Source organism: Streptomyces sp. NPDC041068 (assembly GCF_040647455.1).
In the GTDB taxonomy this organism is placed as follows: Bacteria; Actinomycetota; Actinomycetes; order Streptomycetales; family Streptomycetaceae; genus Streptomyces.
The window spans coordinates 158,798-214,261 of the sequence record NZ_JBEZCG010000007.1 but is presented as its reverse complement, the minus strand read 5'-3'; the positions used below and the strand labels follow the sequence as shown (position 1 = coordinate 214,261).

General features: G+C 71.0%; 56 protein-coding genes (2 of these 56 only partly in view). 36 read left to right on the top strand and 20 right to left on the bottom strand.

Going from position 1 to position 55,464, the window contains the following annotated elements; genetic code table 11:
• From trpS to AB0B50_RS18085, 4 genes are all read left to right on the top strand, one after another.
• Positions 1-987 carry the 3' portion of a tryptophan--tRNA ligase gene (gene trpS, locus AB0B50_RS18100; RefSeq protein ID WP_362332259.1) on the top strand. The gene continues 27 nt to the left of window position 1, outside the view, so only the last 987 of its 1,014 coding nucleotides appear in the window; the start codon falls outside the window, past its left edge; its stop codon occupies positions 985-987.
• Between the two features lie 86 nt (positions 988-1,073).
• On the top strand, positions 1,074-1,655 hold the full coding sequence (locus AB0B50_RS18095; protein WP_362332256.1) for a 2'-5' RNA ligase family protein: 582 nt from the start codon (positions 1,074-1,076) through the stop codon (positions 1,653-1,655).
• A 48-nt stretch (positions 1,656-1,703) separates the two neighbouring features.
• Positions 1,704-2,894: a hypothetical protein gene (locus AB0B50_RS18090; protein WP_362332253.1), complete on the top strand. Its 1,191-nt coding sequence runs from the start codon at positions 1,704-1,706 to the stop codon at positions 2,892-2,894.
• 468 nt (positions 2,895-3,362) lie between these two features.
• A complete protein-coding gene (locus tag AB0B50_RS18085) occupies positions 3,363-3,767 on the top strand; it encodes a hypothetical protein (RefSeq protein ID WP_362332250.1) in 405 nt (134 codons plus the stop codon).
• 68 nt (positions 3,768-3,835) lie between these two features.
• On the opposite strand, the gene AB0B50_RS18080 is transcribed toward AB0B50_RS18085, so the two are convergent.
• Together AB0B50_RS18080 and AB0B50_RS18075 are read right to left on the bottom strand one after the other, a co-directional pair.
• A complete protein-coding gene (locus AB0B50_RS18080; protein WP_362332247.1) occupies positions 3,836-4,591 on the bottom strand; it encodes a decaprenylphospho-beta-D-erythro-pentofuranosid-2-ulose 2-reductase in 756 nt (251 codons plus the stop codon).
• A gap of 13 nt (positions 4,592-4,604) precedes the next feature.
• Entirely contained in the window at positions 4,605-6,017 is a 1,413-nt protein-coding gene (locus AB0B50_RS18075) for an FAD-binding oxidoreductase (RefSeq protein ID WP_362332244.1), read from the bottom strand.
• A gap of 167 nt (positions 6,018-6,184) precedes the next feature.
• Here AB0B50_RS18075 and AB0B50_RS18070 point away from each other — a divergent pair, with 167 nt between their 5' ends.
• Genes AB0B50_RS18070 through AB0B50_RS18055 form a run of 4 tightly spaced genes read left to right on the top strand, consistent with a single transcriptional unit; the run spans position 6,185 to position 9,123 of the window.
• Positions 6,185-6,706: a phosphatase PAP2 family protein gene (locus AB0B50_RS18070; RefSeq protein ID WP_362332241.1), complete on the top strand. Its 522-nt coding sequence runs from the start codon at positions 6,185-6,187 to the stop codon at positions 6,704-6,706.
• Positions 6,707-6,722: 16 nt separating this feature from the next.
• On the top strand, positions 6,723-7,655 hold the full coding sequence (locus AB0B50_RS18065) for a decaprenyl-phosphate phosphoribosyltransferase (protein ID WP_362332802.1): 933 nt from the start codon (positions 6,723-6,725) through the stop codon (positions 7,653-7,655).
• Positions 7,656-7,711: 56 nt separating this feature from the next.
• On the top strand, positions 7,712-8,188 hold the full coding sequence (locus tag AB0B50_RS18060) for a GtrA family protein (protein WP_362332239.1): 477 nt from the start codon (positions 7,712-7,714) through the stop codon (positions 8,186-8,188).
• Positions 8,176-9,123, top strand: coding sequence for a YihY/virulence factor BrkB family protein (locus AB0B50_RS18055; protein ID WP_362332236.1), 948 nt, complete (start codon positions 8,176-8,178; stop codon positions 9,121-9,123). The genes AB0B50_RS18060 and AB0B50_RS18055 overlap by 13 nt, the downstream gene beginning before the upstream one ends.
• Here AB0B50_RS18055 and AB0B50_RS18050 read toward each other — a convergent pair.
• On the bottom strand, positions 9,068-10,327 hold the full coding sequence (locus tag AB0B50_RS18050; RefSeq protein WP_362332234.1) for a D-alanyl-D-alanine carboxypeptidase: 1,260 nt from the start codon (positions 10,325-10,327) through the stop codon (positions 9,068-9,070). The genes AB0B50_RS18055 and AB0B50_RS18050 overlap by 56 nt on opposite strands.
• Positions 10,328-10,436: 109 nt before the next feature.
• On the opposite strand from AB0B50_RS18050, the gene AB0B50_RS18045 reads away from it, so the two are divergent.
• The 5 genes from AB0B50_RS18045 (at position 10,437) to AB0B50_RS18025 (ending at position 13,636) form a co-directional block, all read left to right on the top strand.
• Positions 10,437-10,679 carry a hypothetical protein gene (locus AB0B50_RS18045; RefSeq protein ID WP_362332231.1) on the top strand — a complete coding sequence of 81 codons (243 nt, stop codon included), beginning with the start codon at positions 10,437-10,439 and terminating at the stop codon, positions 10,677-10,679.
• 2 nt (positions 10,680-10,681) lie between these two features.
• Entirely contained in the window at positions 10,682-11,959 is a 1,278-nt protein-coding gene (locus AB0B50_RS18040) for a metallophosphoesterase (RefSeq protein ID WP_362332228.1), read from the top strand.
• Positions 11,960-12,132: 173 nt separating this feature from the next.
• A complete protein-coding gene (locus AB0B50_RS18035; RefSeq protein ID WP_362332225.1) occupies positions 12,133-12,531 on the top strand; it encodes an ATP-binding protein in 399 nt (132 codons plus the stop codon).
• An 85-nt stretch (positions 12,532-12,616) separates the two neighbouring features.
• Positions 12,617-13,009 (top strand): hypothetical protein, encoded by a 393-nt coding sequence (locus tag AB0B50_RS18030; protein ID WP_362332223.1) that lies wholly within the window; start codon positions 12,617-12,619, stop codon positions 13,007-13,009.
• A 147-nt stretch (positions 13,010-13,156) separates the two neighbouring features.
• On the top strand, positions 13,157-13,636 hold the full coding sequence (locus AB0B50_RS18025) for a MarR family transcriptional regulator (RefSeq protein WP_362332220.1): 480 nt from the start codon (positions 13,157-13,159) through the stop codon (positions 13,634-13,636).
• Positions 13,637-13,751: 115 nt separating this feature from the next.
• Here the strand turns inward: AB0B50_RS18025 and AB0B50_RS18020 are convergent, their stop codons facing one another.
• The 8 genes from AB0B50_RS18020 to AB0B50_RS17985 form a co-directional block, all read right to left on the bottom strand.
• A complete protein-coding gene (locus AB0B50_RS18020) occupies positions 13,752-14,198 on the bottom strand; it encodes a VOC family protein (protein WP_362332217.1) in 447 nt (148 codons plus the stop codon).
• A 145-nt stretch (positions 14,199-14,343) separates the two neighbouring features.
• Positions 14,344-15,411, bottom strand: a complete 1,068-nt coding sequence (locus AB0B50_RS18015; RefSeq protein ID WP_362332214.1) for a hypothetical protein — start codon at positions 15,409-15,411, stop codon at positions 14,344-14,346.
• On the bottom strand, positions 15,411-16,058 hold the full coding sequence (locus AB0B50_RS18010) for a hypothetical protein (protein ID WP_362332211.1): 648 nt from the start codon (positions 16,056-16,058) through the stop codon (positions 15,411-15,413). The genes AB0B50_RS18015 and AB0B50_RS18010 overlap by 1 nt, the downstream gene beginning before the upstream one ends.
• A 355-nt stretch (positions 16,059-16,413) precedes the next feature.
• A complete protein-coding gene (locus tag AB0B50_RS18005; protein WP_362332208.1) occupies positions 16,414-17,181 on the bottom strand; it encodes a succinate dehydrogenase iron-sulfur subunit in 768 nt (255 codons plus the stop codon).
• Complete coding sequence (sdhA, locus tag AB0B50_RS18000; RefSeq protein ID WP_362332205.1) at positions 17,181-18,935, bottom strand: succinate dehydrogenase flavoprotein subunit; 1,755 nt, start codon at positions 18,933-18,935, stop codon at positions 17,181-17,183. Before sdhA ends, AB0B50_RS18005 begins: the two co-directional genes overlap by 1 nt.
• A gap of 16 nt (positions 18,936-18,951) precedes the next feature.
• The gene (locus AB0B50_RS17995) at positions 18,952-19,443 is read right to left on the bottom strand and encodes a succinate dehydrogenase hydrophobic membrane anchor subunit (RefSeq protein ID WP_055699964.1); all 492 of its coding nucleotides are present in this window, start codon (positions 19,441-19,443) and stop codon (positions 18,952-18,954) included.
• An 8-nt stretch (positions 19,444-19,451) separates the two neighbouring features.
• The gene (gene sdhC / locus AB0B50_RS17990) at positions 19,452-19,832 is read right to left on the bottom strand and encodes a succinate dehydrogenase, cytochrome b556 subunit (protein ID WP_078965447.1); all 381 of its coding nucleotides are present in this window, start codon (positions 19,830-19,832) and stop codon (positions 19,452-19,454) included.
• 168 nt (positions 19,833-20,000) lie between these two features.
• Complete coding sequence (locus AB0B50_RS17985; RefSeq protein WP_362332202.1) at positions 20,001-20,552, bottom strand: 2-oxo-4-hydroxy-4-carboxy-5-ureidoimidazoline decarboxylase; 552 nt, start codon at positions 20,550-20,552, stop codon at positions 20,001-20,003.
• Between the two features lie 402 nt (positions 20,553-20,954).
• On the opposite strand from AB0B50_RS17985, the gene AB0B50_RS17980 reads away from it, so the two are divergent.
• The 6 genes from AB0B50_RS17980 to AB0B50_RS17955 all read left to right on the top strand — a co-directional run bounded on the left by AB0B50_RS17980 (position 20,955) and on the right by AB0B50_RS17955 (position 26,362).
• A complete protein-coding gene (locus AB0B50_RS17980) occupies positions 20,955-22,481 on the top strand; it encodes a glycoside hydrolase family 20 protein (protein ID WP_362332799.1) in 1,527 nt (508 codons plus the stop codon).
• A gap of 99 nt (positions 22,482-22,580) precedes the next feature.
• Positions 22,581-23,327, top strand: a complete 747-nt coding sequence (locus AB0B50_RS17975) for a DUF4328 domain-containing protein (RefSeq protein WP_362332199.1) — start codon at positions 22,581-22,583, stop codon at positions 23,325-23,327.
• Between the two features lie 85 nt (positions 23,328-23,412).
• Positions 23,413-23,919, top strand: coding sequence for a hypothetical protein (locus tag AB0B50_RS17970; protein WP_362332196.1), 507 nt, complete (start codon positions 23,413-23,415; stop codon positions 23,917-23,919).
• Positions 23,920-24,003: 84 nt separating this feature from the next.
• A complete protein-coding gene (locus AB0B50_RS17965) occupies positions 24,004-24,588 on the top strand; it encodes a hypothetical protein (RefSeq protein WP_362332193.1) in 585 nt (194 codons plus the stop codon).
• Positions 24,589-24,912: 324 nt separating this feature from the next.
• A complete protein-coding gene (locus tag AB0B50_RS17960; protein WP_362332190.1) occupies positions 24,913-25,866 on the top strand; it encodes a hypothetical protein in 954 nt (317 codons plus the stop codon).
• Between the two features lie 232 nt (positions 25,867-26,098).
• Positions 26,099-26,362, top strand: coding sequence for a hypothetical protein (locus AB0B50_RS17955; protein WP_362332187.1), 264 nt, complete (start codon positions 26,099-26,101; stop codon positions 26,360-26,362).
• A gap of 48 nt (positions 26,363-26,410) precedes the next feature.
• Here AB0B50_RS17955 and AB0B50_RS17950 read toward each other — a convergent pair whose 3' ends face one another.
• Positions 26,411-29,119: an FG-GAP-like repeat-containing protein gene (locus AB0B50_RS17950; RefSeq protein WP_362332184.1), complete on the bottom strand. Its 2,709-nt coding sequence runs from the start codon at positions 29,117-29,119 to the stop codon at positions 26,411-26,413.
• A 308-nt stretch (positions 29,120-29,427) separates the two neighbouring features.
• Here AB0B50_RS17950 and AB0B50_RS17945 point away from each other — a divergent pair, with 308 nt between their 5' ends.
• From AB0B50_RS17945 to AB0B50_RS17925, 5 genes are all read left to right on the top strand, one after another.
• Positions 29,428-30,270 carry a hypothetical protein gene (locus tag AB0B50_RS17945; RefSeq protein WP_362332181.1) on the top strand — a complete coding sequence of 281 codons (843 nt, stop codon included), beginning with the start codon at positions 29,428-29,430 and terminating at the stop codon, positions 30,268-30,270.
• A 172-nt stretch (positions 30,271-30,442) separates the two neighbouring features.
• Positions 30,443-31,078: an RNA polymerase sigma factor gene (locus tag AB0B50_RS17940; protein WP_362332797.1), complete on the top strand. Its 636-nt coding sequence runs from the start codon at positions 30,443-30,445 to the stop codon at positions 31,076-31,078.
• A complete protein-coding gene (locus AB0B50_RS17935) occupies positions 31,075-31,692 on the top strand; it encodes a hypothetical protein (protein ID WP_362332178.1) in 618 nt (205 codons plus the stop codon). Before AB0B50_RS17940 ends, AB0B50_RS17935 begins: the two co-directional genes overlap by 4 nt.
• A 566-nt stretch (positions 31,693-32,258) precedes the next feature.
• A complete protein-coding gene (locus AB0B50_RS17930; RefSeq protein ID WP_362332175.1) occupies positions 32,259-32,924 on the top strand; it encodes an RNA polymerase sigma factor in 666 nt (221 codons plus the stop codon).
• A complete protein-coding gene (locus AB0B50_RS17925) occupies positions 32,924-34,039 on the top strand; it encodes a hypothetical protein (protein ID WP_362332172.1) in 1,116 nt (371 codons plus the stop codon). The genes AB0B50_RS17930 and AB0B50_RS17925 overlap by 1 nt, the downstream gene beginning before the upstream one ends.
• Positions 34,040-34,270: 231 nt before the next feature.
• Here the strand turns inward: AB0B50_RS17925 and AB0B50_RS17920 are convergent, their stop codons facing one another.
• Positions 34,271-35,170: a L,D-transpeptidase family protein gene (locus AB0B50_RS17920; protein WP_362332169.1), complete on the bottom strand. Its 900-nt coding sequence runs from the start codon at positions 35,168-35,170 to the stop codon at positions 34,271-34,273.
• A 106-nt stretch (positions 35,171-35,276) separates the two neighbouring features.
• Between AB0B50_RS17920 and AB0B50_RS17915 the strand changes: the two genes are divergently transcribed.
• Both AB0B50_RS17915 and leuE read left to right on the top strand, forming a co-directional pair.
• Positions 35,277-36,857: a methylmalonyl-CoA mutase family protein gene (locus AB0B50_RS17915; RefSeq protein ID WP_362332166.1), complete on the top strand. Its 1,581-nt coding sequence runs from the start codon at positions 35,277-35,279 to the stop codon at positions 36,855-36,857.
• Between the two features lie 83 nt (positions 36,858-36,940).
• Positions 36,941-37,597, top strand: a complete 657-nt coding sequence (leuE, locus tag AB0B50_RS17910) for a leucine efflux protein LeuE (protein WP_362332163.1) — start codon at positions 36,941-36,943, stop codon at positions 37,595-37,597.
• Between the two features lie 17 nt (positions 37,598-37,614).
• Here leuE and AB0B50_RS17905 read toward each other — a convergent pair whose 3' ends face one another.
• The 4 genes from AB0B50_RS17905 to AB0B50_RS17890 all read right to left on the bottom strand — a co-directional run bounded on the left by AB0B50_RS17905 (position 37,615) and on the right by AB0B50_RS17890 (position 41,665).
• Positions 37,615-38,082, bottom strand: coding sequence for a MarR family winged helix-turn-helix transcriptional regulator (locus AB0B50_RS17905; protein ID WP_362332161.1), 468 nt, complete (start codon positions 38,080-38,082; stop codon positions 37,615-37,617).
• A gap of 81 nt (positions 38,083-38,163) precedes the next feature.
• On the bottom strand, positions 38,164-39,327 hold the full coding sequence (locus tag AB0B50_RS17900) for an acyltransferase (protein WP_362332158.1): 1,164 nt from the start codon (positions 39,325-39,327) through the stop codon (positions 38,164-38,166).
• Entirely contained in the window at positions 39,324-40,688 is a 1,365-nt protein-coding gene (locus tag AB0B50_RS17895; RefSeq protein ID WP_362332155.1) for a polysialyltransferase family glycosyltransferase, read from the bottom strand. The genes AB0B50_RS17900 and AB0B50_RS17895 overlap by 4 nt, the downstream gene beginning before the upstream one ends.
• A complete protein-coding gene (locus AB0B50_RS17890) occupies positions 40,688-41,665 on the bottom strand; it encodes a glycosyltransferase family 2 protein (RefSeq protein ID WP_362332152.1) in 978 nt (325 codons plus the stop codon). The genes AB0B50_RS17895 and AB0B50_RS17890 overlap by 1 nt, the downstream gene beginning before the upstream one ends.
• Before the next feature lie 222 nt (positions 41,666-41,887).
• Here AB0B50_RS17890 and AB0B50_RS17885 point away from each other — a divergent pair, with 222 nt between their 5' ends.
• The 4 genes from AB0B50_RS17885 to AB0B50_RS17870 are packed head-to-tail and all read left to right on the top strand — an operon-like array spanning position 41,888 to position 46,716.
• The gene (locus AB0B50_RS17885) at positions 41,888-43,201 is read left to right on the top strand and encodes a DUF6716 putative glycosyltransferase (protein WP_362332794.1); all 1,314 of its coding nucleotides are present in this window, start codon (positions 41,888-41,890) and stop codon (positions 43,199-43,201) included.
• A 44-nt stretch (positions 43,202-43,245) separates the two neighbouring features.
• Positions 43,246-44,562, top strand: coding sequence for an N-acylneuraminate cytidylyltransferase (locus AB0B50_RS17880; RefSeq protein WP_362332149.1), 1,317 nt, complete (start codon positions 43,246-43,248; stop codon positions 44,560-44,562).
• Positions 44,563-44,575: 13 nt separating this feature from the next.
• Positions 44,576-45,526, top strand: a complete 951-nt coding sequence (locus tag AB0B50_RS17875; RefSeq protein ID WP_362332146.1) for an N-acetylneuraminate synthase family protein — start codon at positions 44,576-44,578, stop codon at positions 45,524-45,526.
• Between the two features lie 53 nt (positions 45,527-45,579).
• Positions 45,580-46,716 carry a hypothetical protein gene (locus AB0B50_RS17870; protein ID WP_362332143.1) on the top strand — a complete coding sequence of 379 codons (1,137 nt, stop codon included), beginning with the start codon at positions 45,580-45,582 and terminating at the stop codon, positions 46,714-46,716.
• On the opposite strand, the gene AB0B50_RS17865 is transcribed toward AB0B50_RS17870, so the two are convergent.
• Positions 46,664-47,245 carry a carboxymuconolactone decarboxylase family protein gene (locus tag AB0B50_RS17865; RefSeq protein WP_362332140.1) on the bottom strand — a complete coding sequence of 194 codons (582 nt, stop codon included), beginning with the start codon at positions 47,243-47,245 and terminating at the stop codon, positions 46,664-46,666. The genes AB0B50_RS17870 and AB0B50_RS17865 overlap by 53 nt on opposite strands.
• 144 nt (positions 47,246-47,389) lie before the next feature.
• Positions 47,390-47,848, bottom strand: a complete 459-nt coding sequence (locus tag AB0B50_RS17860) for a protein-tyrosine phosphatase family protein (protein ID WP_362332137.1) — start codon at positions 47,846-47,848, stop codon at positions 47,390-47,392.
• Between the two features lie 103 nt (positions 47,849-47,951).
• Between AB0B50_RS17860 and AB0B50_RS17855 the strand changes: the two genes are divergently transcribed.
• Positions 47,952-48,368 carry a GNAT family N-acetyltransferase gene (locus AB0B50_RS17855; RefSeq protein ID WP_362332134.1) on the top strand — a complete coding sequence of 139 codons (417 nt, stop codon included), beginning with the start codon at positions 47,952-47,954 and terminating at the stop codon, positions 48,366-48,368.
• Positions 48,369-48,438: 70 nt separating this feature from the next.
• Here AB0B50_RS17855 and AB0B50_RS17850 read toward each other — a convergent pair whose 3' ends face one another.
• Positions 48,439-49,125, bottom strand: a complete 687-nt coding sequence (locus AB0B50_RS17850) for a VOC family protein (RefSeq protein WP_362332131.1) — start codon at positions 49,123-49,125, stop codon at positions 48,439-48,441.
• 282 nt (positions 49,126-49,407) lie between these two features.
• Here AB0B50_RS17850 and AB0B50_RS17845 point away from each other — a divergent pair, with 282 nt between their 5' ends.
• From AB0B50_RS17845 to AB0B50_RS17825, 5 genes are all read left to right on the top strand, one after another.
• The gene (locus tag AB0B50_RS17845) at positions 49,408-50,691 is read left to right on the top strand and encodes an amidohydrolase (RefSeq protein ID WP_362332792.1); all 1,284 of its coding nucleotides are present in this window, start codon (positions 49,408-49,410) and stop codon (positions 50,689-50,691) included.
• A gap of 264 nt (positions 50,692-50,955) precedes the next feature.
• A complete protein-coding gene (locus AB0B50_RS17840; protein WP_362332789.1) occupies positions 50,956-52,008 on the top strand; it encodes a BMP family ABC transporter substrate-binding protein in 1,053 nt (350 codons plus the stop codon).
• Between the two features lie 349 nt (positions 52,009-52,357).
• Positions 52,358-53,410 carry a BMP family ABC transporter substrate-binding protein gene (locus tag AB0B50_RS17835; RefSeq protein WP_362332129.1) on the top strand — a complete coding sequence of 351 codons (1,053 nt, stop codon included), beginning with the start codon at positions 52,358-52,360 and terminating at the stop codon, positions 53,408-53,410.
• 282 nt (positions 53,411-53,692) lie between these two features.
• Entirely contained in the window at positions 53,693-55,303 is a 1,611-nt protein-coding gene (locus tag AB0B50_RS17830; RefSeq protein WP_362332786.1) for an ABC transporter ATP-binding protein, read from the top strand.
• Positions 55,300-55,464: the beginning of an ABC transporter permease gene (locus AB0B50_RS17825; RefSeq protein ID WP_362332126.1), read on the top strand. It continues 993 nt past the right edge of the window; the window shows 165 of its 1,158 coding nt (coding positions 1-165); it begins with the start codon at positions 55,300-55,302; the stop codon falls past the right edge of the window. The genes AB0B50_RS17830 and AB0B50_RS17825 overlap by 4 nt, the downstream gene beginning before the upstream one ends.

Here is a 55,464-nt window from a genome sequence, read left to right as displayed (position 1 = left end):
TCCGGGATCCAGCCCACCGCCGGCTCGTTCCACCTCGGCAACTACCTCGGCGCGGTGCGCCAGTGGGTGGCGCTGCAGGAGTCCCACGACGCCTTCTACATGGTGGTGGACCTGCACGCGATCACGGTCGCGCAGGATCCCGCGGAGCTGCGCGCCAACACCCGGCTCGCCGCGGCCCAGCTGCTCGCCGCCGGTCTCGACCCCGAGCGCTGCACGCTCTTCGTCCAGAGCCACGTGCCCGAGCACGCCCAGCTCGCCTGGGTGATGAACTGCCTCACCGGCTTCGGCGAGGCCTCCCGCATGACGCAGTTCAAGGACAAGTCCGCCAAGCAGGGCGCCGACCGCGCCTCCGTCGGCCTCTTCACGTACCCGATCCTGCAGGTCGCCGACATCCTGCTGTACCAGGCCCACGAGGTCCCGGTCGGCGAGGACCAGCGCCAGCACATCGAGCTCACCCGTGACCTCGCCGAGCGCTTCAACGGCCGCTTCGGCGAGACGTTCACGGTGCCGTCGCCGTACATCCTCAAGGAGACGGCGAAGATCTACGACCTCCAGGACCCGTCGATCAAGATGAGCAAGTCGGCGTCCACGCCGAAGGGTCTGATCAACCTCCTCGACGAGCCCAAGACCACCGCCAAGAAGGTCAAGAGCGCCGTCACCGACACCGACACGGTGATCCGCTACGACGTGGCGGAGAAGCCCGGCGTCAGCAACCTCCTCAGCATCTACTCCACGCTCACCGGCACCGGTATCGCGGAACTGGAGCAGAAGTACACCGGCAAGGGCTACGGTGCGCTGAAGACCGACCTCGCCGAGGTCATGGTCGAGTTCGTGACGCCGTTCCGGAACCGCACCCAGGAGTACCTGGACGACCCGGAGACGCTCGACTCGATCCTGGCCAAGGGCGCGGAGAAGGCCCGTGCCGTCGCCGCCGAGACCCTCGCGCAGGCGTACGACAAGGTGGGCTTCCTGCCCGCCAAGCACTGAGCCGCCGGACCGAGCGCAACAGCCGTACTCGCGCTGCCCGCCGGGCAGCGCCCCCTTGCCCATCGACACGACGACAGGAGCACGACGTGGGGACCGTAACGATCGGCGTCTCGATCGCGGTCCCGGAGCCACATGGCAGCCTGCTCCAGGAGCGGCGTGCGGGCTTCGGGGACCCCGCGGCGCACGGCATCCCCACACACGTGACACTGCTGCCGCCCACCGAGGTCGACGCCTCGGCGCTGCCCGCGGTCGAGGCGCACCTCGTCTCGGTCGCGGCGGCCGGGCGCCCCTTCCCGATGCGCCTCTCGGGGACGGGCACCTTCCGTCCGCTGTCGCCCGTCGTCTTCGTACAGGTCGTGGCGGGCGCCTCGGCATGCTCCTGGCTGCAGGAGCGGGTGCGGGACGCGTCGGGGCCGGTGGCGCGCGAGCTGCAGTTCCCGTACCACCCGCACGTCACGGTGGCGCACGGCATCTCCGAAGAGGCCATGGACCGTGCCTATGAGGAGCTCGCCGAGTACGAGGCGGAGTGGCCTTGCACCGGCTTCGCCCTGTACGAGCAGGGTGCCGACGGCATCTGGCGCAAGCTGCGCGACTTCGTTTTCGGCGGCACTGTAGTGCCCCCTCAGGCCCAGGCCCCCGCGGCGCGGGGTACGCTGCCCGCTCGCTGACCGGGGGCGGCGCCCCCGGCCGATCGTGCCGGGGGGACCATGCGCAGAATGCGGAGGTCGGCGGCTTTTGCCGTCGTGTTCGCCGTCGTGGCGGCGGGCTGCGGTACAGAGCGGCCCGAGGAAGACACCGACTCCGGGCCGAAGCCCCGCGCGACCGGGCTATCCTGGGAGTATGAGCGCATCGACGACGTCGACGGCGATCTGATCGACGGGGCCGCTCTGGCTCCGGACGACATCTGGGCCCTGGGCGCCGACCGCGTCGACGACGGGCGGTTCGCCAAGGGGCACCTGCTGCACTTCGACGGCAAGAAGTGGTCGCGCGAGCCGATGCCGATCAAGGGCAATCCGTTCATCTCGCGGATGGAGTCCCTGGGATCGGCGGGCATCTGGCTGCACACCACGGAGAACAGCGCGTCGGCCCCGGCGAACCCGAGGTACGCGCTCTGGGACGGCACCCGCTGGGGGCCCGTGGGGAACGCTCCGGCCGGGCCGATCAAGGACGTCGAGGTCATCTCCCCGGACGATGTGTGGGTGCTCCAAGGCGACGGCAAGGTGACGCACTGGGACGGCAGCCGCTGGACGGTGACGCCCCTGCCCGCTGAGAAGATCGTCGCCCTCGGTGGTTCGGCCCGGGACGACGTGTGGGCGGTCGGCGCCCGGACGACGGGACCCGGCGTCGGCGGTCCCGGCGGCGAGGTCAGGCAGCTCGCCGCGGCCCACTTCGACGGCAAGAAGTGGTCGCTCACCAAGACCCCTGCGTTCCGTTTCCCCGATCCGGTGCCGCCCGAGCCGTACGCCGAGTTCACCGGGATCGACGTCGCCTCCAAGACGTACGCCCGTGTCTACGGAGGACACTCCTACAAGGGGTACGACGGCGAGGAGGTCCGCGATCCGGAGTCGGAGGCCGTCCTGTTGAGCTGGGACGGCTCGCGCTGGACGGACTCCGAGCCGTTCCCCGGAGCATGCGAGTACCGCACCCCCGTGATGCGGGACGGCAACCGCGGTTTCTTCATGAACGGCAACTGGCACCTCACCACCGACGGCACCTGCACCAAGATCAAGAAGCACCGGCTGCCCGCGACGGCCGACGGCGTGCGCCCGGAATCGGAGCAGCAGCTCTGGCTCAAGCGGATCATTCCGGTACCGGGCACGGACAAGGTGCTCGGCGTCGGCAAGGTCGACGTCCTGCAGTCCGGATCACCCACGCACAAAGCCGTCGTCGTCACCCTGAAGCGCTAGAAGAGGGCCATGAAGAAGACCGGCGTGATCCTGGCCGCGCCGGCCCTCACCGCGGCGTCCGCCGACGACACATGGCCCGCGGGATACGAGGGGCGCAACGGCAGCATGGACGCCCCCCCCGACAGTCAGTTCCTGGTGCACTACGACGGCACCGAATGGCAGCGCCAGAAGCCGCCCGCCGAGCTCGACGGGAACATCTTCCATCCACGGCTCGACTCCTCCGGACCGGACCAACGTGTGGCTCTTCGCCTCCGGCATCACATCCGGGGCGGGCGCGGCCCGTCGGGACGGCTCCCGCCGGCAGCGCGTGCCACGCCCGCGGGTCGAACTCAACCAGCCCGCGGCGATGCACTGGGACGGAAGGACCTGGACGCTCACACAGACGCCCGACTACCGCTTCCCTGAGCCCGTTCCGCCCGAGCCGGGAGCTTCCCCGGACGGTGTGGAGGCGGTGTCTTCGAAGGAGGTGTGGGCGTACGGCTCGCACACCTTCAACCACGGAGAGGTCGAGAACGAGCCCCCGTCGAGCACATCCTGCTGCGCTGGGACGGCTCCCGTCGGCACGAACAGAAGGACGCGGACAACGACCCGTGCCTCTCCAGGGGCATCGTCACGCACGGCCGGGACGGAGGCCTCCTCTTCGGAGTGGGTCGTTACCGCTCTCCGGAGGGCCGCTGCGTCAGGCCGACCTGGCCGCGCCTGCCCGCCGAGGGCGAGGTCACGGCCAAGGGCGAGCGGCAGCTCTGGCTCGGACCGATCGTCCCGGTGCCCGTCACCAGGAAGTTCGTCGGCGCGGGCAAGGTCTACGTGATGCAGAGCGGCAACCCGCTGACCCTGCCCGCCGTCGCCACGTACGAACCGCCGAAGGGCTGAGCCGCTGAACCCCCAGCCGAAGGGCTGAGCCGCTGAACCCCCAGCCGAAGGGCTGAGCCGCTGAACCCCTAGACGGGCAGGCGCCGGAACACGGGCCTCGGCACGTGCCGCAGCGCCGACATGACCACCCGCAGCGCCCCCGGCACCCACACCGTCTCCGAGCGCCTGCGCAGCCCCGTCTCGATGGCCTGCGCCACCGCGTCCGGGGTGGTCGCCATGGGGGCCTCCTCCAGGCCCGCCGTCATCTTCGAGCGCACGAAGCCGGGGCGCACGACCATCACGTGCACCCCGGTGCCGTGCAGCGCGTCGCCCAGGCCCTGGGCGAAGGCGTCGAGGCCCGCCTTGCTGGAGCCGTAGATGAAGTTCGAGCGGCGCGCGCGCTCGCCGGCCACCGACGAGAGCACCACCAAGGAGCCGTGCCCCTGGGACTGCAGGGCCCGTGCGCAGACCAGGCCGGCCGAGACGGCGCCCGTGTAGTTGGTCTGGGCGACGCGCACCGCCGAGAGGGGCTCGTCCTCGTCGCGCGCCTGGTCGCCGAGGATGCCGAAGGCGAGCAGCACCATGTCGACGTCGCCCTCGGTGAAGAGCTTGCCGAGGACCTCTTCGTGGGACTCGGAGTCGAGCGCGTCGAAGGCGACGGTGCGCACGTCCGCGCCCATGTCGCGCAGCCCGGCCGCGGCCTTCTCCAGGTCCGGCGAGGGGCGCCCGGCAAGCCACACCGTGCGGGTGCGGCGGGCGACGAGGCGCCGCGCGGTGGCGAGGCCGATCTCGGAGGTGCCGCCGAGGACGAGCAGGGACTGAGGGGTGCCGAAGGCGTCTTTCATGAGTACCGGTCTCCTAGAGGGCGAGGCGGCGTGAGAGGTCCGAGCGGAACACGCCGCGCGGGTCGAGATCGGACCGCAGCGCGCGGAAGTCGTCGAGCCGTGGATACATGGCGGCGAGCATCTCGGGCCGCAGCCGGGAGTCCTTGGCGAGGTAGATGCGCCCGTCGGCCGCGGCCACGTCCTCGTCGAGGTCGTCGAGGAAGGCGCCGAGGCCGGGGAGGTTCGCCGGGATGTCGAGGGCGAGCGTCCAGCCGGGCATCGGGAAGGACAGCCAGCCCGGATCGCCCTCTCCGAAGCGCTTCAGTACGGCGAGGAAGGAGGGGCAGCCGCGCTCCGAGATGCGCCGCACGATGCGGCGCAGGGCCTCCTCCTTGCCGTATCCGACGACGAATTGGTACTGGACGAAGCCGCTGCGGCCATAGATGCGGTTCCAGTGCGGAACGCCGTCCAGGGGGTGGAAGAAGGTGGAGATCTTCTGCAGCTCGCCGGTGCGGGAGCGGGGCGCCTTGCGGTACCAGAGCTCGTTGAACAGGCCCACCGAGGCCTTGCCGAGCAGCCCTTCGGGGACGAAGGAGGGGGCGGCGGGAAGCTGCCCCGGGCGGAACGCGAGAGGGGCTCTACGCGCGCGTGCCCGCTCCGGGAGGGCCTCCAGGGGGGCGTGGTCGCCACGGGTCAGGACCGAGCGGCCCATGGAGGCTCCGCGCGCGAGGAGGTCGATCCAGGCGACCGAGTAGCGGTAGCGGTGGTCGGTGGCGGTGAGGCGGGCCATCAAGTCGTCGAGGTCCGTGGCACGTTCGGTGTCGACGCTCATCAAGGACGTCTCGACCGGCTGGAGTTGGATGGTCGCCGACAGGATCACGCCGGTCAGGCCCATGCCGCCCGCCGTCGCGTCGAACAGGGGAGCGCCGGGCGCGACCGTGTGGACCGTGCCGTCCGCGGTGAGCAGGTCCATCGCGAGGACGTGGCGCGAGAACGACCCCGAGACGTGGTGGTTCTTGCCGTGGATGTCGGCGCCGATCGCCCCGCCGACCGTCACATAGCGGGTCCCCGGGGTCACCGGCACGAACCAGCCGAGGGGGAGCAGGACTTCCATCAGGCGGTGCAGCGAGACACCCGCGTCGCAGACGACCGTGCCCGCGTCGGCGTCGATGGCGCGCACCCGGTCGAGGCTCGTCATGTCGAAGACGGCGCCGCCCGCGTTCTGCGCGGCGTCCCCATAGGCCCGGCCCAGGCCGCGTGCGATGCCGCCGCGCTTCCCGCAGTCGCGCACCGCGGCCGCGGCCTCCTCGTGCGTACGGGGTCTCACCAGCCGGGCGGTGGTGGGTGCGGTACGGCCCCAGCCGGAGACGGACACGGAGGAGGACGCCGGCGCGGGGGTGCGGGCAAGGGAATCGGCGTGGGAATCGGCGGGGGAGTCGGCAGGCATGAAAGTGACCGTATCGCCCGTTGAAGTGTGGTTCGCTCTAAACCATCCCTCCCCTCACCGAAATGGGTGATTGATGGAGTGTCACCCAATATTGCCGGAATTATTGGGGGGTTGCCTAGAAGAGTCGAGATGCCCAGATCTCGAAATGTCTTCGAAAATGAGGCCACATGCACGACATGGACCACCGGTTGCTGTCGGCCCTGCGCGACTGCGGCACGAACCCGCGCGTGGCGGCCGCCGCGCGCGCCCTGTCCTGGAGCGGCGAGCACGGCGCGCTCTGGATCGTCGCGGGACTCGCGGGCGCCGCCGTCGACCGCGAGCGCCGAAGCGCCTGGCTGCGCGGCACGGCGCTGACCGCCGCCGCGCACCTGGCCAGCATGGGCGTCAAGCGGGTCGTCCGCCGCCCGCGCCCCGGCGCCCACAACGGAGTCGAGCCGCTCGTGCGCACCGCGGGCCGGCACTCCTTCCCCAGCTCGCACGCCACGTCGGCGGCCGCGGCAGCCGTCGCGTACGGCGCGCTGCGCCCCGTCGGCGCCCACCTCGTCCCGCCGCTGGCCGCCGCGATGTGCGTCTCCCGGATGGTCGTCGGCGTCCACTACCCCTCGGACGTGGCCGCGGGCGCGGCGCTCGGCGCGCTCACCGCGCGTGCGGGTGCCACCTGGATGAACGGAGGCCGTGGCCGTGCCTGAACGTATCGCCGCCGTCCTGGAGCGGCCCCGCACGCCCCAGCCCCCGAAACCGGGCCCGGTCGGGCTGCCGCTCGGCCTCCTCAAGACCGCGCGCCCGCGCCAGTGGGTGAAGAACGTCCTGGTCGTCGCGGCGCCCGCGGCCGCGGGTGAGCTCTTCTCGCGGCATGCGCTCGCTCAAGTCGCGATCGTCTTCGTGCTGTTCACGGCCGCCGCGTCCGCCGTCTACCTGATCAACGACGCGCGCGACGCCGAGGCCGACCGGGCCCACCCCACCAAGTGCCGCAGGCCGGTCGCCGCCGGACAGGTCCCGGTACCCGTCGCGTACGCCACCGGAGGGCTCCTGGCCGTCCTCGCGCCCGCGGCTGCCGCCGTCCTGTGCACCCCGCTGACCGCGGCGCTCCTGGCCGCGTACGTGGGCATGCAACTCGCCTACTGCGTCAGCCTCAAGCACGTGCTCGTCGTCGACCTCACGATCGTCACGACCGGTTTCCTGATGCGCGCCATGATCGGCGGGCTCGCCCTGGAGATCCCGCTCTCGCGCTGGTTCCTGATCACCACGGGCTTCGGGGCGCTCTTCATGGTCTCCGCCAAGCGCTACTCCGAAGCCGTGCAGATGTCCGCGAGCTCCGAAAAACTGGGTGCCACGCGCGCGTTGCTCACCGAATACACCACCGGGTACCTGCGCTTCGTATGGCAACTGGCCGCGGGGGTCGCCGTCCTCGCGTACTGCCTGTGGGCCATGGAGGAGGGCGGCACCGCCAACGGCAGCCTGCTGCCCTGGCGCCAGCTGTCCATGGTGGCCTTCATCCTCGCGATCCTGCGGTACGCCGTCTTCGCCGACCGGGGCACCGCGGGAGAGCCGGAGGACGTCGTCCTGCGGGACAGGGCGCTCGCCGTGATCGGCCTCGTCTGGCTCGCGATGTACGGGCTCGCGGTCGCGGACTGGTGAATCGCGAACAGATGGGTCGGACGAGCCGCGGACAGATGAGTCGCGCACAGGTGGGTTTGAATTCCCTACGCGGGCGACTGCGGTCGCTCGGACCCGAACTGCTCGGCTTCGCCGCCGCCGGGATCTGCGCGTACGCGGCCGACCTCGGCCTGTTCGTCTGGCTGCGCGGCCCCATGGGCCTGGACCCGCTCACCGCGAAATCGCTCTCCTTCGTGGCGGGTTGCTCGGTGGCGTACGCGGGCAACGCGCTCGGCACCTACCGCGGCAGGACCGCGGAGGTCTCGCGACTGCGTCAGTACGCGGTGTTCTTCGGGGTCAACATCGCGGGGGCCCTCGTCCAGTTGCTGTGCATCGCCGTGTCCCACTACGGACTCGGCCTCACTTCGCAGCGCGCGGACACCGTCTCGGGCGCCGGAATCGGCATGGCGCTCGCCACTGTGCTGAGGTTCTGGGGTACCCGGACCTTGGTCTTTCGCGCGGCGGGCAGGAATCCGGGGAGAACAGCAGGCACGGAGGCGTCATGGACTGGCTGAAGAAACTGCCCGGCATCGGGCCCCTGGTGGAGAAGGGCATGCGCACGCACGCGTGGCACGCCTATGAGCGGCTCGACCGCGTGCACTGGTCCCGTCTCGCGGCCGCCATGACGTTCATCAGCTTCCTGGCGCTCTTCCCGCTGCTCACCGTCGCGGCCGCTCTCGCCGCGGCGACGCTCTCCAAGAAGCAGCAGGACAGCATCGAGGACAAGCTCACCGAGCAGGTCCCCGGCATCTCCGACCAGCTGGACCTGAACGCCCTGGTCGCCAACGCGGGCACCGTCGGTCTCGTCGCGGGCGCCCTGCTGCTCTTCACCGGCATCGGCTGGGTCGGCTCGATAAGGGAGTGCCTGCGGGCCGTCTGGGAGCTGGAGGACGAGGAGGAGAACCCCGTCCTGCGCAAGGCCAAGGACGCCGGGGTGCTCATCGGCCTCGGCGGCGCGGGCCTCGCGTCGTTCGCCGCGTCCGCGCTCGCATCGACCGCCGTCGGCTGGACCGCCGACCTCCTCGGCATCGACGAGAAGGGCTGGGGCGCGGTGCTGCTCCAGGTCGTCGCGTTCGCCATCGCCGTCCTCGCGGACTTCCTGCTGCTGCTCTACGCCCTGACGCTGCTGCCCGGCGTCCAGCCGCACCGGCGCGAGCTGATCACCGCCGGGCTGATCGGCGCGGCCGGGTTCGAGCTGCTCAAGCTGCTGCTCGGCGGCTATATGAAGGGGGTCGCCGCGAAGAGCATGTACGGCGCCTTCGGAGTGCCCATCGCGCTGCTCCTGTGGATCAACTTCACCGCGAAGCTGCTGCTGTTCTGCGCCGCCTGGACGGCGACGCAGAAGGCGTCACGTGCAGCGGAAGCGGAGACGGAGGGGGAAGAGGCGCCCGCCGTCAGTCCTGACGCGCCCGACGGCCGTTCGGGCCCGGCAGCGGCATCCGGCGCCTGACCACGAAGACGCCTGCGGCGAGCACCACGATCACACCGCCCGTGATCGCGAGGGCGATGGCCATGCCGCTCGACCCGCTGTCGGAGGAGTGCGCCGCCTTCTCGACCGTGCCCTTGCCGTCGCCGCCCGGGGCGCCCTTGCCCGCGCCGCCGGTGGCCGCGCCCTTCGGGGCGACGAGTTCGCCCACCGGGTCGACCTTGTCCGCGGCCTTGAAGCCCCAGTCGAAGAGGCGCGCGGTCTCCTTGTAGACCGCGTGGGTCTCGTTGGAGGAGGGGTTCATGACGGTGACGAGGAGAACCTTGCCGTCACGTTCGGCAACACCGGTGAACGTGTTTCCCGCGTTCGAGGTGTAGCCGTTCTTGACGCCCGCGATGCCCTTGTAGGGGCTGACACCGATATCGCCGGTGAGCAGCCGGTTGGTGTTCTGGATCTCGAAGGACTCGCGCTTCGTCTTGCCCTTGTCCTTGCCCTTGGTGACCTTCTTGGTCTCGCCGGGGAACTTGGCGGTGGCCGTCGAGCAGTACTCGCGGAAGTCCTTCTTCTGCATCCCGGAGCGGGCGATCAGCGACAGGTCGTACGCGGAGGAGACCTGCCCCTTGGCGTCGTAGCCGTCGGGGGAGACCACGTGCGTGTCGAGGGCCTGCAGGTCATCGGCGTGCTTCTGCATGTCCTTGACGGTCTCGTCGACGCCGTCGTTCATCGCGGACAGGACGTGCACCGCGTCGTTGCCCGACTTCAGGAAGACACCGAGCCACAGGTCGTGGACGCTGTACGTCTCGTTCTCCTTGATGCCGACCATGCTGCTGCCCGCGCCGATGCCCTGCAGGTCGGAGAGTGCCACCTTGTGCTTCTGCGTCTTGGGGAACTTCGGCAGAACCGTATCTGCGAAGAGCATCTTGAGGGTGCTCGCGGGGGGCAGCCGCCAGTGCGAGTTGTGCGAGGCGAGGACCTCGCCGGACTCGGCGTCCGAGACGATCCAGGAGCGTGCCGTCAGGTCCTTGGGCAGGACGGGGGCGCCCGGCTTGAGCTTCACCTGGGTGCCCGGCTTGCCGAGCTGGGCGCCGCCGACGGTCGACATCGAGGCCGGGGGCTTCGGTTGGTCCTTGTCGCCCGGCTTGCCGTCCGCGAAAGCGGGCGCGGTGGTCGACATGGTGAGCAATGTCGCGGTAGCGAGCAGCATGGCGGCTTTTTTGGAGGCAGGCACGGACGAGAACGTACAGGGCCGGGCTGTGGAAGTCGGCGCCGAGGTGCGCTGTGTCCCGTCGTCCCCACCCCGGCGGCGGTGCGGAAGAGAGCCTGGCGATACTGAACGTATGAAGCTCAGCCGCCCGGTCTCCTGGTTCCTTCTCGCCTTCGGGGTGTGGAGCTGGTTCATCTGGATCACTTTCGTCAAGAACCTGTGGAAGGACGGCAGTGGGCTGGCCTTCGATGACGCCGACAACCCGACCGGGTACTTCTGGGTGCACCTGACGCTCGCCGTTGTCTCCTTTGTCTTGGGGACGGTGGTTGGGGCCATCGGGTTCCGTGGAGTCCGTGCTCTGCGCAGAACCTCATAGCCGTGGTCGTCCTCGTCGTCCTCGTGGTCGTCGCCGTCCTCGCGGCTTTCGCCGGGCTCCACTGGTACGCCTGGCGCCGTCTGGTCCGTGACACCACGGCAGGGCCGGGGCTCGCCCGGCGCGCGGGGACGGTGCTCTTCGTGGCCGCGCCGCTGCTGATGTTCGCGGCGCTCCTCGCCGAGCGCGCGGGGGCGCCCTTCCTTCTCCAGCAGGTGCTCGCCTGGCCCGGGTTCATGTGGATGGCCCTCGCGCTCTACCTGCTGCTCGCGCTGCTGGTGGGGGAGCTGGTGCGGCCCTTGCTGCGGAGGTGGGTGGAGCGCATGCCGTCGGGGAGTGAGGAGGCACGCTCCGAAGAGCCTCGCTCCGAAGAGGCCACCCCTGTGAGGCCCCTCTCCGAAGAGGCCGCCCCTGTGAGGCCCCTCTCCGAAGAGGCCGCCTCCGCCCCGGCCGCCGCTCCCTCCCGCCGCCTCTTCGTCTCCCGGATCGTCGGCGGGACCGCCGCCGCCGTCGCCGCGGGGACCGTCGGGTACGGGACCTACGGCGTGCTGCGCGGTCCCGAGGTGAAGCGCGTCACCGTGCCGCTGGCGAAGTTGCCGCGCGGTGCGCACGGGTTCCGTATCGCCGTGGTGAGCGACATCCACCTCGGGCCGATCCTGGGACGCGGCTTCACGCAGCGCGTGGTCGACACCATCAACGCCACGCAGCCCGATCTGATCGCCGTGGTGGGCGACCTGGTGGACGGCAGCGTCGAGGACCTCCGGCCGGCCGCCGCGCCGCTCGCGGGGCTGAAGGCACGGCACGGCGCGTACTTCGTCACGGGCAACCACGAGTACTTCTCCGGAGCCGAGCAGTGGGTCGACCACGTACGCGAACTCGGCCTGAGCCCGTTGCGGAACGCCCGCACCGAGCTGCCCTGGTTCGACCTCGCAGGGGTCGACGACGTGGCGGGTGAGAACGAGGGCAAGGGGCCCGACTTCGCCAAGGCGCTCGGCGACCGGGACCGCTCGCGGGCCTCCGTGCTCCTCGCGCACCAGCCGGTGGTCATCCACGACGCCGTGGAGCACGGCGTGGACCTGCAGCTCTCCGGCCACACGCACGGTGGCCAGCTGTGGCCGGGCAATTTCATCGCGGACCTTGCCAACCCGACGCTGGCAGGCCTTGAGCGCTACGGCGACACGCAGCTCTACGTGACGCGCGGCGCGGGCGCGTGGGGGCCGCCGGTGCGGGTCGGGGCGCCCTCGGACATCACGGTCGTGGAGCTGGCGTCGCGGCAGGCCTGAGCAGGGCAGAAGTGTGTATTTCCGCCCTGGCGTGGGTGGTTGGCCCGAACCTGGCCGGATAAGGGCGGGCCAGAGCATGACTCAGTGACATGGGATGACTCCTCTGCGCAGCATTGTATGTCGGATGTTTGTGCGGTTCTTGACGTGTGCTGTGCCGGAGGGGGAACAGGGACTTGTTAAGACGTGACGCTTTCAGGCTGCCGCCGCACCCGGCGTCCGTACCGCTCGCGCGGATGAGGGTGCACGACCATCTGTCGGCCTGGGGGCATACGGCGGACCACGGGGCACTCGACGACACCGTGCTCCTCGTGTCGGAGCTCGCGACGAACGCGATCCTCCACGGACTCGTCCGTGAGCGGGAGTTCGAGGTCGCGGTGACGGTGCTCGCCGACGGCTCGTGCTTCATCGAGGTGTCCGACGAGAGCTCGTCGGGCCCCGAGCTGCGCACGGCCGCCGCCTGGGAGGACGAGAACGGCCGCGGCATGCGCCTGCTCGACACGCTCGCGGACGCGTGGGGCGTGTGGCGGCGCGGCAGGTACGGCAAGACGGTGTGGGCGCTGGTGCGGGGATGAACGCCGCGGCGGAGGCGCGGTGTTGGCGCCCGTCGCGAGACGGCGCCGGAGGGCGTTGTCAGTGGTCGGCTCTACTGTCGACGTCATGGGAATGGTGACGTTCGTCGACGAGACGACAGCAGGGGAGCGCCACGCCGGCGGGGGCCTGGACGTGGCCGAGGGGCGGCTCGCGCTGCGCGAGGTGATCCGGCGGCGCGTGTTCCAGGAGGTCGCGGAGTGCAACTCCCGTACGACCGGCGTCTTCCGCGGCCTTGTGCGGCCGACGGACGCCGAGCGGACGCTGAACGGGTACGAGCTGCGCACCCCGCGTCGCATAGACCCCGAGCGCCAGTTCCGGCAGGCCGTCGAGGCGTTCGGGCGCAACGGCTTCCTGGTGCTTGTCGGTGAGTGGCAGATCGAGGACCTGGACGCCGAGGTCGACCTGTCGCCAGGCACGGAGGTCACGTTCCTCAAGCTCGTCCCGCTGGCGGGTGGCTGATGACCAGGCACTACCCGGAGCGGGTGCGGACCGTGGAGCGGCTCGCCGCCGACGGCGACATGCGGGGATCAGCGGGATCAGCGGGGCCGACAGGGTCGGCGCGATCGGCCGGCAGAGGCTTCGGCGCGCGACTGGACCGACGGTCACGTGGAGCGCTGGCTCCCGGTCCTGCCCACGCTCGACCCGGTCGTCGAGGGCGCGGTCACACGCATGAGCAAGCTCACCGTCCACCTTCGCCGCGTCCGCGAGCAGTCCGTCGCCGACTTCGACCTGGAGCGCCACGAGTTCGACACCCTGCACGAACTGGCGGGCAGGGGCGGCGCCGCGAGCCCTTCCGAGCTCGCCGAGGACCTGGGCCTCGCCCCGGCTTCCGTGACCGGCCGACTGGACGGTCTGGAGCGCCGCGGCCTGGTCCGCCGCACCCCCTCCAAGAAGGACCGTCGACGGGTCGACGTGGAGCTGACGGAGTCGGGCAGGGCGGCGTGGCGGGGCGCGATGGCCGTGCTCGGCCGCGAGGAGGAACGGCTCCTCGGCGTGCTGCCGGAGGAGGAGCGGGCGCAGCTCGCCGACATGCTGCGCCGGATCATGGTCGTGGCGGAGGAGAACGGGGGCGCGGCGTGGCGCTAGCCGCCGCCCGCCGGGCTCGCGAACTGGGCACCGGCTCCGGTCGCCGGGCTTGCGAACTGGGCACCGGCTCCGGTCGCCGGGCTTGCGAACTGGGTACCGGCTCCGCCCGCCGCGTTCATGAACTGCGTGCCAGCCCCGGCCGCTTGAGGTAATCCGTGAAGCCGATGACGTTCCCCCACGCGTCGGCGATCTCCACGGTCCACCCGGTGGCCACCGAGAACGGCTCCGCGAGGAGCGGAATCCCCGCGGCCGCGAGAGCCTGCCCCTTCGCGCGGGCGTCCGGGACCTCCAGCCAGACGCGGGGCGAGGGCCAGGGTGGCGTACGCGGCACGATGCCGTCCTCCACGCGCAGCAGTACGCCCGGCGTCTCCTTGCCGACCTTCAGGATGGCCAGCCCGATATCGTCGAGCCGGAAGGCGACCGGGAAGCCGGCGCGCTCGTAGAACCCGACGGCCTCGCCGAGGTCGCCGACGGGGAACAGGACGTTGTCGAAGCCGAGCAGCTCCGTCGGCCGGGCGGCGGGCTGGTCAGCGGACAGGCCGACCGGCTGGTTGTCTGACATTCCGTCAGGCTAGGTCGGCGGGCGCCGCACGGGCGCAGGCACGCATGAACCACACCACGACGCGCGCCTTTCTTCGACCGTACGGCCCTCAGCGACAACCCTCCGAGGCGGCCGGACCTGCCCTGGCGACCACCCTCCGAAGCGACTACCGGTTGATGGACTGGATCTCCTGGACGTCGACGTCCTGGGTCCCCTCGAAGGTGCCGTTGGGCAGGTCGTGCACGCCGTCGTTGTCCGAGCCCTCCCAGGTGATCTCCCAGGTGATGGAGGCCTTCATCTGGTACGGGGCGCCGCCGGTGGCCCGCAGGTACTTGATGCCGCACGGCGGGTCTTCCTTGGAGGACCCCTTCGTGTACGGGGTGCCGATGCTGCCGTCGTCGTTGACCAGGCACTCGCCGTCGGAGGGGAAGGTATCGGCGTCAGAGGTCCCCGGGTCCAGGTGCAGGCTCTTGGGCTTGGCGGTGGTCTCGGCCCAGAGGTCGGTGCCGGGCAGCTCGGCCCTGACCTTGACGGGCTCGAACTTGCCCTTGTCCAGCCAGACCCAAGTCGGCAGATTCACGGTCGACTTGCCTTCCGGCTTCATCTCGACCTTGGTGTCGGGGACCTTGATCTGGTCGTACGCGTACGAGGCGAGCACCTTGGGCGTCGGGGCGTTGGCGATCTTCGGGACGGTCCCCGCGTCCTGCCAGAAGAGGTTCTTCTCGCAGTCGTACGCCTCCGGGTCGTCCTCCATGTCCGGATTGACGACGCCTCGCCAGAACTTGCCGTCCTTGCCGATGTTGAAGTCCTTGTACCCCTCGGCACCGTCGGACTGCGTCTTGCCCTTTTCGTAGTGGTCGATCATCAGGTCCCGGCCCCAGCTGAGCGTGGGCGTCACTGGAACCAGGTCCTTGTTGGGCTCCTTCTTGAGCCGCTCCACCGCTTCCTTGACCTGCTCGGGCGTGGCAACGGGCTCGTACCAGCAGGCCGGTGGCTTCCAGTTCGGGTCCACCGGCACGACGGGCTTGGACGACCCGCCCTTGCCGCCGCTGACCTGGGAGACCTGGATGTTGGTGGTCCCGGCACCGGCCATGAGGGTGTTGCCCTCGGCGCCGCCGGAGGGACCCGGGGGGTTCTGGTTGTCCTTGCCTCCGATGGCGTACGCCGTGGAGGAGAGGCCGACGGAGAGGGCCGTGGCGAGAAGGAACGCACAGGCCTTGGTCTCGGCTCGCATCACTTGCACCCGCCCGGAACGGTGTCGAGGGAGACGGTCTGCCACACGCCCTGCGGGGACTTGGTGAGCCTGGCCCGGTACTGCAGGACCGAGTCGGGGCTGTCCGGGGTGTGGGTGACCTTGTCGGTCTTGCGGTTCTTCGTGGACGACTTGCGCTCGTCGACGCAGTAGAAGAGGACGCCCGCGCCGTTGTCGGTGACGTGGACCTTGGGGTTGTAGGCCTTGATCTCGCCGGTCAGGCTGTCATCGGTCGCGACGAAGCTCTTGATCCACTTGCGGGCGGTGGCCAGGGAGCTGCCCGAGTCGTAGAAGGCGACCGCCTTCGAGTTCGGGTCGGCCTCGATGATCGCCGCGTACTTCGCCCGCAGTTCCTCCCGGCCGTCGTCCAGGATGCTCTGCAGCTTCGGGTCGCTGTTGGTCCAGCTCACGAAGTTCGCCTTGAAATCCGACGGAAGTTCGACCTCGGGGCGCTTGATCCCGTCGGGCTTCTTCGCGGGCTCCTTGGAGGCCGACGCCTCACCCCCGCCGTCCGCCCCGGCGATCTTGTCCGAGGAGTCGTCGTCGCCCCCTCCGGAACCACACGCAGTCAACAGCAGGGCCGCGGACGCGGTCAGCGCGGCCGTCATGAGACGGATGGGGCGGTTCACTCTGGACTCCCGGAGGGTGGGGGGAAGACAAGGGAAGCAACGGTATCCGCGGGGCACTTGGGCACGCATCCCGCCAGTGAGTCGAACAGATCACGCCACTCTTCAGGCATGACGGCACTCATGGGTCAATTCCGGACAGTGGCGCCGCCCTGTCTTCTCCCCGCGCCCCCACATACCCCAGATCCCCCGCATCCCCCGCATCTCCTTCGCATCTCGTTCGCCGAGCTGAACTCCTGTCCCGCCAAAGACGCCCCGAACGCCCCCACCAGTTCCGGCCAGTCCGTGCCTGGACGCACTCGGGCCCCGCTCCTCGAATCGAAAGGAGCGGGGCCCGGGCGCACGTACGAGAAGGGAGTCAGAAGCGGCGCGTGATCAAGGCGCGCTTGACCTCCTGGATCGCCTTCGTGACCTCGATGCCACGCGGGCACGCGTCCGTGCAGTTGAACGTCGTGCGGCAACGCCACACGCCGTCCTTGTCGTTGAGGATCTCCAGGCGCTGCTCGCCCGCCTCGTCACGCGAGTCGAAGATGAAGCGGTGGGCGTTCACGATCGCCGCGGGGCCGAAGTACTGGCCGTCGTTCCAGAACACCGGGCACGAGGACGTGCACGCCGCGCAGAGGATGCACTTCGTCGTGTCGTCGAAGCGCTCACGGTCCTCGGCGGACTGCAGGCGCTCGCGCGTGGGCTCGTTGCCCTTCGTCACGAGGAACGGCATCACGTCGCGGTACGCCTGGAAGAACGGGTCCATGTCGACGACCAGGTCCTTCAGGACCGTCAGACCCTTGATCGGCTCGACCGTGATCGGCTTGGCCGGGTTGATGTCCTTGATCAGGGTCTTGCAGGCAAGACGGTTCTTGCCGTTGATCCGCATGGCGTCCGAGCCGCAGATGCCGTGCGCGCAGGAGCGGCGGAACGTCAGCGTGCCGTCCAGCTCCCACTTGATCTTGTGGAGGCCGTCGAGGACGCGCTCCTTGGGGTCGATCTCCAGCTGGAAGTCTTCCCACGTGGCGTCCGCCGAGACCTCGGGGTTGAAGCGGCGGACGCGGAACGTGACCGTGATGAGGTGGGAGGACGTGGAGTCCTTCTCCAGGGCCTCCAGCTTGTCCATCGTCGGGGTAGCCATCAGTACTTACGCTCCATCGGCTGGTAGCGGGTCTGGACGACCGGCTTGTAGTCGAGGCGGATCGACTCGGCGCCGTCGTCGCCGACCTCGCGGTACGCCATGGTGTGGCGCATGAAGTTGACGTCGTCGCGGTTGGGGAAGTCCTCGCGGTAGTGACCGCCGCGGGACTCCTTGCGGGCGAGCGCGGACTGCGCCATGACCTCGGCCAGGTCGAGCAGGTTGCCCAGCTCGATGGCCTCCAGGAGGTCGGTGTTGAACCGCTTGCCCTTGTCCTGGATAGAGACGTTCTTGTAGCGGGCGCGGAGTTCGGCGATCTTCTCCACGGCCGTCTTGATCGTCTGCTCCGTGCGGAACACCATGACGTTGGCGTCCATGGTCTCCTGCAGCTCCTTGCGGAGCTCGGCGACCCGCTCGGTGCCCGTGGCGTCGCGCAGCCGCTCGACCTGGGAGACGACCAGCTCCTCCGGGTTCTCCGGGAGCTCGACGAAGTCGCTCTTCGCCGCGTAGTCGGCAGCGGCGATGCCCGCGCGACGGCCGAAGACGTTGATGTCCAGGAGGGAGTTGGTGCCGAGGCGGTTGGCGCCGTGCACCGACACGCAGGCCACCTCGCCCGCCGCGTACAGACCCGGGACGACGGTGGTGTTGTCCGCGAGGACCTCACCCTCGACGTTCGTCGGGATGCCGCCCATGGCGTAGTGCGCGGTCGGCTGGATCGGGATCGGGTCCGTGTAGGGCTCGATGCCGAGGTAGGTGCGCGCGAACTCGGTGATGTCCGGGAGCTTGGCGTCCAGCTGCTCCGGCGGGAGGTGCGTGAGGTCGAGGTAGACGTGGTCGCCCTCGGGGCCGCAGCCGCGCCCCTCACGGATCTCCGTGTAGATGGAGCGGGACACCACATCGCGTGACGCGAGGTCCTTCATGACGGGGGCGTACTTCTCCATGAAGCGCTCGCCGTCCTTGTTGCGGAGGATGCCGCCCTCACCGCGGGCGCCCTCCGTGAGGAGGATGCCCATGCGCCAGATGCCGGTCGGGTGGAACTGGAAGAACTCCATGTCCTCCAGCGGCAGCCCGCGCCGGTAGCAGGCCGCCTGGCCGTCACCGGTGAGCGTGTGCGCGTTCGAGGTCACCTTGAAGAACTTGCCGGTGCCGCCGGACGCGTAGACCACGGCCTTCGCCTGGAAGATGTGGATCTCGCCGGTCGCCAGCTCGTAGGCGACGACGCCCGCGCTCTTCTTGACCCCGTCGACCTCGACGATGAGCTGGTCGAGGACGTAGAACTCGTTGAAGAACTCCACACCCTCCTTGACGCAGTTCTGGTAAAGGGTCTGGAGGATCATGTGGCCGGTGCGGTCGGCCGCGTAGCAGGACCGGCGCACGGCGGCCTCGCCGTGGTTGCGGGTGTGACCGCCGAAGCGGCGCTGGTCGATGGTGCCGTCCGGGGTGCGGTTGAACGGCAGACCCATCTTCTCGAGGTCCAGGACCGCGTCGATGGCCTCCTTCGCCAGGATCTCGGCGGCGTCCTGGTCGACCAGGTAGTCACCGCCCTTGACCGTGTCGAAGGTGTGCCACTCCCAGTTGTCCTCCTCCACGTTGGCGAGCGCGGCGGCCATGCCGCCCTGCGCGGCGCCCGTGTGGGAACGCGTGGGGTAGAGCTTGGTGAGCACGGCGGTGCGGCTGCGCTTCGTCGCCTCGATGGCGGCGCGCATGCCGGCGCCGCCCGCGCCGACGATGACGGTGTCGTACTTGTGAATCTTCACGGAAGTCGCCTCGGCTTTAGCGGATGTTCGGGTCGAAGGTGAAGATCACCAGCGTGCCCAGAAGGATGGTGAACACCGTGGCGGTGTACAGCAGGCCCTTGAGCCACAGACGCGTGTTCGGGCGCTCCGCGTAGTCGTTGATGACCGTGCGCAGGCCGTTGGCGCCGTGCAGCATCGCGAGCCACAGCATCAGCAGGTCCCAGACCTGCCAGAACGGCGAGGCCCAGCGGCCGGCGACGAACGCGAAGCCGATCTTGGAGACACCGCCGTCGAGCACCAGCTGGATCAGCAGGTGGCCGAGGACGAGGACGACCAGGACGACGCCGGACAGGCGCATGAACAGCCATGCGGCCATCTCGAAGTTGCCGCGGGTCGAGCGCGGGGTCTTGGAGGTGCGCTTGCGCGGCGCCTCGATGACCGGGGCCGGGTTGTCGACGTCGTAGAGCGAGACGCCCTCGACGGGGCCGACGCCGGACGTACCGGACTTCTCAAGCGTGGTGTCGGACATGTCTGGCGTCAGCTCCCGAAGACTTCGCGGACGGCGTGGCCGAGGACGGGGTAGAGCGCCCCGACCATCAGGACGACCCAGATGCCGACGACGGTCCAGAGCATCTGCTTCTGGTAGCGGGGACCCTTCGACCAGAAGTCGACGGCGATGACACGCAGGCCGTTGAGCGCGTGGAAGAGGATGGCGGCGACCAGGCCGTACTCGAGGAGCGCGACGATCGGCGTCTTGTAGGTAGCCACGACATCGTCGTACGCCTCCGGAGAGACGCGGACGAGAGCGGTGTCGAGCACATGCACGAACAGGAAGAAGAAGATGAGGACGCCGGTGACTCGGTGAGCCACCCACGACCACATTCCTTCCCGGCCGCGGTACAGCGTTCCAGCCGGCACGGCAGAACCCTCCGGGAGCGGGGATTGGGGCCGGCCGCCACGCGTAGGCAATGTGACTCCGCGGCGTCGGACGAGCCCGGCCGGGTACGGTCCACCGGCCGCTCGTCATCGTATCGACGAGTTGTCGGTGGACCCGCCCCGGGTCCGCCGGTGTGATCAAACAGGCAATCAAACAGGCACGTACGGGCTATCGGGGCGCGTTTGTGGGCGACTTCCTCGGGCGGCGTGTCCGCCGGCCGGGCCGAGGACCAACCGGGTGAGGCGGCCGCGCGCCAGGCGGCGCAGTTCCTCGGCGGCGACGGCGCGCTCGTCCTCCGGATCGTTGCCCAGGCGGGACCGGATGCCGGAGAGCAGCTGGTCGAGGGCCTCGCCCGGGGCGGCGTCGTCCAGGCAGATCACGAAGGTGTGGCCGAAGCGGCTCTCGTACGCGGCGTGGGCGGCGCGCAGGGCGGTGTGGGCCGCGCTGTAGCCGGCGTTCGGCACGCCCTGGTGGGGGATGACGGCGTCGAGAGGTTCGCAGGCCAGGGCCTCGGAGAGGTCGGCGGGCGCGAGGTCGTACGCCGCCTCGTCGGACGCGGCGAGCAGTGCGTCGAGGTCGGGGTACGGGCGATGGGCGGCGATGCGGCGGGCCCAGTGCCGACTGCCGCAGCAGGTGAGGAGAGCGGCCTCGGCTGCGCCCGGAGAGGCGGAGTTCAGCTGGTGCGGGATGGCTCCAGGCATGGCGTGGCCGGGGTGACGAGGGGAACCGTGCGGGGGCAGCGTGCGCTCCTGGGCAGGGGGCGGCGAGGGACAGGGGCGGTGCGATGTGGGGGTTGTCGCAACGCTAGCGAGGTGTGGAGGGAGGTGTCCGATGGATGAGCGAATTTCACTCAGATGGGAGAGTTTCGCGGTGCGGTGTGGACGGGCGCGCTCCGCGGCGCGGTCGTAGCGTGGCTTCATGGCTCTGGCTCTGGCTCTGATGCGTGACGTAAGGGATGTAGGGGACGCAGGGGATGTAAGAGGCGTAAGAGGCGTAAGAGGCGTAAGGGCTGCGGGAGGCGTCGAGGCCGTACGGGGTACGTGGTGAGGCGCGCGCCCCTCGCGGCCGCGGGGCTCGCCACCGCCGGAGCCGTCACGCTGACCGTGCTCCTCTGGCCCTCCGGCGACGGCGGCACGCCGGGGAACGCGCCGCCGTCCGACGGGAAGTCCGCCGCCTCGCCCTCCCCGGACCCGACCAGGAGCTACCCCCTCTCCAAGGCTCCGGCCACCATCCCCGCCGTGCGTGAGCACACCGCGGCCCGCGGCCCCGGCTGGCGTCCGGACGAGAACGGCGGCCGCGTCGTCGTCCGCGACGACGACCTCGCCGACGAGGGACGCCTGCTCGCCGGGGAGCTGAAGCTCCGGTACGCCGGGGACGAGAGCCCCCGCGAGGGAGACGTCGAACTGGCGCTCAAGCCCGGGGCGGACGGCGGCCCGGAGTCGTACACCCTCACCGTGAAGAACCGCACCGTACGGATCGCCGCGCCCGCCGAGGCCGGTGTCTTCCACGGGACCCGCACCCTCAAGCAGGAGGTGAGCGGGGGCAGGACCGCTCCGGAGGGCGTCGTGCGGGACCGCCCCGCCAAGGCGCAGCGGGGCTTCATGCTCGACATCGCGCGCAAGCACTTCGACGCGAAGTGGATCGAGGACCGCATCCGTGAGCTGGGCGACCTGAAGTTCAACCAGCTCGGTCTGCACTTCTCCGACGACCAGGCCTTCCGCATCGAGTCGGACTCGCACCCCGAGATCGTCTCCTCCGACCACCTCACCAAGGCCGAGGTCCGCCGCATCCTGAAGCTGGCCGAGAGCCGGCACATCACCGTCGTACCGGAGATCGACTCGCCCGGACACCTCGGCGCGGTCATCCGCCAGCACCCCTCGCTGCAGCTCCGCGACGCCCGTGGCATCGCCCAGCGCGGCGCCGTCGACATCTCCAAGCCGGGGGCGGCTCGGATCGTCGACGACCTCCTGGAGGAGTACGCCGAACTGTTCCCCGGCGCGTACTGGCACCTCGGCGCCGACGAATACCGCGCCCTGACGGTCAAGAACCCCGAGGCGTCCTATCCGCAGCTGGCCGCCGCGGCCCGCGAGCGCTACGGCCCCGACGGCCGCGTGCAGGACCTGGCCACGGGCTGGCTGAACGACCGGGCCGACACCGTGCGCCCGTACGAGAAGAAGCTGAAGGCCTGGAACGACGGGTTCTTCCGCGGCGGGACCGAGCAGGCCGCCGACGACCTCGAAGTCGCGTACTGGACGGGAAAGGAGATCGGTGCGCGCGAGCCCGTCGAGTACCTGGAGGCGGGCCGCAAGCTCGTCAACTACAACGACGAGTACCTCTACTACGTCCTCGGGCAGCCCAACACCTTCCGCTATCCGACCGGGCAGCGGATCTACGAGAACTGGACACCGCTGGTGATCCGCGGGACGCGGGCGGTCGACGAGAAGTACGACGACCAGATCCTCGGGGGCACGTTCGCGGTGTGGTGCGACCTCGCGGGGTCGCAGAGCCAGGAGCAGGTGGCGCAGGGCATCCGGATGCCGCTGCGGGCGACGGCGCAGAAGCTCTGGGACCCACGCAAACCCACCCTGGCCTGGAATGACTTCGTGAAACTGGCTGATACGGTCCAATAGCCGCCGCTGGTACGGTCCAATGGCCGTCGATGGCGCCCTGGGGAGGGACGCGGGCGGTTCTCATCCGTACGTGAACCACCCGTGGGGGGTCGCTCGACCATGCAGTACCAGCCGTTTCCGCCGCAGCAGCCCTATGTGCCTGCCGGCCCTCCCGCCTGGCTGCGCTCGCCGGTCGGACTGAGCCGGGCGGTCATGGTGCTGCTCGGGGTCGCCGCCGTCGTCGATCTGTACTCGCTGTGGGCGGGCATCGTCATGCGGGACGTGACGAGCGATCTGATCTCGGGGACCTTCGGGGCGGACGTGGAACAGGAGGCCGAGCGCGCCGACTCGCTGTACGCCGCGTCCGGCTTCCTGCAGGTGGCGGCGCTGATCGCGACCGCCGTCGTCTTCATCGTGTGGTTCCACCGCGTGCGCGTGAACGCCGAGGTGTTCGCGCCGAACGAGCACCAGAAGAAGCGCGGCTGGGCGGTGTGGGGCTGGCTCGTGCCGATCGTGAACCTCTGGTTCCCGCGGCGGATCGCCCTGGACATCTGGAACGCCAGTGACACGCGCACGAATCACGACTCACCCGGGATCCTCAACGCCTGGTGGTCGCTGTGGGTGGCGGACCTCCTCGTCGGGCGGTGGGCCAGCAGGACGTACATGAGGGCGGAGGAGCCCGAGGAGATCAAGTCGGCCGTCGCGAACATGATGATCGCGGACGTCCTCGACATCGTGGCCGCGATCCTCGCCATCGTCTTCGTGCACCGCCTCACGCGCATGCAGGACCTCAAGGCCAGGTCGGGCCCGCCGCAGTTCCAGCCGCCGCAGTTCCAGGCGCCGCAGGGGCCCCACGTCGCCCCGTGATTTCCGCTTTCCGGTGGCGAACTCGCGTACGTCTGTGGTGTATTCGGCCCCGGAAAGCAGTATGGGCACAGCGGGGGGATGAGGCATGGGCTACTGGGGGTACTACCTCGTCGGCAGGAGCGAGCGGCCGCTCGCGGAGTGCGCGGCGGTGGCGGGCGTACGGGACGAGCTGACCCTGCTCGACCGGCGGCCCGACGGCTGGCAGGTGTGGGAGGTGCCGGGCGGCGACGGCGCGCGCGACGTGGGGAACATGAACACGCTCGCCCTGGAGACGGGCGCGCCCGCGCTCTTCGGGTACGTGATGGACAGCGACTGCGTGGTGATCGAGGCGGCGGCGCCCGAGAGCGGGGCATGGACCACCTGCCTGGCGCGGGGCGCGATGGCCGGGTATCTCGGCGACGACGGACTGACCGTGGAGGACTACTTCCTGGAGCCGCGTGACGCCGCGGAGCGGGCGGTCGCCTGGGCCGCGGAGTCGGGCAGGACGGTGCGGACGGCGCCGCTGCTCGATGTGCTCCGAGCGGAGGCCGAGCCCTCTGCGGAGGAGCTCTTCTTCCGCTTCCTGGACCGGCTCGGCGTGGTCCCTCAATGAGGGCGCGGTGACTGCGCAGTGACGTTCCCGGGGCCGTGCACGCAGTAAGGGGCAGTGCAGGGTCCGTGACGGGAGACGTACAGCATGAGCCTGGTGGAGCTGATCGCGCAGGCCGACGAGCGGGGCCTCGCGGCCAGCGGTCTGGCCTGCCTCGACCGGTGCGTGCCGGTGCTCGGCGGCGACGACGACCTGCTGCGTTCGCTGTGGGCGAGGCTTGCGGAGGGCGGCGACTGGGGCGGCCCGCTGGCCGAGGCGAGGGAGAGGCTGGGGTCCGACTCCGGTGCTTCTGGCCTGCCGGGGACGTCCTCCGAGGCCGCGGCGCTCGCGTGGCGGATGCTCGACGCGGTGCCCGTGGCGTACTCGGGCGCCGAGGTGCGGGAGTGGGCGGACGGTTGCTCCGTCGCCGCGCTCCAGGTCCACCGACTCCTGGACACGGCGCCCGACGACGGCGCCCGCTCGGTGACGTCGCGGCGCGAGGGCCGTACGGACGGCATGACTCCCCTGGTGGCGGCCGAACTCCGCCGCCAGATCCGCATCCTGGAACTCCTCGCGAACAAGTCCGCGGGCCACACCGGCAGCCTCCGCCAGGCGTTGGACGTGTCGCTGGAGGGGCGCAGGGTGTTGCGGGCGGTGGTTTCGCGGAGGGGGAGGGGGAAGGGGAGGGGGTGACGGGGGGCGGTCAGTTCTGTTCTGCCGGTCCTGCAGGTCCTGCAGGTCCTGCCGGTCCCTCCGGTTCCTCCGGTCCTGCTGGTTCCTTCGGTCCCGCCGGTAGTTCCGCGGTGCACGTGGCCCGGCCGTAGGAGCCGAACGCGGTGGCGCGCTGCCGGTGTTCGCCGCGGATCGAGAGGGCACAGCTCGCCTCGCCGCCCCGTTCTCCGAGCTGGACACTGACGGCAGGGCTCTTCCCCGTCCACCAGCGGCTGCGCCCCGGCGAGCCGGTCACTGGCGGCCGGGCCCTTTCTCAACGCCCTGCTCGACGGGATGTTCGCCCGGGTGTCCGCGGAAGGGCTCGCCGCCCTCGCCGACTGCTACGGCGAGTATCCGGGTGCGGGTGGTCAACCACTGGTCGGGCCGCGGTCGTTGGGGGACGACTTCCAGCAGGGCGGGGAAGCGCGGAGAATCGCCGAGGGTTTCCTCTTCCGCGCCCTGCGGCAGGACATCGACGCCGCCCATCACGGCGTGCGCGGGCGCATGTCGCGCGTGGGACGGCCCGCTCTGCTGCTCGACCACGCCGACGGCTCCCTGGGCAGACGGCTCCTCAAGCCCGCCCTGGAGGACCGCGAGCGCGGGCACCGCGACCGCCTCGTGATCTTCGCGACCGCCCGACGCGAGGACGGCGTGCTGCCCGAGTGGAGCCGGCCGCCCGGCGGCGTGCCCGATCACGCGCCGCTGTGGCGCGGCGTCCTTCGCGTACGGATGCCCGTCCTCACTCACGACCAGCAGAAGGACGAGCTCAGCAGGCTGAGGAGCGGCCAGGAGCAGTCGGACAACGCCGTACGGCTGCGGGTGCACAGCGGTGTGCATCGGTTGAGCGGCGGGCGTCCGCTGTTCGTGACGCGCCTCGGCGCAGCCACCGCCGCGGCGTCGTTCCCCACGCCCGAGGAGTGCACCGACTGGGCGATCCTGGACGCCCGTGTGCCCGCAGGCGAGGACGACCAGGGGCGCCGGATCGCCGACCGGTCCGTGGCCGACGTACTCGTCGACGAACTCATCGGCGGCGAAAGGCCCGGGGAGCTTCCCGCCGAACACCGCAGCCACTGGCTCGACCTGCTCACCCACCTCTCCGTGGCGCACGACGTGGAGTGCGCCCAGATCCTCGTGCGCGCCGTCCATGAGGGCCGTACCGAGCGGCTGAGCGCCTACCGCATCGCCGAACTCCTGGACGACACCGGCTGGCCCCGCTGCCCCGGCACTTCATCGGCGACCTCGGCCTGCGCTGCCTGCTGACCCGGCGGCTGTACCGGCTGCGCCCCGACGGAGCGACCTGGCACGCGGACCACGCCCTGCTCCAGGGCCACTACCGCGACTCCGGGGACGCCCACCCCGACGCCCTCTTCGTCACCGCCGCCGCGCACCGCATGCACCACCTCCTCGCCTCGGACGGCGCTGACCTCGTCACCCGCTACCTGGCGGGGACCTTCCGCACCCGCCCCGTCGACGAGTGGTGCCGGGAAAGGCCGTGGTGCTCGCCAGCGCGCAGACCGAGGGCACGGCGCCGCCCCTCAAGCGGGTCTCCGACATGTGGCAGCGTCTCGAAGCGGTCAACCGGGTCCGCGGGACGAGCGGCTGGATCTGTCTGACCAACGCGGGCAACGCCTACGACAAGCCGGTGGCCGTGGTCGAACTCGACCCGCGTACGAGGAAGTTGGAGTTCGTCGGCATCGGCCGGCCCGAGGGCCGTCCCCAGCCCGACGACTGCGGGGTGCCCAGCGACACGGAGTGAGCCGGGCCCCGCGCCGCCCCTCCGTCGGAGGGGCGGCGCGGGAGCCGCTTACGGAGTCAGTGCCTGGCCCAGGCGCGCCCCGGCCGGAGTCCCCAGCAACGTACGCCCGTAGTAGACGCCGCTCGACCCCGGGACGCCCGAACTGCCGCTGTCCAGCTGGAGGATCGTGCCGTCGCCCGTGTCCTCGCCCTCGACGCCGATCGCCAGGTCCGCGCGGCCGTCGCCGGACAGGTCGGCGAGCGTCGCCGAGGAGCCGAGGCGGTCGCCGGACTCCGTGGAGCCGGGGACGCCGGGCTCGTCCTGCGAGAAGGCCTTCGCGCCCGTGCCGGTGAGGCCGGACGAGGAGCCCTTCAGGAGGAGCGAGGTGCCCGCGTCCTTGCGGTTGGAGGTGCGGGTGATGTCCTCGCCGGGGGCGCCGGTGAGGACGTCCGCGTAGCCGTCGGCGTTGTAGTCGCCCGCCGCGACCGACCAGCCCATCGCGTCGCCCGCCTCCGCGGCGCCCGGAACACCGGTGGTGGCCTGGTGGACCGTCTTCATGCCGGTCGTCGTGAAGCCCGTCGACGTGCCGGGGACCACCGTCACCTGGCCGCCCGCGTGCGCGCCGGACTCGGCCGTGTACGGCTGGCCGATGACCAGGTCGTCGTAGCCGTTGCCGTTGACGTCGCCCACGGCGACCGAACGGCCGCCCGGGACGGAGAGGACGCCGACCCGGCTCAGGCCCGAGCGGCCGCCCCTGAACCAGGCGACCTTGCCCTTGCCTGCCTGGTCGCGATAGGTCAGCGCCACGTCCGCGTAGCCGTCGCGGTTGAAGTCGCCGGACGCGGCGTCCGCGTACGCGATGGCGGTGTCGCCCGAGGTGAGGCTGCCGCCCGACTCGTGCTCGGGGTCGAGCCGCGCGGCCCACGAGCCGCCCGTGCCCGTCGCCGCCGCGAAGACGTCCGCCTTGCCGTCGGCGTTGAAGTCACCGGACGCGACCGCGGAGCCGAACCGGGCGCCCGGGTAGTGGAAGTCGTCCGAGAGCTGCATGTCCGTGCCTGAGGTGAACTTCGGGCCGTACAGCATGGTGACCGCGCCGCGGTCCTTGTTGCCCGAGGAGTCGTCCTCGCCGGGGGCGCCGATGACGAGGTCGGCGTACCCGTCCGCGTTCAGGTCGCCCCACGCGGTGGCCGCGCCCCAGTCGTCGCCGGCCTCCGAGGCGCCGGGGACGCCCTCGCTCGCCTGGGTCAGTGAAATGCGGGAGCCGCCCACGGGGCCTTCGAGGCCGCCGGGGACGACCGTCACGCGGCCGCGGTTCGACGACGCCTTCGGGGTGCCCGCGATCAGGTCCGTGATGCCGTCGAGGTTGAAGTCACCGGTCGGGATCGCGGAGTTCTTGCCCGCGCTGTTCGCGTAGCGGCGGATCTCGCCGAGCTCGGCGTACAGGTTCTTGCCGGGGCAGACGGTCGCGAAGCCGTCCCGGTGACCGGAGATCGTGTTCAGCGAGGCCTGCTCGCCCTTCTTCCACACGCCGGTGTCGTCGGCCGCGGTCAGCGTGACCTTGCCGGTCGGGTTGCCGCCGTACTGGCCGAGCTTCCAGGCCGCCACGCGCGCCACCGACTCCAGCGCGGCGCGGGTCGGCCTGCCCGCCGGCTTGTTCGTCGCCGGGTCGCCCTCGAAGTCGCCGAGGACGGCGATGCCCGCGGAGTCGCCGTTGAAGCCGTAGGTGTGCGCGCCGCGGACGGGTACGTCGATGCCGCCGCCGCGGCCCTCGAAGATCTGGCCGCACTTGTCGACGAGGAAGTTGTAGCCGAGGTCGTTCCAGCCCTCGGTCTCGATGTGGTACGCCATGAGGCCGCGGACCAGGGCCGGGGACTGGGCGCAGCTGTAGTCGTTCGCGCCGACCGTGTGGTGGACGAAGACCGCCTTGACCTTCTCGATGTACTCCGGCGGGTCCTTCACCGTCGACTCGTCGGCGCCCCAGGCGGCGCGGGTGACGACGGGCGGCTGGGTGACCGTGGACGGCGGGGGCGTCGGCTTGGTCGGGGTGGGGTCGGGGGTCGGCGACGCGGAGTCCGTGGGGGCCGGGGAGGAGGGGGCCTCCGTCGGCTCGGTCGGGGTCGTGGGGCCGGGGTCCCCGGGATCCGTCGGGCCGGTCGAGGGGCCGGTCGAGGGGCCGTTCGTCGGGGCCGGGGCGGAGGCGGTCGGCTCCGGTGGCTGCGTGGCCTCGCCTGCTGCCGCGAAGGCCGCAGGGGCCGCAGGGGCCATCGCGGTGCCGCGCGCGGTGGTGCCCGCCGTGGTGCCCGCCGCGCCGGGGCCGCCGTCGAGGGCGGGGTTCCCGGCCTCCTTGGACGTGACGCCCGGGTCCACGAGGTTGACCTCAAGTCCCTTGGGCAGCGCGGAACTTGCCGTACCGTCGGCCGCGACGACGCGGACCTCCACGCCGTCCGACGGGCCGACCCAGAGCGGATCGGACGCGGCGCGCGAGCCCGCCTCCGCCTTCTCGGACAGGTGCAGCTCCAGGTCGAGGGCGCGCCAGGCGCTCCACGCGCCGGAGCCGATGGCGCGCGTGCGGACCTGCGCCGTGCCGTCCAGCTCCTTGGTGGCGCCGCTCCAGGAGACGCCGAGCATCGAGAACTGCTCGGTCGACGTGCGCGGCAGCCCCCGCTTCGTCGCACCGTCCTCCTTCAGCGTCAGGTCGTGCACGCTCGCCGGCCGCTTGGCGCGCGGGTCGGCGCCGGGGCCGCCCCCGGAGTTCGGGTCGGCCATCGCGTACGTCACCGCCCCCACGCCCCCCAGGACGACGGCGCCGATCGTCAGCCATGCCCTGCGCTTGAGACTCAGCGGTCTGTACGCATGTGCGCTACGTGCCTTTTCACGCGGTTTACGCGGGCTCAATTGCCCCACCCCTCAGCGAATTACAGGTGAACCAAGCGAGTCCGTACGACTGACCGAAGGGGTAAAGGGTTGTAGCCGAGGGGGCGATTTGTCGCGTGATGTATCCCGCACGCATCAGGTGTGACAACGGGACGGTGGGGTGCGCTGGGTCATGTGACAGTTGTGATGTGGCGGAACGGGTGGGGGATCTGATGGGGACGAGCAGACGGTGGGTGCGGGCGGCCGCGCTCCCGCTCGCGGTGGCCGCGCTGGCGGGCGCCCTCACGTCCTGCGGCACGGACCGCACGGTGACCTACTCCGGTGGCACCCTCGAACCGGTCGTGCCCAAGGACGAGCGGCGCGGCAAGGAGCTCGCCGTCGAGGGCATGAGGCTGCTCAAGGACGCGGATTCGGTGCGCATCGGCGTCGACATGGCCACCCCGAAGGGCCGCCAGAAGGTCTCGCTGCACATGGACCGCGACAGCAACTGCAAGGGCACCTTCGACGCGGGCCCCATGCAGCGGGGCGACCTCATCATGATCGCGGGCGGTGCGACGTACGTGCGCTTCAGCGACGCCTCGCTCGACGCGATCCGCGAGCTGGGGGCCCAGCGCGGACCCGAGACCGCGGCGCGGGTCCGGGAGCGGACGGCCATGGCGCGCGGGAAGTATCTGAAGATCCCCACCGGTGCGGGCTCGGGACCCTCGATGCCGATGGGCAGCTGCGACCTCGACAAGTTCACCGCGTCGATGCCGGGGGCCCCGGACTCGGACGAATCCTTCAAGGCCCTTCCCGAGACCCGGCGTTACGGCATGAGCGTCGTCCCGATCGTCGAGAGCGAGGACGAGCAGGGGACGAGTCTGTACGTGGCCGCCGAGGGCAAGCCGTACGTCGTCGGCGCCCGTGTCGAGGAGGACGGCGAGGGAACGATGACGATGCGGATGTCCGCGTACGACGAGCCGGTCGGCGCGGTGGCCCCGGCGCCGGCGCTGACCATCGACATCTCGAAGATCAGCCCTGGGGGCGCGGGCGGGGGCTCGCTCTTCGAGGTCTGAGCCAGGGACGTGCGGCAGGACCCACGGGCCTGCGGCAGGACCCACGGGCCTGCGCCCCCCTGGACACGTAGCCATTCGCGTGCGCACTGTGACATTTCCGCGCCCGGCGGCGCTGGTTGCCGTGGGGGCACGGGCACGGTGAACGGTGCAGCGTCGGCCGGATGGGAACGTGTTGGGCCAGGGTGGGGAACCCCGTCGCGCGCGGGCGCACGACGAGGAGCTGGGCAGGGCCGTCGCCGCGGCCCAGGAGGGCGACGAGGTCGCGTTCGCGGTCGCGTACCGCCTGGTCCAGCCGGGGCTCGTCGGCTATCTGCGTGGCCTCGTCGGCAGCGACGGAGAGGCGGCCGAGGACGTCGCGGCCGAGGCATGGCTGGAGATCGCCAGGGACCTCGGGCGGTTCCGCGGGGACGGGGCGGGCTTCCGCGGCTGGACCGCGACGATCGCCCGCCACCGGGCCCTGGACCACCTGCGCAGACAGAAGGCGCGGCCGCGTCCCGCCGCGCTCGAACAGGACATGCTCGAACTGCCGGGACCGCACAGCACGTCGGCGTCGGCGCTTGAGGCGATCTCCACCGAGCGGGCGCTCGGCCTCATCGCGACCCTGCCGCGCGACCAGGCGGAGGCCGTGCTGCTGCGGGTGGTCGTCGGCCTGGACGGCCCCGCCGCGGCCCGGGTCCTCGGCAAGCGCCCCGGCGCGGTGCGGACGGCCGCGTACCGGGGGCTCAAGAAGCTGGGCGAGCGCCTCGGTCTCGACGGGCGGGACGGTGTGACGGATGACGGTCCCGACACGCTGGGGGAGTCGAGATGAACGCAGACGAGCCCCCGGGATCCAGGGGGACGCAGGGCGGGCCGTCCCTCGACGCGCTGCTCGCCTCGGCGGTGCGGGCCGAGGCGGACGCGGCCGCGCAGGGCGATGCGGTGGCGGCGTTCCGCGCGGCGCGTGACGGGGGAGCGCACCGGGCGCGGACCCGTCGCCGCGACGACTGGCGCCCTCGCGTGCGCCGTCGCGGCCGCTTCTCGCTGCGGGCGGCCGCGGGCGTGCTGCTGGCCGGCGGACTCCTCGGCGGAGCGGCGCTGGCGGCGGTGGGCGCGGTGACGGACCCACCGCCCGCACCTCGCGACCACCCTCGCCCCACCTCGTCGGCTCCGCGCGCTCCGGAGAGCCCGGAGCCTCCGGCGGTGACGGGCGGGGCGAGCGAGGGTGAGGGCAGGGGCAAGGGCAAGGGCGAGCCCAGGGGCGCCGACAAGCCCAGGGCCTCCGGCGAGCCCAAGGCCCCCGGCAAGCGCAAGCACGAGAGACACCCCAAGCCGGACAAGACCAAGAAGGTCAAGGCCGAGCCGGACAAGCCCAAGGCCAGGTCGGGCAAGTCGGACAAGGCCAAGCCGGACGAGGCCAAGAAGCCCAAGAAAGCGCCCCGTTAGGGGCGCGGGGAACTGCGCGCGCAACCCCCATCGACCCCGCGGAGCCCCGGACTCCCGCCCCATCCGCAGGCTTCGGCTCGGGAGGCCCAGTTGGAGCCGCGCCACTCCGCGGCGAGCATGGCGCAGTGGAGGAGGTCTGCCGTTGCCGGACGGCGAGTTCTCTGGCGTTGTCCTCACAGGTGCGCGGCTCGTTTTCCCTCCCCTTGCCAGGGAGCGCACAGGTCGCACGGCCGGGCAGACAGAGGCCCGGACAGAAGCCCGGACAGAGGCCCGGACAGAAGCCCGGAGAGAAGCCCCGCACTCCAGGGCCTGTCGGCCGGAGGACGGGGCGGAACGTGCGCGGCCGGGGCCGCCACCCCCCACAGGAGAGGCCCCGGCCGGCACACGGTACGAACCGCGTGCGGTCCGTACTCCCTTCAGCGCCGCGCGTGCGTTTTCTGTCACACCGCGTTCCGTCACCCGCTAGTTGCACGTTGTACAAACATGGACGTAGGCCCGGACAAGGCCGTAGCGTGCTGCTTCGCGCCGGGGCCGGGCGCAGATCTCCGAGTGGCAGGATTGAGAGAGTGCTGGGGGACGACGCGGAGCTGACCGCCGCGGTGCTTGCGGCACAGGACGGGGACGAGACCGCGTTCCGGACTGTGTACCGCGCCGTGCACCCACGGCTGTTGGGATACGTACGCACGCTGGTCGCCGAGCCGGACGCCGAGGATGTCGCCTCGGAGGCCTGGCTGCAGATAGCGCGCGACCTCGACCGGTTCAGCGGTGACGCGGACCGGTTCCGGGGCTGGGCGGCGCGCATCGCGCGCAATCGCGCCCTCGATCACATACGCATGCGGGGACGCCGCCCCGCGATAGGCGGCGACGAGTCGGAGCTCACCGGGAAACCGGCCGAGGCGGACACCGCGGGCGAGGCGATGGAGTCCCTCGCCACCGGTGAGGCGCTCGCCCTGATAGCCCAACTCCCGCAGGACCAGGCCGAGGCGGTCGTCCTTCGCGTCGTCGTCGGCCTCGACGCGAAGAGCGCGGCGCAGACCCTCGGCAAGCGCCCCGGAGCCGTCCGTACGGCGGCGCACCGGGGCCTGAAGCGGCTCGCCGAGCTGCTCGGCGCGACGGGCGCCGACCCCGCCGAGGCGCTCGGCGCAGTACCCCCTCAGAGAGAGCCGCGCGGCCGCGCGGTGACGTCCGCCGGTGTGACGCATTCGCGTACGCGGACGCAGAAGGACATGTGATGGCCGACGAGCAGTACAAGTGGCTGGACCGCGACGCGGCGGAGCGTTTGCTGCGCGGGGAGCCCCTCGAAGGCGTCGACCCTCACGTACGCGCACAGTCCGACCGGCTCGCCCAGGCGCTCGGCGCGCTGGCCGCGGAGGACGGGACCGAGACCGCTGCGGGCGCCGATCCGGGTGAACTCCCGGGCGAGGCCGCCGCGTTGGCCGCTTTCCGGGCCGCCCGCGCGGAGGGGGCGGGCGCACGGCCCACCGTCAGGTCCGCACCGTACGCCACGTCCGCCCACGAGGCCGCCGCAGGCGAGACCGTACGCCTCGCGCGCGCCGGAGAGCGGCCCCGGCCCAGCCGATGGGGCCGCCCGGTCCGCTTCGGGATCGCCGCGGCGCTCGCCGGCTGCATGATCGGCGGCGTCGCCGTGGCCGCGGGCGCGGGCGTGCTGCCCTCGCCGTTCGGCAGGCACGACGACCCGGGTCCCGCCGCGTCCGCGTCGCCCGTCGCCACCCCGGAGGAGGAGCCGTCGGCCTCCCCCTCGGACCGCGCGCGAGAGCCCTCGGAGGACCTGACCCCGGACGAGACGACGGAGCCCGACGACGAGCCGACCCGGGAGCCCGTGAACAGTTCGCCGCCGGAGGCCGAGGCCGACGGCGACAACTCCGGTGCCACGCAGCAGCCCGGCACCGACAGGACGCCGCGCCCCGACCAGGCCAAGGAGTGGTACCGCAAGGCGGTGACCGCCTGCCGCGCCTACCGCAGCGGTGAGCTGCAGGGCGAGAAGCGGCGCCGCCTGGAGGAGGTCGCCAAGGGCGCCGCCCGCGTGGAGGAGTTCTGCGGCCGGATCCTCGGCGGCTCCGGCTCCGGCTCCGGTTCCGGTCCCGGCGACGGCGGCCAGCAGGGCGGCAACGGCGGCCAGGACGGTGGCGGCGGCCACGACGGCGACGGCGACGGTGACGGCGAGAACGGTTCGGGCGGCGACGACGACGGTGGCCCGGGAGGTGACTCCGGCGGCGGCAGCGGCGGCGGTGACTCCGGCGGTTTCCCCGGCCCGCCCATGTCGTCGCCGAGCGCTTCGCGGCCGGTGCCCACGGCGTCGTACAGCGCGCTGCCGGACCTTCCGTGATCCGTGGCGAAAAGTTTTCGCCGCGGGGTGTGACGTTTTCGGAAGCGGTGACGCAGTAAGAAGTGAGCCGACTGGTCATCGGCCCGCGCACTGAGCCGGGGGTTCCCCCCGTACCTTCGGCTCCGTGCCCTCGGCGTGGGCGGGATACGTTCCCCCGATCCCGCCCACGCCGCTTTTCCCGGCCGGATGGGCCTCTACCCGTAGATGACGACCTTTCGGCCGGATGGGCCCCTACTTGTAGATGACGACCTTGTCGCCCCTGCGCACCTGCGCGAACAGGCTCGCGATCTTCTTCTCGTCCCGGACGTTCACGCAGCCGTGCGAGGCGCCGCCGTAGCCGGTGGCGGCGAAGTCCGACGAGTAGTGCACGGCCTGGCCGCCGCTGAAGAACATCGCGTACGGCATCGCGGTGTCGTAGAGCGTCGAGACGTGGTGCCGGGACTTCCAGTAGACGCTGAAGGTGCCCTCGCGGGTCGGCGTGTACTGCGAGCCGAACCGCACGTCCATCGTCGACACGACCTTGCCGTCGATCATCCACGTCAGGGTGCGGCTGCTCTTGGCGATGCACAGGACCCGGCCGGTCAGACAGCGCTTGTCGGGCTTCGCGGGCGGCATGCCGCCGCCCGAGTACAGGTCGTACCGCGTCGGCTCGCGCGTCATGGCGAGCAGCCGCTGCCAGGTGACGGTGTCCGTCCGGCCGGTGCGGGGCAGGCCGCGCTTGCCCTGAAAGCCCTTGACCGCCTCGGTGGTGGAGGCGCCGTACGTCCCCGAGGGGTGCTCGAAGAACCAGGCGATCTGGCGCAGCCTGGCCTGCAGCTCCCGCACCTGGCCGTCGCGGTCGCCTTCCTCCATGAGCGTCTTCGCGGGAGCGGGCGTGGAAGGCTCCGGTGTCGAGTCCGGGTCCGGGGCCACAGTCGAGTCCGGGTCCGAGTCCGGGCCCGGCTTCGGCGATTGCGTGGCCGAAGCCCCCGGTTTGCCGTCCCCGCCGCCCGGCTTCGCGTCACCCGACCGCCCGCCGTCCGTGTCGACCGCGGCCGCCTTGCACCCCGCGGCCAGCAGCAGCACCGCCACGGCTCCCGCCGATATCGCGCCCTTGCCCATCACGCCCCCCGTGCTCCTGGACACCGACATCGTCCAGGAGCGAGCCCCTGGACAGCACACAGGGAAGTGTTTCCCGGTTTGCCGCGAGTGACGCGTCCCGGGCGCGGGTGCGAGCCGGAGTCATGACACTGGAGTCATGACACACGAGTCGGAGTCAGGACTGCCCATCGAGCCCGTGTACGGCCCGGAGGCGCTGGAGGGCTGGGATCCGGCGGAGCGGCTCGGCGCCCCGGGTGCGTATCCCTTCACGCGCGGCGTCTATCCCTCCATGTACACGGGGCGGCCCTGGACGATGCGCCAGTACGCGGGCTTCGGCACGGCCACGGAGTCCAACGCCCGCTACCGGCAGCTGATCGCGCACGGCACGACGGGCCTGTCGGTCGCCTTCGACCTGCCGACCCAGATGGGCCACGACTCCGACGCCCCGATCGCGCACGGCGAGGTCGGCAAGGTGGGCGTGGCCGTCGACTCGGTCGAGGACATGCGGGTCCTGTTCGACGGCATCCCGCTCGACCAGGTCTCGACGTCGATGACGATCAACGCGCCCGCCGCGCTGCTGCTCCTCATGTACCAGCTGGTGGCGGAGGAGCAGGGGGTCGAGGCGGCGCGGCTGACCGGCACGATCCAGAACGACGTGCTCAAGGAGTACATCGCCCGCGGCACGTACATCTTTCCGCCGCAGCCCTCGCTGCGGCTGATCGCGGACATCTTCCGGTACTGCGGGGCCGAGATCCCCAAGTGGAACACCATCTCGATCTCCGGCTACCACATGGCGGAGGCGGGCGCCTCGCCCGCGCAGGAGATCGCCTTCACGCTCGCCGACGGCATCGAGTACGTCCGTACGGCGGTCGCGGCGGGCATGGACGTGGACGACTTCGCGCCACGTCTGTCCTTCTTCTTCGTGGCGCGTACGACGATCCTGGAGGAGGTCGCCAAGTTCCGTGCGGCCAGGCGGATTTGGGCCCGGGTGATGCGGGAGGAGTTCGGCGCGCTGAACCCGAAGTCCCTGATGCTGCGCTTCCACACGCAGACGGCGGGGGTTCAGCTGACCGCGCAGCAGCCCGAGGTGAACCTGGTCCGGGTCGCGGTCCAGGGCCTGGGGGCCGTCCTCGGCGGCACGCAGTCCCTGCACACCAACTCCTTCGACGAGGCCATCGCGCTGCCCACCGACAAGTCGGCCCGCCTGGCGCTGCGCACCCAGCAGGTCCTCGCGTACGAGACGGACGTGACGGCGACGGTGGACCCCTTCGCGGGGTCGTACGTCGTGGAGAGCATGACGGACGACGTGGAGAGGGCGGCGCTCGAACTCATGCAACGGGTCGAGGACCTGGGCGGCGCGGTGCACGCCATCGAGCAGGGCTTCCAGAAGAACGAGATCGAGCGCAACGCCTACCGCATCGCGCAGGAGACCGACTCCGGTGAGCGCGTCGTGGTCGGCGTCAACCGCTTCTCGATCGACGAGGAGGAGCCGTACGAGCCCCTGCGCGTCGACCCGGCCATCGAGTCCCAGCAGGCGGCCCGCCTCGCGAAGCTCCGCGAGAACCGCGACGGCACGGCGGTGACCGCCGCCCTCACCGCGCTCAAGGAGGCGGCGAAGGGGGAGGCCAACGTCCTGTACCCGATGAAGGAGGCGCTGCGGGCGCGGGCCACGGTGGGCGAGGTCTGCGACGCGCTGCGGGCGGTGTGGGGGGCGTACGTGCCGACGGACGCGTTCTGAGGCGGCACAGCCGTGCCGCCGCTGCGCGTCCGCCCAGCGGACACCCATGTCCTCATCCCGTACGTGCGTGCGAGACTCCGCGCATGCTGGGTGTCACCGATCTTCCGACCTATCTCGCGGGCCTCGTCCTCATCGTGCTGCTGCCGGGCCCCAACTCCCTCTACGTCCTCTCCGTCGCCGCGCGGCGCGGCGTGCGGGCCGGGTACACCGCCGCTGCCGGTGTCTGGTGCGGCGACACCGTCCTGATGACGCTGTCGGCGGCCGGTGTGGCCTCGCTCCTGCAGGCCAACGCCGTGCTCTTCGGAATCGTGAAGTACGCGGGCGCCGGGTATCTGACCTGGCTGGCGATCGGGATGATGCGGGCCGCGTGGGGGATGTGGCGGGCCCGGCACGAGCGGGCCGCGGAGCGGGTGACGGAGGACGCGGAGGCGGGCGCCGGGGAGCGGCCGCTGCGGCGGGCCTTTGTGATCAGCCTGCTCAACCCGAAGGCGATCCTGTTCTTCATCGCCTTCTTCGTGCAGTTCGTCGACCCGGGCTACGCCTATCCCGCGCTGTCCTTCGTCGTGCTCGGCGCGCTGGCCCAGATCGCGAGCTTCCTGTACCTGACGGCCCTGATATTCAGCGGTACGCGGCTCGCGGCCGCCTTCCGCCGCCGCAAGCGGCTCTCGGCCGGGGCCACCTCGGCGGCGGGTGCGCTGTTCCTCGGGTTCGCGGTGAAGCTGTCGCTCAGCAGCGTGTGACGCCACAGGGCGGCTCGTCAGTGGTGCCAGGCCGAGCCGCCCACGTTGTGGATCATCCGCTGGAGGACCTTGAGGGCGTGGACGTACTCCTCGTCGGTGATGCCCTCGTGGATCTCGGCGCGGAGCTGCTTCTGGCGTCCGGCCACGCGGGCCTGCAGCGCGCGGCCCTCGTCGGTGAGGGCGATGCGGCCCGCGGCGTCCTCGGTGATCAGACCGCGGTCGTGCAGGGCGCCGATGTCATGGTGCAGGGAGCCCTCGCCGACCTCCAGGTAGCCCCTCAGAACCGCCACGACCTCCTCGCGGGGCCGGCCCTCCGGCGCCGTCAGGAGCTGGTTGAGGACCCACCACTGGGGCTGGGTGAGGCCGTACTCGGCGAGGGTGGTGCGGATGTGGTGGACGACGGCGGCGCCCGCGGCCGAACTCCAGTAGCCGACGGGCTGGTTGACGAGGTCGGCGTCGCTGTGCGAGTACGTGAAGGTTGTCATGTGCTCGAACGTAGAACCTCAAGCGGACTTCAGGTCAAGCGCATGTCTCGACGCTGACCGACCCGCTCGGCCCCAGCCGCGCTACCGGTGCCCCCGGGCTTTGCCCGGCGTCGTGAGTCCCGTACGGATCAAGGGAGTCAGCCACCCCTCCACGTACCGGTTCAGGAGCCAGGCGAGGGTCAGCATCGCGGTGACCGTCAGGGCGAGCGTCGCGTACGACGGCAGGCCGAGGCCCCGGTGCAGCGCCTCGACCGTCACCCAGCCCAGGTGTTCGTGCACCAGGTAGAAGGGGTACGTCAGGGCGCCTGCCACCGTCAGCCAGCGCCAGTCGACCCGGCGCAGGAAGCCGAGGGCGATCAGGAGCACCGCCACGAAGCCCGCCGTCACGACCGCGATGATCCCCGCCGAGGAGCGGTACGAGAAGAAGTCCGGGTCCGGCGCGTGCCACAGCCGGGCGACCGCGTAGTGCTGGCCGATCAGCCAGCTCACGCCCGCGATGCCCCACGCCGTGACGTCGCGGCGGTCGCGGTGGATGAGATAGATGCCGATGCCGCCGATGAAGAACGGGGCGTACTCCGGCATCAGGACCAGGTCGAGCAGTGGCTCGTCGGCGGCCTCGGCGACGGCGGCCGCGAGCGTCCACACCGCGCAGAACAGCACCACCCGCGCACGGGTCGCGCCCGGCAGGACCACGCACAGCGCGAACAGCGCGTAAAAGCGCAGCTCGGCCCAGAGCGTCCAGCACACGCCCAACACCCGGTCCACGCCCAGCGGTTGCTGCAGCATGGTGAGGTTCACCAGGGCGTCGCTGGGCGAGACCGCCTTGTAGGCGACGACGGGCAGCGCGAAGACCGCGGTGACCAGGACGATCGCCGCCCAGTAGGAGGGCAGCAGGCGCGAGGCGCGGGAGGCGAAGAAGGAGCGCAGGGGCCGCCCCCAGCCGCTCATGCAGATCACGAAGCCGCTGATGACGAAGAAGATCTGGACGCCCAGGCAGCCGTACGCGAACCAGCCGCTGGCCGTGGGGAACTGGTCCCTCGGCGAGCTGCCCCACGCCTGGGCGATCTCGCCGTCACGGCCGCCGTAGTGATACGCGGCGACCATGAGCGCGGCGACCAGGCGGAGGCCGTCGAGGGCGCGGAGCCGGGGCCTCTCGCGGGAGGCCGGTGCGGTGGAGGGGGACGTGGACGTGGTGGTGCCCGCTCCCGGAGAGGGCTTCGGGAGCGTCGTGCCGGGAGAGGTCATCCGAGCGCGGTCCGCTTGAGCGAGCGCTGCACGGAGCGGGCGCGGCGGGCGACCCGGCGCACCGTGGCGTTGCGCGGGATGAAGGCCAGCTGCGAGGGCAGGGCGCCGGGCAGCGCGAGCGCGGTCAGGCGGCGCCGCTTGAAGTAGCGGACCGTGCGCGGGCCGAGGCTGCGGGAGAGATAGCGCTCGGCGTCGGGGCGCAGCCGGGGGTAGATCTGCGGCTGCATCGCGAAGCCGACGGCCTTGAGGAGGTTCGTCAACTCCCCGATGCCCATGGCCGCTTCCTGCCCGGTGACCGCCGTGCGGTCGGTGAGTTCGGGCAGCAGCGCGTCGACGATCGTGACCGGGACGCGGTTGCTGTTCTGGTAGGGCGCGAGGCGCTCCAGGAGCAGGTCCGTGCCGGTGCGTGCCGCGGGCAGGCCGTAGAGCGCGGAGGCGGTGAGCAGGGCCGTGGAGAAGCAGCCGACGACGAGCGCGGGCCGCATCCGCTGGTAGAGCACCTCGGCGAGCACCGGTGTGTCGAGCACCGTCAGCTCGACGCCGATCGCCTCGGCCTCCTTCTCCAGGGCGCGCGACCAGCGGGCGGGGGCCGTGGGGTGGGGCTTGAACACCACGCGGGTGTGGCCGAGTTCGGCGGCGCCGCGCACCATGCGGATGTGCAGCTGCTCCTCCTCCTCGGCGGTGAGGATGTTCAGCGCGGAGAGGTACTGGCCGAGGACGAGGGCGGGCGCCTCGATGTCCGGTACTTCCCCTTGCGGCAACTCGGCTTCTGCCTCGGTGAGTTCGGCGAGCACCTTCACGAACGCGTCGGTCGGCACCACCTCCGCCTCGACGCCGAACTCCGTGAGCAGCAGCGGCGTGAGCCCCGGCACCAGGTCCAGATGGAGCAGGCGCCGCACGCGCGTGCCGACCAGCGGGTCGATCTTGTTGCGGGTGGGGCCGTAGCTCATCAGGCCGTCGGCGTAGACGTCCACGGGGGCGCCGGTGAAGATCTGCGCGAGGGCGAGCGCCGGGTTGACCTGGATCGACTCGACGGCCAGCTCGACGGCGTCGTCACCGAGGTCCCAGAGCAGCCGGACGTAGCGCTCCCACAGCACGACGTCGTCGCCGCGCGGGGCCCAACCGCCCGGGTGGAAAGGGGAGATGGCCTCGTTCCAGGAGCGCACCTCGTCGAACCGGTCGCGCAGCCGCGCGAACCCCGGCATCGCGTCGAGCGCCGTCGTCGTCTCGGGCGTCGCCGCGTTGTTGCTGACCAGGAGGATGCGCCGGTCGGCGGGGCCGAAGCGGTCGGCGTCCAGGGCCGCGGCGAGCGTCGCCGCGCCGTACAGCGTGGACGCCATGAAGATCTGCGTCGTGGCCATTACGCGGCCACCTCCGCCGACACCGGGCGCCGGCGCAGCCTGCGCAGCCGGGTCGCCCGCTGGACGTCCATGGAGTCGAGCGCGTCGTCGAGAACGCCCTGCGGCATCCGCTTCAGCGCGGCCGCACTCATTGACTTCAATTTGCGCGCCACGGATGGCTCGAACCTTTCGATGGATCCCAAATGGTGGGAGATGATCGCGCAGTAAGTGCGCACGGCCTTCGGAAGCAGTTTGTCCGCGTCCCTGTCGTCCGCGGTTTCCCGCACCACCTGGTCGAATGCCTTGATGAAATCGAGCTGGCGTACGTCACCGATCTGGGTGAGGGACGAGGCGACACCGCGCCGGTAGAACGCCCCGAGAAGGCTCACCGCGGCGAAGGATTCCGCCTCGCGGTGCAGCCGCCAGATCCAGGGCCGGTCCTCCGCGGTGCGCAGGCCGTCGGTGAAGTGCAGCAGGCCCGCGTCGGCGAGCCTGCGGTGGTAGATGCCCGCCCAGGCGTACGCGTAGTCCACGGACGTCGACCGGTCGGCGGGCAGTATGACGTCGCGCGGGCTCATCACCTCGCCGCGCCTGCCGTGCGGGACGCGGTGGACCGAGCGGGCGCGCGCGGTGCACTGCACATGGTCGGTGCGTACGAAGTCGCATCCCAACTCCTCGATGGACGCGAGGAGTTGCTCGAAGTACCCGGGGGCGAGCCAGTCGTCGCCGTCCAGGAACGTGAGGTACTCGCCGCGCGCCGCGTCCAGACCCGTGTTGCGGGCGGTCGCGAGGCCGCCGTTCGTCTCGTGTCTGAGGTGGACGGCGCCGGGGAGCTCGCGCGCCGCCCGCTCCAGGATGTCCGGCGTCTCGTCGCGCGAGCAGTCGTCGACGAGAATGAATTCGAAGTCGTCACGCGCGTTCGCGCGCAGACTCCTCAAGGTGTCGGGCGCGTATTGCTGCACGTTGTAGAACGGCACGATGACGGAGAGCTTAACCACGTGGGTGACGTTAGGTGTCGGCCCGTCATTCGTGTCGACCCGCAGTGGGATGTCAGGTGAACGACGTGTGGCGGAATGGTTAACCGGCCCTTCGAGAAGGCCTTTCCCGAGCTGATTCGCCATTCGTCGGCATGCTGTTAACCGTTTGTTGCACCTGAGTTGGGCCGCGAATCGAAATGCCTTCCTAGCGTCTGGGACGTGCAAGGAAGTCATCGAAACCCGCTGCGGGTGGCCGTGCTCGCCGACTCCGATACGCGATGGAAATGGGGCGCTCTCACAGCGAACCGTATCGTATCGGACAATCAGCCCGACGGTCATCGGCTCGGCGGGTACCTGCTCCGCGGCCGGGCCACCCCCACGCCCCGGCAGCTCGAAGAGGTGGGCGTGCGCGCGGACTCCCTGCGCGAGGTCACCGCCGTCGAGTTCCTGCGGGAGATGGAGCGGGACGCCCCCGACGTGCTCGTCCTCGCCCTGGTGGGCGGGGCGGTCCAGGCGGTCCTTCACGGCCTCGCCCGCGTCACGCAGGACGCCCGTCTCACCGAGGGCACCAGGCGCAGGCCCGTCGTCGTCACCGGCTATGTCGGCGTCGTCTACGAGAAGCTCGCCGACGGACTCCTCCTGCGGCACGGCGCGGACGTCGTCCTCGCCAACTCCCGCCAGGACGCCGAGCGTTTCCGCGCGGTGTACGAAGGAGTGGGCGCCGACGCCTCATCGGTGACGGAGGCAGCGCTGCCGTTCCTCGGCGGAGCACCGTACGAGAAGCACGACCCGTACACCGTCGTCTTCGCCGCACAGCCCTCCGTGCCGGAGACCGCCGCGCACCGCACCTACCTGCTGCGCCGCATCGTCGAGCACGCCCGGCTGCACCCCGACCGCGAGGTCCTGCTCAAGCTGCGCAGCAAGCCCGGCGAGCACACCACGCACATCGAGGAGCTGCCCTACCAGAAGCTGGCGCAGCGTATCGACGGCGGACTGCCCGCCAACTGCCGCCTCGTCTATGGGCACATGGGCGAGGTGCTCGACCGCACCGACCTCCTGGTCACCGTCTCCTCGACGGCGGCCCTGGAGTCCCTGCACCGCCGCATCCCCACCGCGGTCCTCACCGACCTCGGGGTGCGCGAGGCGCTCGGCAACCACCACTTCACCGGCTCCGGGTGCCTCGCCTCCTGGGACCAGCTGGACGCGGGCCACCTGCCCGTGCCCGACGAGACGTGGCTGGCACGGCAGGGCGTCGCGGCCGACGGTGCGTACGAGAGGGCCTTCGACGAGGCGCGCGAGAAGGTCACGGGCCTCCTCGCCCAGCCTCAACTCCCGCCCCTGCAGCCCTACTACAGCCTCACCACGGCCCGCGGCTATCTGCCCGGCATCCTCGCCCGCCACCACCTGGGCCCCGACGGCGCACCGCTGCCGGGCGCCCCCGCGGCCGACAAGGACCCCGGCCCCGTACGGCAGATCGTGCGCCGCGCCGCCCGCGGTGCCTACCGCCACGGCGTGCAGCGCGTGGCCCCCGTCATCCGGCGGATGGGCGAGCTGTGAACGCCCCGCGAGCAGTGCACCCCCACCCCTCCCAAGGAGCCCCCATGCCCCAACCCGACCCAGCGGGCCCGCCGGTACGCCGCGTCCTCGCCGTCATCCCCGCCCGCGGCGGCTCCAAGGGCGTGCCCGCCAAGAACCTCGCCCCGGTCGGCGGCGTGCCCCTGGTGGCCCGCGCCATCCGCGAGTGCCTGGCCGCCCGGCTCGTCACGGACGTCGTGGTCTCCACGGACGACCACGTGATCGCCGAGGCCGCTCGCGCCGCCGGCGCCGAAGTGGTCCTGCGCCCCGCCGCCATCGCGGGCGACACCGCGACCAGCGAGGCCGCCGTCCTGCACGCCATGGACGCCCACGAGGCCCTGCACGGCCACGCGGTGGACGTCGTCCTGCTCGTGCAGTGCACCAGCCCCTTCCTCACCCGCGAGGACATCGACGCAGTGGCGTCGGCGGTCGTGGAGAACGGCGCGGACACCGCTGTCACGGTGGCCCCCTTCCACGGCTTCATCTGGCGCGACGCGGCGGACGACGCCACGGACGAGGGCGCGGCCCTGGACGCGCGCCGCACGGACGCCGTGGGCGGCACCACCACGCTCGCCAACTCCACCCGCACCGGCGGCGGTTACGGCGTCAACCACGACAAGTCATTCCGCCCACGCCGCCAGGACCGCCCCCAGGACCTCCTGGAGACCGGCGCCGCCTACGCGATGGACGCGGCGGGATTCCGCACCGAGAAGCACCGCTTCTTCGGCCGCACCGAGCCGGTCCGCACCGACCCGGCCCGCGTCCTGGAGGTCGACGACCCGCACGACCTCGCCCGCGCCCGCGCGCTGGCCCCCCTCTTCGACGCGGATCGCCCAGATGGCGACGCCGCCCTTCCGACCGCCGCCGACATCGACGCGGTCGTCCTCGACTTCGACGGCACCCAGACCGACGACCGGGTGCTGATCGACTCCGAGGGACGGGAGTTCGTCTCCGTGCACCGCGGGGACGGCCTCGGCATCGCGGCCCTCCGAAGGAGCGGCCTGAACATGCTGATCCTGTCCACGGAACAGAACCCGGTCGTCGCCGCGCGCGCGAAGAAGCTCAAGCTTCCGGTCCTGCACGGCATCGACCGGAAAGACCTCGCACTGAAGCAGTGGTGCGAGGAGCAGGGCATCGCTCCCGAGCGCGTGCTCTACGTCGGCAACGACGTCAACGACCTCCCGTGCTTCGCCCTCGTGGGCTGGCCCGTGGCGGTCGCGAGCGCCCACGACGTCGTGCGCGGCGCAGCCCGCGCGGTCACCACCGTCCCCGGCGGTGAAGGCGCGATCCGAGAGATCGCCACCTGGATCCTCGGCCCCTCTCTCGACTCCCTCCACAGTTAAGGAATTTCCTGCCATGAGCACCATCACCTCCATCGGCGCCAACTCCCGTCTCCGCCAGTTCGGTTCGAAGACGGCGGGCCCCGGTCAGCCCGTGTACATCACCGGCGAGATCGGCATCAACCACAACGGCGACCTGGAGAACGCGTTCGCGCTCATCGACGTGGCCGCCGACGCCGGCTGCGACGCGGTGAAGTTCCAGAAGCGCACCCCGGAGATCTGCACCCCGCGCGACCAGTGGGACATCGAGCGCGACACCCCCTGGGGCCGCATGACGTACATCGACTACCGCCACCGCGTGGAGTTCGGCGAGTCCGAGTACCAGGCCATCAGCGAGCACTGCGCCAAGCGCGGCATCGACTGGTTCGCGTCGCCGTGGGACACCGAGGCCGTCGCCTTCCTGGAGAAGTTCGACCTGCCCGCCCACAAGGTCGCCTCCGCCTCGTTGACCGACGACGAGCTGCTCCGCGCCCTGCGCGCCACCGGCCGCACGATCATCCTGTCCACGGGCATGTCGACGCCGAAGCAGATCCGCCACGCGGTCGAGGTGCTCGGCAGCGACAACATCCTTCTCTGCCACGCCACTTCGACGTACCCGGCGAAGGCCGAGGAGCTCAACCTGCGCGTCATCAACACCCTTCAGCAGGAGTACCCGAACGTCCCGATCGGCTACTCCGGCCACGAGACGGGCCTGCAGACCACGCTGGCCGCGGTCGCCCTCGGCGCCACCTTCGTCGAGCGCCACATCACCCTCGACCGCGCCATGTGGGGCTCGGACCAGGCCGCCTCCGTCGAGCCGCAGGGCCTGACCCGCCTGGTCCGCGACATCCGCACCATCGAGGCGTCCCTCGGTGACGGCGTCAAGAAGGTCTACGAGTCGGAGCTCGGCCCGATGAAGAAGCTGCGCCGCGTCGCGGGCGTCGTCGCCGAGAACGAGGCCGCGGGCGCCGAGCCGGTCGCCGTCTGAGCGCGCGGCCCGCTTTAACCGGACACGGATTAACGGGATACGGACATACGACGATGAGCCCCCGAGTCGGCCGAGCCGCCGACGTCACCGGCGCCACCGCCCCCTCCACGCTCGCCTTCGTGGAGAGCCCTGTTCAGCTGCTGAACGTACTGGAGTGGGCGCACGCCGCGGCCGCGACGGGCCCGACCGGGGGCCTCACCGTCGTCGTCCTCTCCCCGAACGACCCCATGACGCGCGGCCAGTTGCGCCGCATGGCGCAGCTCGCGCGCGACGAGGGCGTCGAGGTCCGCTGGGAGGAGGCGCGCGGCGGCGCGACGGCACCCTTCCACACGATCGGCGGCCTCGCGGGCGCGCTGCGCAGGGCCGACCGGATCGTGATCGGCGACCCGTTCTCCCGCTACGTACAACTCCTCCTGACGATCACCCGGGCCCGCTCCCTGGTGGTCGTCGACGACGGCACGGCGACCATGGAGTTCATCTCCCAGCTCGCCCGCGGCGAACGCCTCCAGCGCTGGCACCGCAAGGGCGGCCGCCCCGGCCCCCGGGACCTGGTCTTCGCCCCGGTCTCGGCCTCGGCACGGCGCCGCCTCACGCCCGGCGGCGCGCGCACGGTGGAGGTCTTCTCCGCCATGCCGATCGACAGCGCGCCCGAGGGCGTGACGATCACGGTCAACGCCTTCGCCTGGACCAGGGAGCGCTTCGGTCCGCCCCGGCTCACCCGGGGCGCGGACCTGGTCGGCACGTCCCTGGTGGAGACGGGCGTCGTCGACCCGGACCGCTATGTCGACGCGGTCCGGGCCCTGTCCGTGACGCACGGCGCCACCCGCTACTTCGCCCACCGCCGCGAGAGCGCCGAGAAGCTGCACCGCCTCGCGGTCGAGACGGGCCTGCAGGTGGTCCGCCCCGACCTGCCGCTCGAACTCATCGCCCGCCGCGGCCCCATCGGCCGCACCATCCTCAGCTTCCCCTCGACGGTCGTGCACACGCTGCCCCTCGCCCTCGCGGGCACGGAGGTCAAGGTGGCGGTCTGCGACATCGACCCGAGCTGGCTCACCGAGAACGCCTCACCGCGGGCTCAGGGCTTCCTGTCCGGGGTGACGGGCACGGCGCGGGACGTGCACCGGCTGACGTCGGTCGTCACGGCTGCGGCAGGTAGTCGTCGAACCGCGGGGTCCCCGGCTCCGGGCTGAGCCGGGTGGCGCGGGTGACCTGGTCCACCGCCTGGTACCGGCCGGCAAGGAAGAGCAGGTCGAGGAGTTCCTGCCGGTCGAACTCGGCGCTCAGGCGCGCCCACGGAGCGTCGTCGGTGTCGCCCCCGTCGCCGTGCGTCGCGTCCGTCAGCTCGATGAGCAGACGGTCGCGTTCGGCGGTCCAGCACGGGTCGGTGCTCTCGCCGTGGGTGAGCGAGGTGATCTGCTCCTCGGTCAGCTCGGCCTTCGGCGCGAGGAAGGCGACGTGCACGGCCCATTCGTACTCGGCGCGGCAGAGCGCGCAGACGCGGTCGATGACGATCTCCCGCTCGCGCGTGCCGCCCGTCCGTTCGTCGCCCAGCTGGTAGGAGCCCCAGGCGTTCATCGCGTCGAACATCGGTACGTTGTGCGCGAACATCCGGAAGAGGGCGAGAGGCCTCTTCCCCTCCGGCGTCATGCGCGCCAGGACTTCGGCGGCGTCCGGCGGGCAGGGCGGTTCGAGGGGCGGTATGCGGTCGGTGTCGGCCATCGGGTCGGGTTCTCCTCGGGGCGCATCGGGAGGCCGTCGGCTGCGGGCCGTCGAACGCGAGCCGTCGGCTGCGGGCCGAACGTGAGCCGTCGAACGTGAGCCGTCAACTGCGCGCCGTCAGCTGTGGCCCGCGGCTACGAGCCGTCAGCTGTGGTCCGCGAAGCGCGCCACGTACCTGCGCTGCCACGGGGTCTCCACCGCATGCCGGTCGTAGTGCGTACGTACGTAGGAGACGGCCTCCGCGGCGGGCACGCCGTCGAGCACGGCGATGCACGCCAGCGCCGTCCCGGTCCGTCCGCGCCCGCCGCCGCAGGCGACCTCCACACGCTCCCCGGCCGACCGCTCCCACGCCTCGCGCAGCAGCGTCCGCGCCCGCTCCCGATCGCTCGGCAGCCGGAAGTCGGGCCAGCGCAACCACCGCCATTCCCAGGGGACTTCGGGAGGCTGCTTGCCGAGCAGATAGAAGCCGAGGTGGGGCACGTCCCCCTCGGGCAGCGGACGGCGCAGCCCACGCCCGCGGACGAGCCGCCCCGAGGGCAGTCGAAGAACGCCCGGGGCCGTGGGCTGCCAGGTCGCTGTCGTCGTGCCGTGGTCCTCGGTCATGGCCGGTGGCTGCTCCCCGGGGCGTGGCGTCGGTGGACGCCTCATTGTCACGCCGGGGCGGACGCGGCGGCGTACAAGATTTTCCCGCAGTTAGGCTCTCCGCGTGGCGATCACTTACACATGGCGAGGCGATTTCAAGGACCCCGAGGTCAACGTCCTGCACGCCGAGGGCTTCGACCACCCCCTGATGGACATCGAGTGGCGGACACAGGTGGAGCGGCACAGCCTCGGCTGGGTCTGCGCGCGCAACGGCGACGGGAAGGCGAACGGGGCCGGGGCGCTGGTCGGGTTCGTGAACGTCGCCTGGGACGGCGGCGTGCACGCCTTCGTACTGGACACCGTCGTGGCGGGACAGTGGCGGGGCCGGGGCATCGGCGCCGCCCTCGTCGCACGCGCCGCGGAGGGCGCGCGCGAGGCCCGGTGCGAATGGCTGCACGTCGACTTCGACGACGACCTGAGCGACTTCTACTTCGAGGCATGCGGCTTCAGGACGACGGCTGCGGGGCTGATCGCACTGTGAGGCCGACCGCGGGCCTCACCGCGCCCTGACGCCGGCCGCGGGCCTCACCGCACTCCGACGCCGTTCGGGTTCACGGTTCCAGGGGACGGACCACCACCGTCAGCCCCTCCGCGCTGCTCAGTCGTGCGCCGGGGCCGACCAGTTCCGTCGTACCCCCGCCGTGCTCGCGTGCCCGGGTGACGACCCCGGCCAGGTCCTCGACGCCCACCGTCAGTTCCCACTGCGGGGCCCCGTCGGCGGCGTCCGCGGGGAGGAAGTCGGCGTGGGCGAGTGGCGCGCCAGCCACCTCCGTATAGAACTGCCGTGCCATGTCCGGCTGTTCGCAGGAGAGGGTCATGCGGTACGGGGCTCCAGGCGTGCCCGGCGGGACGTCCCACCCGGCGTCCTCCGTCCGCTGCCACAGGGCGAACGCGGCGCCCACCGGGTCGATCAGCGCGGCGATGCGGCCCTGGTCGCCGGCGTCGAAGGGCGGGACGACGAGCTGCGCCCCGCGCTCCGTGGCGGCGGCCACGCGGCGGTCGGCGTCGTCGACCGCCAGGTAGTAGGCGATGTGGGCGGGCGTCCCCGGCGGATGGACGGGGTTCGCGAGGTCGCTCACGCCGCCGATCCACCGCCCGCCGACCGCTATCTTCGTGGCCTTGCGCCAGTCGTCCTCGTCCACCGCGAAGTCCCAGCCCATCACCGCCGAGAAGAAGGCGGCGGTGCCGGGCAGATCATGGGTCTTGAGGTCCATCCAGCAGAACCCGTACGCGGCCATCGTGGCATGCTCCCTCTCGTCACAGCGCTGCGTGGGGTGAGAACGTGCCGGAGTGGATACCCGTACGGTTGCCCGGCCGCCCCTGCCGACGGCGGTGACCTTCGCCTCTTACAGGTGTCGGACGGCATCCGCATCCCCCGTGATGGCATAAAAGTTTACCCATCGCGACCAAGGGTCATGCGCCACGCGGCCACAATTTCTTCCCCTATCGGGCTGAACTTTTGTTGATCGTGGGCCAGTTGGCCCGTACGTCGCCCTACCCTTCAGAGGGTGAACCAACTGATGTCCCGTGCGTCCGAAGAGGTGTCCGACGACGTGCCCGGAACGGAGTCCGCTCCCGCGGAAACGCTTCCCGGCGCGCTGCCCGAAGCGCTGCGTGCCGAACTCGTCGCCTTCCGGCGCGACTTGCACATGCACCCCGAGCTCGGCAACCAGGAGTTCCGTACGACCGCGGCCCTCAAGGCCCGGCTCGAGGAGGCGGGCCTGGCGCCCCGTGTGCTCGCCATTGGTACGGGGCTCGTCTGTGACATCGGGAACGGGGTCTCCCCTGCTCGAGCGGGGTCGACAGCGCGGGGGAGGGACGGCGTACGGCCCATGCTCGCCCTGCGCGCCGACATCGACGCGCTGCCCATCCCGGACACCAAGGTCGGCGTGCCGTACCGCTCCACCGTGCCCGACCGCGCCCACGCCTGCGGGCACGACGTGCACACCACCGTCGTCCTGGGCGCCGGACTCGTCCTCGCCGAGCTGGCGAAGCAGGGCCGGCTGCCCTTTCCGGTGCGGCTCGTCTTCCAGCCCGCGGAGGAGGTCCTGCCGGGCGGCGCGGCCGACGCCATCAAGGAAGGCGTCCTCGACGGCGTAGGGAAGATCATCGCCGTGCACTGCGACCCCCGCGTCGACGCCGGCCGCATCGGCCTGCGGCACGGCCCCATCACCTCCGCCTGCGACCGCCTGGAGGTCTCGCTCGACGGGCCCGGCGGGCACACCGCGCGGCCGCACCTCACCACCGACCTCGTCACCGCCGTGTCCAGGGTCGCCACCGAAGTCCCCGCCCTGGTCGGCCGCCGGGCCGACGCCCGCTCGGGCCTCTCGGTGACCTGGGGCCGCATCGAGGCGGGCCACGCCTGCAACGTCATCCCGCAGCACGCCGAACTCTCCGGCACCGTCCGCTGCCTCGACCTCAAGGCCTGGCGGGAGGCGCCCGACCTGGTGCACGGCGCGGTCCAGGAGGTCGCCGACCTCTACCGCGCCAAGTCCGAGATCAACTACGTGCGCGGGGTGCCCCCCGTCGTCAACGACCCCGCGGTCACCGACCTGCTGCGGGACGCCATGACCGAGCGGCGCGGCCCGCTCTCCGTCGAGGACACCGAACAGAGCCTCGGCGGCGAGGACTTCTCCTGGTACCTGGAGCACGTGCCCGGAGCCATGGCCCGGCTCGGCGTGCGCAGGCCGGGGGAGCGCGCCGTCCGCGACCTTCACCAGGGAGACTTCGACGCGGACGAGTCCGCCATCACCGTAGGCGTCGAACTCTTCACCGCCGCCGCCCTGTTGGACGCGGGACTCTAGCGGCGAGACAGGGCGAAAGAGCCGGTTGTGCCCGCCCCGTTCACGCGGACGCAATCGGCTCCTGCCAGGAAAAGCACGAAGAGGTAACGGCACCTGGAGAAACCGTTCCCCTCCCTTTCTACGCGCGTTAATGTGCGCCGAAATCAGCGCCGTACGCGGCGCGTTGGGGATCAAGGGGTGCTTCCTGTGCGTCGTCTCTCTCGGAAATCTCGACCATCTCGTACGCGGAAAACTCGTGCCACGCGCGCCACTCACGCCACCCGTATCGCCGCGGCCCTCGCAGTCCTCGCCCTCGCCGCGGCCGGCTGCGGCAAGACCAGCAACGAGGCGTCGCAGGACGACGACAAGGACACGGGCTCCGCGGGCTCGTCGTACAAGGACAAGGGCATCGGCCTGGCCTACGACATCGGCGGCAAGGGCGACCAGTCCTTCAACGACGCGGCGTACGCGGGTTTCTCGAAGGCGCGCAAGGACTTCGAGATCGGCGGCGTGGACATGGAGCCGGGCGACGGCGAGTCCGGCGCCGACAAGAACCAGCGCATCGAGCAGCTCGCCAAGCAGGGCTACAACCCCGTCGTCGGGGTCGGCTTCGTCTACGCCCCGGCGGTGGAGGCCGCGGCGAAGAAGTACCCCGACACCACCTTCGGGATCATCGACGACAACACCGTGAAGGCGGACAACGTCGCGGACCTGGTCTTCCACGAAGAGGAAGGCTCCTATCTCGCGGGCGTCGCAGCCGCCAAGGCGAGCAAGACCGAACACATCGGATTTGTGGGGGGCGTGGACATTCCGCTCATCCATAAATTCGAGGCGGGATTCGTGCAGGGCGCGAAGTCCGTCAACCCGAAGATCAAAATCGAGAAGCGTTATTTGACCGAGAAGCCCGAGGAGGGCGGATTCTCCAGCCCGGACCGGGGGCAGAACGCCACGAGCGGGCAGATCGAGGCGGGCGCCGACGTCATCTACCACGCCGCGGGGCTCTCGGGCCAGGGCGTCATCCAGGAGGCGGGCTCGAAGAAGGTCTGGGCGATCGGCGTCGACTCCGACCAGTACCAGCAGAAGGCCCTCGCCAAGTACAAGGACTACATCCTCGGCTCGGCCCTCAAGGACGTCGGCGGCGCGGTGTACGACCTGACGAAGTCGGTCGTCGAGGGCGACCCGATGACGGGCGAGCAGCGCTACGACCTCAAGTCGGGCCGCGTCGGCTTCGCCGATTCCAACCCGAGGTACACCGCGATGAAGGACGTCGTCGCCGCCGTGGACAAGGCCGAGGAGGACATCGTCAGCGGCAAGGTGAAGGTGAGGACGACTCCCTAGGAAACCTCTGGAGAGACCCGCAGGGAAATCCCCACAATTCGGTGCCGGTCCGACCCGTCCCGAGTTGTACGTACCACCCCCGCTCGGGTTGTACGTATTACGTGGATCAAGGTTGTACGTAGCACTCCTTCTGCCACCTGGGCGCCCTCTGTTGAAGGGGGCGCCTTTGGCGTGTTCTCACCCCTGACATCCGCCGTACGCCTCGTGGCCACAGCTCGATAACGGACCGGACAGAAGGGTTCTTATGTCAGGTCTACGCGCGTTACGCTGCGGCGAAATCGGCGCCGGGTGAGGCGCCCGTACGTGCTTGTACTTGCTTGTGCTTGCTTGACTCAAGGAGTTCGTCTCTATGCGCCGGGTGTCTCGAATAGCTGTCGCGGGCGCCGCGACCGCCGCGCTTGCCGTAACCGTCTCCGCCTGTGGTGGCACGTCCAGCGACGCCGCCGCGAGCAAGGACGACAAGAACAAGGGCGTCGCCATCGCCTACGACGTCGGCGGCGCCGGCGACCAGTCCTTCAACGACGCCGCGACCGTCGGCATGAAGAAGGCCGCCAAGGAGTTCAAGACCGGCGAGAAGGCCGTCGAGCCCGTCGACGGCGAGTCGGACGCCGACAAGACCCAGCGCCTGACGCAGCTCGCCAAGCAGGGCTACAACCCGGTCATCGGCGTCGGCTACGCCTACGCGCCCGCCATCAAGGAGGTCGCGGAGAAGTACCCGAAGACCACCTTCGGCATCGTCGACGACGAGACCGTCAAGGCCGACAACGTCTCCGACCTGGTCTTCAGCGAGCAGGAGGCGTCCTACCTCGCGGGCGTCGCCGCTGCCAAGGCCTCCAAGTCGAAGACCGTCGGCTTCGTCGGCGGCGTGGACGTGCCCCTCATCCACAAGTTCGAGGCGGGCTTCGCGCAGGGCGTCAAGGACACCGACCCCAAGGTCAAGGTCGTCAAGCAGTACCTGACCGAGAAGGCCGAGGACGGCGGCTTCTCCAGCCCCGACAAGGGCAAGACCGCCGCGCAGGGCCAGATCGAGAAGGGCGCCGACGTGGTCTACCACGCCGCGGGCCTCTCCGGTCAGGGCGTCATCGAGGCCGCCGCAGCCAAGAAGGTCTGGGCGATCGGCGTCGACTCCGACCAGTACAAGCAGGACGCCCTCGCCAAGTACAAGAAGTACATCCTGACTTCGGCGACCAAGGACGTCGCGGGCTCCGTCTACAACCTCGCGAAGGCCGTCGAGAAGGGCAACGCCAAGGGCGGTGTCGTCCGCGCCGACCTCAAGTCCGGCGGCGTCGCGCTCGCCGAGTCGAACCCCGAGTTCATGAAGATGAAGGACGTCCAGGCCGCGCTGGAGAAGGCCGAGGCCGGCATCAAGGACGGCAAGATCAAGGTCAAGACCACGCCGTAACGGCGTCGGCAGACCGATCCGACTGCCGTGACGGCAGCGTGATTCTCGTGCGACGGGGTGTGGGGGACGATGGTTCACCCGCGCCCCGTTCGCGCGGACCACACCCCAACGTCCCGCGAGAGCCGGGAAGTTCGGATCCACCAGGGGCTTTCCGGCTCACGGAACGTCCCCCCGGGGAGTGTCCCGTCCAGGAACCTCCCCTCATAGCAGGGGCACTGCGCGCGTAGGCGGCCCCTTTCCCTCCGGCCCTTCAGGCCTTCCGGCCCCCGAGGAGAGTGCGCCATCGACGCGTCCACCAGCCCTCCGCCCACCGCCAAGGCGTCAACCGCCCGCGGTGGCACCGCCGTTGAGCTCAGCGGCATCACCAAGCGCTTCCCGGGCGTCGTGGCCAACCACGACATCCACCTCGCCGTCCACAAGGGCACCGTGCACGCCCTGGTCGGCGAGAACGGCGCAGGCAAGTCGACCCTGATGAAGATCCTCTACGGCATGCAGAAGCCGGACGAGGGCACCATCACCGTCGACGGCGAACAGGTCGCCTTCTCCAGCCCCGCGGACGCCATCGCCCGCGGCATCGGCATGGTGCACCAGCACTTCATGCTCGCCGACCAACTGACCGTCCTGGAGAACATCGTCCTCGGCAGCGAGAAGCTGCACGGCATCGGCGGCGCGGCCCGCCGCAAGATCGTGGAGATCTCCGACCGCTACGGCCTCGGCGTGCGCCCCGACGCGTACGTGGAGGACCTCGGCGTCGCCGACCGGCAGCGCGTGGAGATCCTCAAGGTCCTCTACCGCGGCGCCACCACGCTGATCCTCGACGAGCCCACGGCCGTGCTCGTGCCGCAGGAGGTCGACGCGCTCTTCGACAACCTCCGCGAGCTCAAGTCCGAGGGCCTGTCCGTCATCTTCATCTCGCACAAGCTCGGCGAGGTCCTCTCCGTCGCCGACGACATCACCGTCATCCGGCGCGGCACGACCGTCGGCACGGCGATCCCGTCCGAGACGACGCCGCGCCAGCTCGCCGAGCTGATGGTGGGCAGCGAGCTGCCCACTCCCGAGACGGCGGAGTCGACGGTCACCGAGCGCGCGATGATCCAGGTCGAGGGCCTCAAGCTGCTCGCCGAGGGCGAGTCGGGCCGCGCGCTGCTCGACGACATCTCCTTCACGATCCACGAGGGCGAGGTCCTCGGCATCGCGGGTGTCGAGGGCAACGGCCAGACCGAGCTGATCGACGCGCTCATCGGCCTCAAGCACGCCGACTCCGGTGTGATCCGCATGGCCGGCGAGGACATCACCGGACACCCCACGCGCAAGCGGCGCGAGGACGGCATCGGCTACATCCCCGAGGACCGCCACCGCCACGGCCTCCTCCTGGAGTCCCCGCTGTGGGAGAACCGCATCCTCGGCCACGTCACCGAGAAGCCCAACGCGAAGGGCTTCTGGCTCAACCTCAAGGGCGCCCAGGCCGACACCCGCCGCATCGTCGAGGAGTACGACGTCCGTACCCCCGGCATCGACGTGACGGCCGCCTCGCTGTCCGGCGGCAACCAGCAGAAGCTGATCGTCGGCCGCGAGATGAGCCACAAGCCGCGCTTCCTGATCGCCGCCCACCCCACCCGCGGTGTGGACGTCGGTGCGCAGGCGCAGATCTGGGACCAGATCCGCGAGGCCCGCCGCGAAGGCCTGGCCGTGCTGCTGATCTCCGCGGACCTGGACGAGCTGATCGGCCTCTCCGACACCCTCCGCGTCATCTACCGCGGACGGCTCGTCGCGGACGCCGACCCGGCCACGATCACGCCCGAGGAGCTCGGTTCGGCGATGACGGGCGCGGCCTCCGGCCACCTCGAGCACGTAGAAGAAGGCCCGGAGACTCCGGAGGACGAGGCCCGATGAAGAAGTTCGACAAGGAGCGTCTGCTCCTCGCGGTGGCCGGACCGGTCATCGCGCTGATCGCGGCCGTGGCGCTGACCTCGGTCGTGCTCCTCGCCTCGGGCAAGAGCCCGATCGAGCCGTACACCCTGATGCTGGAGCAGGCCACCTTCTCCGACGTCCAG

Coding starts and splice junctions, on each gene's coding strand:
- AB0B50_RS17935 (WP_362332178.1), top strand. CDS start 31,075: ATGAACGCAGACGAGCCCCCGGGATCCAGGGGGACGCAGGGCGGGCCG.
- AB0B50_RS18030 (WP_362332223.1), top strand. CDS start 12,617: ATGGGAATGGTGACGTTCGTCGACGAGACGACAGCAGGGGAGCGCCAC.
- AB0B50_RS17965 (WP_362332193.1), top strand. CDS start 24,004: ATGAGCCTGGTGGAGCTGATCGCGCAGGCCGACGAGCGGGGCCTCGCG.
- AB0B50_RS17880 (WP_362332149.1), top strand. CDS start 43,246: ATGCCCCAACCCGACCCAGCGGGCCCGCCGGTACGCCGCGTCCTCGCC.
- AB0B50_RS18020 (WP_362332217.1), bottom strand. CDS start 14,198: ATGTCAGACAACCAGCCGGTCGGCCTGTCCGCTGACCAGCCCGCCGCC.
- AB0B50_RS17915 (WP_362332166.1), top strand. CDS start 35,277: ATGACACACGAGTCGGAGTCAGGACTGCCCATCGAGCCCGTGTACGGC.
- AB0B50_RS17900 (WP_362332158.1), bottom strand. CDS start 39,327: ATGACCTCTCCCGGCACGACGCTCCCGAAGCCCTCTCCGGGAGCGGGC.
- AB0B50_RS17850 (WP_362332131.1), bottom strand. CDS start 49,125: ATGGCCGCGTACGGGTTCTGCTGGATGGACCTCAAGACCCATGATCTG.
- AB0B50_RS18005 (WP_362332208.1), bottom strand. CDS start 17,181: ATGGCTACCCCGACGATGGACAAGCTGGAGGCCCTGGAGAAGGACTCC.
- AB0B50_RS17945 (WP_362332181.1), top strand. CDS start 29,428: ATGGGGACGAGCAGACGGTGGGTGCGGGCGGCCGCGCTCCCGCTCGCG.
- AB0B50_RS17835 (WP_362332129.1), top strand. CDS start 52,358: ATGCGCCGGGTGTCTCGAATAGCTGTCGCGGGCGCCGCGACCGCCGCG.
- AB0B50_RS17925 (WP_362332172.1), top strand. CDS start 32,924: ATGGCCGACGAGCAGTACAAGTGGCTGGACCGCGACGCGGCGGAGCGT.
- AB0B50_RS17905 (WP_362332161.1), bottom strand. CDS start 38,082: ATGACAACCTTCACGTACTCGCACAGCGACGCCGACCTCGTCAACCAG.
- AB0B50_RS17845 (WP_362332792.1), top strand. CDS start 49,408: ATGTCCCGTGCGTCCGAAGAGGTGTCCGACGACGTGCCCGGAACGGAG.
- AB0B50_RS17975 (WP_362332199.1), top strand. CDS start 22,581: ATGCAGTACCAGCCGTTTCCGCCGCAGCAGCCCTATGTGCCTGCCGGC.
- AB0B50_RS18080 (WP_362332247.1), bottom strand. CDS start 4,591: ATGAAAGACGCCTTCGGCACCCCTCAGTCCCTGCTCGTCCTCGGCGGC.
- AB0B50_RS17865 (WP_362332140.1), bottom strand. CDS start 47,245: ATGGCCGACACCGACCGCATACCGCCCCTCGAACCGCCCTGCCCGCCG.
- AB0B50_RS18070 (WP_362332241.1), top strand. CDS start 6,185: ATGCACGACATGGACCACCGGTTGCTGTCGGCCCTGCGCGACTGCGGC.
- AB0B50_RS18045 (WP_362332231.1), top strand. CDS start 10,437: ATGAAGCTCAGCCGCCCGGTCTCCTGGTTCCTTCTCGCCTTCGGGGTG.
- AB0B50_RS17870 (WP_362332143.1), top strand. CDS start 45,580: ATGAGCCCCCGAGTCGGCCGAGCCGCCGACGTCACCGGCGCCACCGCC.
- AB0B50_RS18055 (WP_362332236.1), top strand. CDS start 8,176: ATGGACTGGCTGAAGAAACTGCCCGGCATCGGGCCCCTGGTGGAGAAG.
- AB0B50_RS17985 (WP_362332202.1), bottom strand. CDS start 20,552: ATGCCTGGAGCCATCCCGCACCAGCTGAACTCCGCCTCTCCGGGCGCA.
- AB0B50_RS17895 (WP_362332155.1), bottom strand. CDS start 40,688: ATGGCCACGACGCAGATCTTCATGGCGTCCACGCTGTACGGCGCGGCG.
- AB0B50_RS17875 (WP_362332146.1), top strand. CDS start 44,576: ATGAGCACCATCACCTCCATCGGCGCCAACTCCCGTCTCCGCCAGTTC.
- AB0B50_RS17970 (WP_362332196.1), top strand. CDS start 23,413: ATGGGCTACTGGGGGTACTACCTCGTCGGCAGGAGCGAGCGGCCGCTC.
- AB0B50_RS17920 (WP_362332169.1), bottom strand. CDS start 35,170: ATGTCGGTGTCCAGGAGCACGGGGGGCGTGATGGGCAAGGGCGCGATA.
- AB0B50_RS17860 (WP_362332137.1), bottom strand. CDS start 47,848: ATGACCGAGGACCACGGCACGACGACAGCGACCTGGCAGCCCACGGCC.
- AB0B50_RS18015 (WP_362332214.1), bottom strand. CDS start 15,411: ATGCGAGCCGAGACCAAGGCCTGTGCGTTCCTTCTCGCCACGGCCCTC.
- AB0B50_RS17995 (WP_055699964.1), bottom strand. CDS start 19,443: ATGTCCGACACCACGCTTGAGAAGTCCGGTACGTCCGGCGTCGGCCCC.
- AB0B50_RS18075 (WP_362332244.1), bottom strand. CDS start 6,017: ATGCCTGCCGACTCCCCCGCCGATTCCCACGCCGATTCCCTTGCCCGC.
- leuE (WP_362332163.1), top strand. CDS start 36,941: ATGCTGGGTGTCACCGATCTTCCGACCTATCTCGCGGGCCTCGTCCTC.
- AB0B50_RS18090 (WP_362332253.1), top strand. CDS start 1,704: ATGCGGAGGTCGGCGGCTTTTGCCGTCGTGTTCGCCGTCGTGGCGGCG.